Source organism: Brevibacterium iodinum ATCC 49514, assembly GCF_900169265.1.
GTDB lineage: Bacteria > Actinomycetota > Actinomycetes > Actinomycetales > Brevibacteriaceae > Brevibacterium > Brevibacterium iodinum.
Genome location: NZ_FXYX01000014.1, coordinates 1 through 56269 on the forward strand (window position 1 = coordinate 1; position 56269 = coordinate 56269).

The window sequence follows — 56269 nt, forward strand, 5'->3', positions numbered from 1 at the left end:
CATTCCAGAATCGCCTTGTGCCCGGTGATGTTTTGGCCGGTGCAGGTCAGATCGAGGGTGTCGAGTCGGCAGAATGTCGTGAGGTCAGGGGTCGAGAAAGTAGGCTTGGCCACGTCGAGGTCTTTCGAATGGATTGTGTGAGAACTTCCATCATCGGAAGACCTCGACGTCTATCCGCGCAGCGACTCGCCGTATCCTGGAATCACCGATCTACACTCTCAATTACGAAGAGCCTGCAACGCTCCGACCTTCACTGCACTCAACGGGCGGGTAGTCGCACTGTGGAAACTCCGCAAATACGCTCTGAATCAGAGTTGCTGTTCTAAAAAATCGCCGAGGACTTCTGACGGCCTCGGCGACGCATCGTCAGCCGGCCATTCGTCGCCGTCAGCACCGTCATCTGTGCCTTCGTCGTCGGTAGCACTGACTTCACCACAAGATAGAGTCTTCGGGTACGAAAACGACTCGGTCGAGTCGGTTTCTGCCTTTTGCCGACGGTCCGACTGCGCTCAGATCTCGGCGAGCATCTTGCCCGGGTTGAGGATGCCCAGCGGGTCGAGCGCGTTCTTCACGGCCAGCTGGATTCGTCGCGATCCTTCGTCGAGTTCGTTCGGCAGCCAAGCACGCTTGAGGAACCCGACCCCGTGTTCACCGGTGATCGTGCCGCCGAGTTCGAGGCCGATGCGCATGATCTCAGCAAACACCCCTTCGGCCTTCGCCGTCTCGGCCGCATCGCCGGAGTCGAAGAACACCGATGGGTGCATATTTCCGTCGCCGGCGTGCGCGACGAGGGCGATCTCGAGTCCGGATGATGACCGCAGCTCGGCCAGACGGTCACAGAACTCGGGCACGGCAGTGCGCGGCAGGCATACATCGTCGAGCAACTGCCCGCCGCCGTGAGCGTTGGCGAATTTCTCGTAGGCCGGCTGGATCATCCGCCGTGCGGTGATGAGAGCCGCGGAATCGCTCGGGTCGTCGGAGTACGCGACGTCGAGGGCACCGCAGCGCTGGGCCACCTCGGTGAAGGTCGACATCGCGGCCTCCGCATCGGCCGGGTTGTCGTCGACCTGCATGATGAGCATCGCCCCGGCATCGCCGTCGAGGCCGAAGTCGCCATAGTCGTTGAGCATGCGCAGGCTGGCCCCGTCGAGGAATTCGAACAGGCTCGGCACCCCGCCGCCGGCCATGAAGTCCGCGACGGTCTGCAGTCCGCTGCGCTCATCCGGGAAAGTCGCGATCGCGGTGAACGGCTCGGGCAGGGCGGGCACGAGGCGCAGCGTCGCTTCGACGACGATGCCCAGGGTGCCTTCGGAGCCGATGAAGAGATGGCGCATATCGAGTCCGGCCACGCCCTTGGCCGTCTGCGGGCCGAGCGTGGTGATGGTCCCGTCGGCGAGTACGACTTTGAGTGAGCGCACGTAGTCCCTGGTCACACCGTATTTCACGCAGCAGAGTCCGCCGGCATTCGTTGCGATGTTCCCACCGATCGATGACAGTGCCACCGATCCGGGGTCCGGCGGGTAGGACAGTCCGAACGGGGCGAGGTGGTCCTTGAGGTCCTGGTTGATGATGCCCGGTTGGACGGTGACGAGACGTTCGGCCTCGTTGACGGCCACGACGTCCTTCATCTTCGACACGTTGAGCAGGATCGCTCCCGGTGAGGCGTTCGCACCTCCCGAGATCCCGGACCTCGCCCCCTGCGGGACGACCGGCACCCGATGTGCGCTGGCGAAGGCCATCACCTCTTGGACGTCTTCCGCCGATGCGGCCCTGACCAGGGCGATCGCCCCCTCGCGCGGGCAGAACAGGGCTTCGTCGCTGGAGTGGGCGTCGATGACATCCGGGTCAGTCGTCAGCGCACCCGGACTCAGTTTCGCTGCGAGGTCATCGAGTGCCGACGGGTCGAGGGCGGGGAAGTCGGGTGCGGTGGACGTCGGGGTCGTCAAATCTGCTCCTCGGATCTGTGGGGCGGAGGCGGGCGGCGGGCCGTCACTTCAGGTTCGCATCCAGGTTATCGGGTGCGGGAGCGGCCCGGAGGATGAGGGTGACGATGCCGGCGGCGACCATGGCCGCGCCGACGACCCACATGCTGGCATTCTGGGTTCCGGTGAGGTCGGCCAGCCAGCCGGTGATGTAGGGGGCGAAGAAGCCCGCGGAGTTGCCGAGCGAGTTGATGAGGGCGAGTCCCGCGGCGGCACCGGCGCCGGCGAGGAAGGTCTGCGGGAGCGGCCAGAAGGTCGGCAGGGCGGCGCAGATCGCCATGCAGGTGATCGTCACGGCGATCATCGTGGTGAACGGCGAGGACAGGTAGAGGGCGATGGGGATCGCCACTCCGCCGACGAACAGCGGGATGGCCACGTGCCAAACACGCTCACCCGTGCGGTCGCCGTGCCGGGACCAGAAGTACATGGCCAGGGCACCGAAGACATAGGGGATGGCCGTGATGAGGCCGATCTCGACGATCGAGTACTCGACGCCGAAGGACTCCTGGAAGCCGGCGATGATCGTCGGGAGGAAGAAGCTCATGGCGTAGAGGCCATAGACCATGCCGAAGTAGACGAAGGACAGGGCCCACACGCGGGGCTGCAGCAGCGACCGGCGGACCGGGTAGTGGAAGGTCTCTTCCTTGCTCTTCTCCTCGGCGTCCATCGTCGACTGCAGCCAGTTGCGCTCTTCGGCGCTCAGCCACTTCGCGTCCCGCGGGCGGTCGGTGAGGTAGAAGATGCACATGATGCCCAGGAGAACGGCGGGCACGCCTTCGATGATGAACATGAAGCGCCAACCGGAGAAGTTCTCGAAGATGGCATTGCCACTGGAGATCAGCCACGACGACAGGGGCGAGCCGACGACGCTGGACAGCGGGATGGCGAGCATGAACAGGGCCGTGGCCCGCGCGCGCATCGAGGACGGGAACCAGTATGTGAGGTAGAGAATGATGCCGGGGAAGAAACCCGCCTCGGCGACGCCGAGGAGGAACCGCAGCACATAGAGCCAGCCGTGGTTAGGCACAAATGCCATGGCCGCGGCGACGACGCCCCAGCTGATGAGGATGCGGGCGAGCCAGATGCGGGCGCCGAACTTGTGCAGAGCAAGGTTCGAGGGCACTTCGAGGATGAGGTAGCCGAAGAAGAAGATACCTGCGGCGAACCCGAACTGGGTCGCGTTCATCGCGAGGTCCTCGTTCATTCCGCCCGGTCCGGCGATGCCGATGTTCGTCCGATCGAGGTAGTTGATGAAGTACATCGCGATGACGAACGGGATGAGACGGATGAGGACCTTGCGCAGGGTCCTCTTCTCCAGTGCCGAACCGGCGGGGGTCTGTCCGCTCACAGGCGGGCTCACCTCGGATGACATGGGATCTCCTTCGATCAGGTCGGGCCACGGTGGTGGCGCGGGGATGCGCCGCGAACATGGTCGTCGGCGCATGATGGCAACACATTACGACAGCGCGGGCGGCTGACCTAGCGTTCGCAGCAAAAGTACCGAATACCGGGACGGGGACTTCAATCGGCTCGTTCAAGCCGGCGCTCGGATGTCGAACCGTGCTCGACTCGACATCCGCGTTCCGCCTTGAACGACGTTTCGGTTGCCCGCTCGCCGTCGGGCAACTGGTCGGTACGATGAAGTCACTGAGGCGCGGATACCACTGCGAGGGGGCGACATGCAGCCGATAACGGAACTCGAAGCCGAAACCCTGCGCGACTACTACGGCAAGTTCGCCCGCCTCGAAGCGGCCGACACCTCCCCGATCCACGCCGCATGGGCCGAGGGAGTGGCCGCGGATGACGAGATCCTCTCGCGCCTGCTCGAACTGCCCCGACCGAAGCGCCAAGCCAATCTGCTCTTCGGCGCCCCGTGCCCGCTTCGCGTCGCTCATGCGATCGCGTGATGACGTCGTGTGGATGAGCAATGAGGGAGCCGACGTCCTCCCTGACACCCCCACGCAGCTCGAGGCGCTCGGCATCGAACCCGCTGGGCGATTCGTGCTCAGCGTCGCCGGCCGAGCTCTCGCCCTGACGGGGCCACACGGGCAGAGCTTCACCGGACTGCCGACGTCCTGCAGAGCAGTAATGTGGTCTCAATCAAGCGGAGTGCGCGACGCTCCAACGCGCTCACTCAAGCCGCAGCGCGGATGTCGCGCCGTATACGGTTCGATACCCGCGCTGCGCCTTGATCGAGACCTCGTCGACGCGCTGCAGCCCGGCCGCCCCGACAGCTGAGGCGGCTCACGCCCAACCGACGACGAGGCGGGCTGCCTCGGCGGGGATCATCGGATCGACTCCGGTGAGGTCAGCAAAGCGGCGCAGACGATTCGCCACCGTATTGCGATGGCAGAACAGCTGCGCGGCAGACGCACCGATGCTCCCCGAAGCGAGGTAGACCTGCACCGCCTCGATGAGGCGCTCCCGCTCGACCGGGCCGCAGGCGGCCAGCGCGGACTCGACATCGGCGAGGATCGGATTGCCGGCGGCATTGAGCGACCGTGCGGCCAACCGCGCCCACCCGCTGCGCCACGTCATCGCAGACGTCTCATCAGCGGCGATGACATCAGCGAGGTCACGTGCGGTCAGCGCCGACCGCCGCAGGGTGCCGATCCCTTCGGCGCGGACATACCCCACCCTGGCTTCGGCGATCTTGCCGGCGAGCGCCCCCAACGAATGAGCGGTTCCGCCATCGACCGGAGTGGAAGCAGGGCCCGCACCTCCTGGAACCTGCGTGAACGCAATGAGCACCTCGCCGAGGTGGTGCGTGAACATGGTCCCGCCCGCGCGGGCATGATCGGAGATGATCACCCGCAGCGCCCGGACATCATCCCCGGTGGCAGCGATGACGAGCAGCGGAGAGTCGACATCGAGACCGAGCCCGGTCGCGATCCTCGACAGGCGCTCCGAGGTGGGATCGGGATCATCGAAGAGGCTTGCAATGAGGCCCGCATGCACCGAATCCTCTTCCGCGCGCATCCGAGTGCGCTCGGCGGTATAGGCCTGTTGGACCTGCGAGACGTATTCGTCGACGGTGGATAAGACGATGCCGGTGTGCCTGATGACGAGTTCCGCATCCTTCTGATCGGCCACACGGGTGAGCACCTCCCAGAGCACATTGAAATCGTGGCGGATCGCGGTCATCAGCGCCTCGAGCGGGATTCCTGCCCGCGCCCGGGAGACCCCGACCTCGGTCGAAACCGATACTGGCCCGTCGAACCCACCGGATCGCAGTCCCTCGATGAGGGTGGAGAAGGAGGCCCGACCCGTCCGCCGCAGCTCCGAGACCGGAATCGGGGCGGGATCGTAGCCGGAGACCGTGACGACCCGGGTCATGAATCGCTCGGTCAGCTCGTCGAGGTCGAGGGCGTCGAGGAGCTCGAGCCAGCGGCGTTCGTCTCCGGGCGCCGGACGGTCCAGAAGCTGTCGTGTGCCCGCAAATCCGTCATGTTCATCCATCACACCCTCCAGAATATGTGCATATGCACAAGCAAGGTCCAAATTTCGGCGACAAATGCGCCTGGATCGGGACATACGGCACTCTGTAAGGTCGATATCTGCCGGTCGAACACCTCGATCGGCCGATGCACCACCCGCAACCGGATTCGGCCGACCAGGCCCACATCCCCGGACTCGACGGAGAGAACCATGAGCGAGCAGAACACCACGGCGTCCGCCGAGCTCAATGCCACAACGGAGCTGAGCATCAAGGACGCGAACAAGGTCGCCGCCGGCGCCCTGATCGGCACCGCCCTCGAGTGGTACGACTTCTTCCTCTTCTCGGCAGCGGCCGCCCTGGTCTTCAACGTCCAGTACTTCACCAGTGAGAACGCCACGGCCGCCGCCATGGCCTCCTTCGCCACCTTCGGCGTCGGGCTGGCCGCTCGTCCCATCGGCGGTCTGATCTTCGGCCGCATGGGCGACAAGATCGGGCGCCGCAAGGTCCTGCTCATCACGATCATCGGCATCGGCGTCGTCACCGGACTCATCGGCCTCCTGCCGACCTATGCTGCGATCGGCTTCGCCGCCCCCGCCCTGCTCGTGCTCCTGCGCATCCTCCAGGGTCTCTTCGTCGGCGGCGAATGGTCGGGCGCGATGACGCTCGTCGTCGAGAACGCCCCGCTCCACCTGCGTGCCCGTTATGCGGCGATCCCGCAGATCGGCTCCCCGATCGGCACGATCCTGTCCTCCGGCGGCTTCTTCATCATGACCTTGGTGTTCTCACAGGAGAGCTTCGACTCGTTCGGCTGGAGGATCCCATTCCTCGTGGCCCTGCCGCTGCTCGTCGTCGCCGTCTACCTCCGCTCCCGCCTTGAAGAGTCCCCGGTCTTCCGTCAGCTCGAAGAGTCCGGCGAGGTCGAGAAGAGCCCCATCCGCACCACCTTCCGTGACTCGTGGAAGCAGATCATCATCGGCATGGCCGCGGCTCTGCTCGGCGTCGGCGGCTTCTACCTCGTCACCGCATTCTGCGTCTGGTACGGCGTCAACGTCCTCGGCTACGACGATTCGCTCCTCCTGCTCGGCAGCATGGTCGCCGCCGCCGTCGAGATCGGAGCCCTCATCTGGGGCGGTGCCCTGGGCACGAAGTTCGGAGCCTCGAAGGTCATCCTCTGGGGCGGCATCGCCTCTGCGCTCGTCGCGGTTCCCGCGTTCTTCATGTTCGAGTCCGGCAACCCGGTCCTCGTCGTCATCGCCATGACCCTCGCCGTGTCCACCCTGTCGCTGCCCTATGCGGCATCGGGCACCGTGCTCACCGGCCTGTTCCCTGCCACCACCCGCTACACGGGTGTGGGCATGGCACAGAACGCCGCCGGCATGCTCTCCGGTTTCATCCCGCTGCTGGCCACGAGCTTCGTCGCCTCTGCCGGCGATCACTGGTGGCCGGCCGCCGCGATGCTCGTCTTCCTCTCCCTGTTCACGGCCTTCGCCGGTTACGTCGCTCCCCGGATGAGTGTCGACCTGCCCGGCTTCAAGCACTGAGGCACAGACCTCTCACCGCCCGATCCCCGAAAGGACATCCACCCATGTCGCGTTCTGCCGGCCACCTCATCGTCGACACCCTGGAGACCGCGGGCATCGACCGCGTCTACGCGGTCCCCGGCGAGTCCTATCTCGATGTCCTCGACGGACTGTACGACTCAAAGATCGAGACCGTCGTGTGCCGTCAGGAGGGTGGTGCCGGGTTCATGGCGCTGGCCGAATCCCGGCTGACCGGCCGTCCCGGAATCGCCATGGTCACCCGTGGTCCGGGGGCGGCGAATGCGATGATCTCCGTGCACACCGCCTGGCAGGATGCGACCGCGCTCGTGCTCTTCGTCGGCCTCGTTCCGCTCAATGACCGGTCCCGCGAATCCTTCCAGGAGTTCAGCCTGCCCGAGTGGTTCTCCTCGACGGCAAAGCGCGTGCTCACCATCGATGACGCCGACCGTGCCGGTGAGATCACCGCCGATGCCCTGCGCATCGCCGCGGCCGGTCGGCCCGGCCCCGTGGTTGTCGGTCTGCCCGAGGATGTCCTCGTCCAGCTCACCGAAGCTCCCACCCCGACCATCACCGAGGTGGCCGCGCCGACCCCTGCCCCCGCCGTCATCGACGGGTTGGCTTCTCGGATCGCGGACGCCGAGCGTCCCGCGTTCGTCCTCGGCGGGGATGGGTGGCATCACGGCTGCGGCGCTGAGCTGGCCGAACTGGCCGCCTCGGCGGGGGTGCCGATCTTCTGCGATTGGCGCGCCTACGATGCGATTCCGCATGCCTCGCCGGCCTGGGCAGGCTGGCTCGGCTACGGTCGCGCCGATGCGGTGGCGGCCGGATTCGCCGAGGCGGACCTCATCGTCTTCGTCGGCTGCACCCGTTCGGACGTCGCCAGTGACGGCTACTCGATCGGCTTCGACGCGCAGACCGTGCTCGTCTCCCTCGATATGGAAGCCGTCCAGCATGCCGGACGCATCGATGAGCACATCATCGCCTCCCCGGAATCCTTCACTCACGCTCTGACCAGGACCGATGCCGGTGCTGCTCGGGACGCGAACCAGCTGCGCGGGACTCGTACGGATGAGTGGATGCAGTCACGCGCGGACGTGCAGTCTCGGTTCGCCGCTCACCGCCCCGACGCCGAGGCGGCACCCGAGTCCTCGGGCCGCGCCGGCGTTGATCTCGGGGTGGCGTTCGGAATTCTCGATGACCGCCTCGGCGGGGATGCGATCCTCACCTATGGGGCGGGCAATGCCACGATCTGGGGGCACCGGTTCATCCGGCATGAGCGCCCGGCCAGCCTCGTCGGCGCGCGCAATGGGGCGATGGGTCTTGCCGTTCCCGCGGCGGTCGCGGCGTCTCTGGCGTTTCCGGAGCGGCGTGCGGTCGCGGTCTGCGGCGACGGGGATTTCCTCATGAACGGTCAGGAGGTCGCCACGGCCTTCGCTCACGGTGCGAAGCCGCTCATCATCGTCGTCGACAACGGTGTGTACGGCACGATCGTGTCTCACCAGGAGAATCACTACCCGGGACGGCCCTCGGGCACGCGGATGGTCAATCCGAACTTCGCCGCGTGGATGTCGGCATTTGATCTCAGCAGCTCCGGGATCGCCTCGGCGAATGATGCTTCCGGGGCCGGGAACGGGACGTCCGTGTCCGGGCTGACTGGGCACGGCGAACGTGTGGAGACGACCGAGGAATTCGGGCCGGCCCTCGATCGGGCGCTGGCCGCGGATGCTCCGGCTCTCATCCATGTGCTCATCGATCCGGCGACGATGCCACCCGCCGCCGACGAAACCTCCTGATCCCTGTGCGGCGATCACCCGTCTCGGGAGGTCGCCGCACCTCATCGACACCGGCACTGCCGGCGCCGCACCCCTCCCCTCACAGTCGCGGACCACCCGCCCGCGACACCGTCTCGAAAGGACCCGCTATGACCGTTTCACCCTCTCTGATCAGCGCCGATCGCGAAGCCGAGTTCCTCGCCGATTGGGCCGTGCATTCGCGTTTCGGGGCCGTCGAGGGCACGAACGGGGTCGACCGACAGGCGGCGAGTGCCGCCGATGGTCAGCAGCGGAAATGGTTCGAAGACCTGCTGGTCAAGCACGGTTTCAGCGTCCACCGGGACGCGATCGGCAACCAGTTCGGGCTGCTCGAACTCGTACCCGGGGCTCCGTATGTGCTCACGGGTTCGCATATGGATTCCCAGCCGACGGCCGGGCGCTTCGACGGCGCCTACGGGGTGATGGCCTCGGCACATGCGTGCTTCGCCGTCGCCGATGAGCTGCGGGCGGACCCGTCGAGGGCGAAGTTCAACCTCGCAGTCGTCAACTGGTTCAACGAGGAAGGCTCGCGGTTCAAGCCTTCGATGATGGGGTCGAATGTCTTCACCGGCAAGGCCGAGCTGGAAGCGGCTCTGACCACGCGTGATGCTGCGGGAACCACCGTCGCCGAGGCGCTCGATGCGATCGGTGAGCGCGGGGACTTCACGGCCCCGGAGATCGCCTCCTATGCGGAGATCCACGTCCAGCAGGGCCGCAGTATGGAAGAGGACGGGGTGACGATCGGTCTCGTCAATGCCACGTGGGCGGCGCACAAGTACGAGTTCAAGGTCACTGGCGCTCAAGCGCACAGCGGGTCGACGCTCATGGCCGATCGCCAGGATGCGCTGCTCGGGGCGGCTCGTCTGGTGGTGGCTGCACGTGAGCTCGTCGACGATTTCGAGCCCGGTGCCCTGCACACTGCGTGCGGTCAGCTCACCGTGTACCCGAATTCCCCGGTCGTCGTGGCCAGCGAGGTCAGCCTGCTGCTCGATCTGCGCTCCCCCAGCGCCGAGGTGATCGCTGCCGCCCATGAGAAGCTCATGAACACGATCGCCCAGATCAGCGAGGATGATCGGGTGGAGATCGAGATCGTCGCTGAACACAGCTGGGATCAGAACCCGTACTCCGAGGACGGCGTCGAGCTGGCACGCACCGTGGCCGATGACTTGGGACTCACCTCGGCGAAGGTGATGACCGTGGCCGGGCACGATTCGACGAATATGAAGGATGAGGTGCCCACCGTCATGCTCTTCATTCCCAGCGTCGACGGGATCTCACACAGCCTGCAGGAGTTCACGAAGGACGAGGACCTCGTCTCGGGTCTCCATCACCTCACCGAGGTGGTTCGCCGGCTCGCCGCCGGTGCGCTGGCCTGAGGGTCGGGTTGGATCAGGAAACCACTCCAGTGATCTGGCCGGCGAGAAGCAGAGAGATGCTGTCCGATCCAGCGTATGGATGACGATGAGAATAAACCATCCCGGACGACAAACGAGATAACGTCCTCTATTATCAGAGCGACTTCAGAACAGCCGTTAGAACAGATCGTTACGGAGATACACGGATTCGCATGTTCGCCCTCAATTTTGCCGAGATCTGTTTGATCGCCCTATGGGGCCTTGGAGTCATCGCGGCTATCGTTGCCCGGAGATCAACTGGGTATGGGCCTCGGTACTTCGCCATCATTACGATTGCGGTTTTCGTGCCCGTGGTTGGGTCGATATTTGCGTTGATCAACCTGGCAATGGTTCGTCACGATCGGAGCCGGATCGCGAAGAACGGCATTTCCAGCTAGCGCTGATGCCCTGATGCCCTGATGCCCTGATGCCAAGGGTCCTCGTTCAGACCATTCGACAGTCTCGAGTTGATGACAGTCCGCCGACCCGCTGGCAGCTCCCGGGTCAGTCGATGGACTTCGCGTCCTGGTTCTCGTCGACGAGCTTCTCCGCCAACGGCTCCCACTTGTCGTAGGCGTCGGGGTAGCCGGAGTGCTGCACTTCCTGTGCGGCATCACCGGGATCGATGTCATCCCAGTTCTTGATCTGGGTCAGGCCCGGATTGGAGCTTCCGGAGTCGACTCCGTAGAAGGCTTTCGCCGCGTACACAGTGTCAGTGACTTCGTCGAACGATCCCCAGTTCATCGAGGGACGCTGCTGGAAGGCACCGGCGGAATCGCGATCCCCGCCGTCGAGGTCATTGAGGCTCGATTCCTGCAGTGCGGTCATGACGGCAATCGTCTGCGCCTCCTCCGACAGGTCCGCGCCCTTGCCGACGCCGATGATGGTGCGCGCGTTGTCGATCTGCTCCTCGCTCAGTTCGTCGGGATCGTCGATCCCACCGGTAGAACCGGAATCAGCCGGGGCTCCTGACTCCTCTTGGCTGACGCCACCGGAGATCGGGTCGGCCGAGGCCGAAGTCGCCGTTGCCAGGGAGACTCCCCCGGCGAGGACGGCTGCGGACAGTGCAGTCACCGCAAGTGTGCGCGCACGTTTCATCTGTTCTCACTTTCTCTTGATCGGGCACCTGGCCCGGTCGGCGACTCCTGATGCGCGGCATACGTGGTCTGTCTGCGGCATGTTGTCTGTGGTCGGCACAGCAACATCAATGCAGAAGGTGCCGTGGAATCGCCCCACACAACACTGACGGACCGATCGGCCCTGTTCAATGCAGAGAGACTTCGAGGTGGCTTACTCTCGCCGCAACGAATCGTCACTGGAGCGTGTGCATCGAGTGAAAGTTCACTGAGCACCCCGCAGTCACCAGCGGCGCGCTCTCCTGTCCGTGACCGAGGTCTCGAACGGCTCGTCGGGCGGTTCGCAGGCGCGGGCCAGGGAAATTTCAGGCGCACCGATGAGGTTCCCCGCAAGTCGTGGACGGATGGGATACGACAAGTGCAGCGTATAGACGCTTCTTTTTTTCCCCTGACCAGCCTGCCGACCGACCAGCTGTCGGATGGCTAACCTATATGTTTGCTGATTAATGCTGCGAAGCGCCGGCGGTCCAGGTAGTGCGGTACGTCGAAGGTGACGTGTTTGCGTGCGATGCGTCCGACAAGGTCACGCAGGATCGCGGCTGTGTCCTTGCGGAATCCGATGAGTTTGGTGTCGTTGAGTCGCCAAGGGATGTCGGGGTGGGCTTCTTTGATTTCCAGCAGTGAGTGGAGATCAGCGATGTCCTTTTCGGAACGTCGTTCCTTCCAGCTGTGTGCTTTGAGGACGGTGGCTGCTTCAACCTCAGGGATTCTGGTTTGATATGTGATGGTCTCGCCCTGCCCGAGGTTCGCTTCAACATTGAGCACGACTCCAGGGGTCATGAGCGCGAACCTCAGTTCGGGGAGGCTGTCGACCTGTCCGACATCGGGAACAGAGACGGGTCGGATGCCTGTGGACGGCCCTTCCCTTGTAAGGAGAACATTGATTTCGACGCGCTGGTCATCATCGATTTGGCGGTAGAAGAGGTTGCCGCCTTCTTTGGTGAAGTCCTGATCGATGAGTGCTTGTGTCAGTGATCCGACAACCTCCACGGAGTCCACTGCTGTATCGGCGTCGATGGTTGAGCGCAGAGTGGCTGCAGGTGTGGGAAAGACGTGCAGCAGCAGGCGAACCATCTGACCGCCGACGATCCGGTAGTCGCTGCCTTCGACTACAGCATCGGCGATGGCTTTCTGTCCGCGGTATCCGAGCGAGTCAGAGTTGCTGAGTGCATGAACACTGATGCTGATGGGTTCGCTGTCTTCGTTCATGAATGGCCTTTGACGATGTAGTCTTCCAGCTGATCAGCTGCCTCGTCGCTGTCTGCGTCGCCACCGGTACATACATCCCAGTAGACAAGTGCAGTATCTGCAAGTTTCCGTTCGTGACGGCTGGAGGCCGATGCGCTTCGCCAGACGGTAGGATCCTTCGGCACGCAGGTGACGAGTGTGGCTTCGTCGATCGGCGAAGGGATGAACCCGTCGTCGGTCAAGTCGACGGGTGCGGTGATGTAGATGCGGCCGCGGGTGGGAAGTTTCCAGGGCGCGAGCTCGTCGGCGGCGACGTCACCGCTGATGAGGGGGTCGGCGTCGAGGAGGGTGGCGATGTCGGCGGCCTTGTGCGTCTGTTCAACAGCGGTGTCCAGGCTGTACCACCCGAATTCCTGTCCCCCGGCTCCGGGGTATTCGCCGGCCCAATGGTGGAGGAGAGATCTTCTATCGACTGCCTCAAGTCCGCTGCCTCGGTCGGCAACGAGGTCTCCCAGAGTGCGCGCGGCGTTGGAAATGGTTTGTTGGCTGGTGCCAAGCAAGTCGGCGAGCGCGGCCTGCCTCAAAGGTGTGGTTGCGGTTAGGAGTTGACGTTCGACTCCCCACCGGTACCAGGCAGGTCGAAGGGGCGTTGGCCGCGGACGTGGTGATGCTTGTGGCCGGTTCAGCGTGTGGGCGGTGCCATTGATGATGAGTTGGAGTGGGGATTCGGTCAGTAGGTTGAGGCGGCCTGCGCGGGCGTCGGCCACAACTCCGTTGGTGGCGGACTCTCCCACAAGCACTGGCCAGGCTGCAGCGTCGGGGTGGTTACGTACGTTGCGGGCAACGTGGGCGGTTACTCGGTCTACGGGTGCCGTCATTTCGACGTCGTAGATCTCCCCCGTTGGTGCGCGCAATTGCCAGGACAGCGAGGTGCGTCCTTCAGCGATCGTGAAGTCCAGCTCGTGAAGCAGGTCGGCTACATCGACGGGCATTCCGTTCTCCAACAAGTTTGATCCCAAAGTATGGGTTGTTACTTGTTGGACAGTTCAACACATCCTGGTGTATATAGGCAAGCCGCAGAGCGCTTACTCGTCACATGCGTCGTCGCCGTGCCCTTCGTGGGACGCGGCGACGACGTGTTCAGCTGTATTGAGTATGACCGACGGTTCCGTGCCGACGGATCAGTGCCGGGGCACAGCCCGTTCAGATCACAGACCGTTCAGGCGGTAGGGAACGAAGCTGTCATCCTGGTCGTAAGGGTAAGAGACCTCGTGAGCAACCGTTCCGAGAGAACCGTTCTCTTCCAGAGCGTGGTAAGCAGTGTGTTCATCGTTGGCCCAGCCATTGAAGATCACGACATGGCCGTTCGCGCCCTCGGTGCCTGGTCCGCCTTTCATGAGGACGTCACCGGGCTTGAGCTCTTCCTTGTCGATCTGGTGGGAGACATCGGGCAGAGTCACGGTGTTGAGGCTGTCGTCGAGTCCCCAGGCCATCGACACGAATCCCGAGCAGTCCATTCGATACTGCTTGCCCTGCGGATCCGGGTGAGTGGCGTCCCAGTTATAGGGAACTCCCTGATCAACCCAGGTCTGGGCACGGCTGATGATCTCGTCACGGCGGTCATCGGCCTGGGCGGATGTCTTCGTGCCGGACTCAGACTGCGCGGTCGTGCTCTTGCCGGAGTCTCCCTGTGAAGCGTAGCTGTGCGCCGGGGCAGCGTCGGCCTGAGCGGGTGCGGTGGCCATCATGGTGCCACCTGCGAGGATGCCTGCGGTGAGGATGGTGGTGGTGAGTGTGCGTGAAACTGTCATCATCTCTCCTGATCGTTCTCGTGCGTGCAAGTGTGATGTCGGACTGTGTGTTTTCGGGTGGTGCGGCCTCAGACCAGCGGAAAAGTGCTTCAGCTGATCGGGGCGACGTCTTGGTTGCTGTTGACGAGTTCGGTCGCCAGGGGATCCCACTTGTCGTATTCGTCCGGGAAGGCGGAGCCCTGCACTGCTTGAGCTGCGGCTCCCGGAACCATCGTCTCCCATCCTTCGATCTGGATGAGGCCGAGGTTCGAGCCCTCGGGGTTGACGCCGTAGAACGACTTCGAGGCGTAGACCGGGTCGGTCACCTGAGCCAGAGTGCCCCAGCCCATGGACGGACGCTGCTGGAACAGTCCGGCGGAGTCGCGGTCTCCGCCGTCGAGGTTGTAGAGGCTCGATTCCTGCAGGGCCGTCATCACGGCGATCTTCTGTGCCTGCGTCGACAGGTCCGCGCCCTTGCCGACGGCGATGATCGTGCGCGCATTGTCGATCTGCTCCTGGGTGAGCTGCGTGGCGTCCTGAGCGCTCGGAACCTTGCCGCCGTCGAGTGCTTTGCTCGTGAACGGAGCGGCCTCCTCTGAGACTGCAGCCGGCTTTGCGGACGCGGCGGTCGCGATGGAGACTCCGCCGGCGATGACCGCCGCGGAAAGGGCTGTCACAGCGAACTTGCGTACGAGTTTCATCAGTTCCCACTTTCCAGTTGTATCGGGCGTCGGGTCCTCTCGGCTTCCTTCCACCGAGTTCCACGTGACCCTGCTCTCATGCCCGCAATCCAGGCTGTCGCTTCAGCGGATCTCGCTCAACAAACAGACAGTCAACAGCCGATCAATGGGAATTCGACGCGACTTGAACTACAAGTTTCCCTGAGCTGACTGTTCGCTCGGCGTGAGTTCGGTTGGGTTCGCTACGCTGATCCCATGTCCGCGCCGCTGCCGCCAGACGCCGCAACCGCCATCAGGTCCTACCTGGGTACCGCCGATCGGGTCCTGCCAGGCGGCATCATCGCCTGCGCCGTCACCGGATCGATCGCCCTCGGCGCCTATCGTCCGGGCCGCAGCGACATCGACCTCGTCGCGGTCATCGCCGATGAGTGGCTGGACCGTCCGGATCTCATTCGGCGACTGCGCCTGCTCCACCTCTCGCAGGTGCCCCGCCTGACGGTAGGGGCGACGCGCGGGCGAGGTGTGAGTGCGTGCTGCAATACCGTCTTCATCGCCGAATCCGAGGTCAGTCGCCCCGTCACCGAGATCCGTCCGATCGCCTCCCATACGGGTGAGATCTTCGATGCGCACGGGGCGTTCGACGTCAATCCGGTGATCTGGAAGGAGCTCGTCGACGGCGGCATCACGGTGCGGGGACGACCGATCGCTGCATGGGGTCTCGATGCGCAGCCGGAGGCGCTTCGACCATGGGTCCGCACGAACTTGCGCGAGTACTGGACTCCATTGGCTGCACAGCTGCGCGACCGACCGCAGAGAACTCCACGCGCGCTCGTCCATCGTCTCCTCACGTCCCCTGTGGGACTGAGTGCCGGCACCGTTGCGTGGTGCGTGCTCGGTCCCGCACGCATGCATCGCACGCTCGCGACCGGTGAGATCATCGGCAAGGAGGAAGCGGCACGTCACACATTGGACGCATTTCCTCAGCACGCCCCCATCACCGAGGTGGCCCTGGCCAAGGTGCGCGGCGCGCGGATCCCCTCCGCACCGTCACGTGCACAGTGGCGGGCATTGACCGCCTCGGAGATGGAGGACATGATCACCGCATCACTCGGCTGATCGACGACCGCAGTGGGTTGAGCGGCCGCCGGGAGCTCGACGACGGTTGCGGTGGTCTTGGGGTGAGCCGATCGGCCCTTATTTCGCGATGAAGTGGAGGCGCTTATTCACGAACTCACCCATCCCGATCGGACCCATCTCACGACCGAAACCAGACCGCTTCACACCACCGAACGGCAACTCAGCCGCCTCAGCAGCAATCGTGTTCACATGCGCCATCCCCACCTCAAGACGAGCAGCCACACGATCAGCACGGCCCTCATCAGACGAGAACACCGATCCACCCAAACCAAGGGCACAATCATTCGCCAATTCGAGAGCCTCCTCGTCACTGCTGACCTTGAACACAGTCGCCACCGGTCCGAAGAGCTCCTCCCCATACGACTCCGAGTCTCGGGGCACATCGACGAGCACCGTCGGCGCATAATACGCCGCCGGGCCCTCACCCAACTCACCACCGATGAGCACACGAGCACCTTCAGCAACGGCCTTCTTCACCTGCGCATCAAGGGTTTCGGCAGCGGCACGACTCGACAACGGCACATACTCACCCTCACCCAGATTCAGCGGATCCCCCGGCGTCAACCCGGTCCCCAACTTCACGAGCTCGGCAACGAAGTCGTCATAGATGTCATCCATGACGATGAGGCGCTTATTCGAGTTGCACACCTGACCGGCGTTATACGTCCGAAACTCCCACGCCTCACGCGCCACCGCCGCCACATCGTCGGCGTCGAGAACAACCATCGGATCGATGCCACCAAGCTCGAGCACAGCTTTCTTCAGGTTCTGACCGGCCTGGGCACCGATGATCGCACCCGCCCGCTCCGACCCGGTCAACGACACTCCCTGAACCCGGGAGTCAGCGATCATCGCAGCGATCTGATCATGGTTGGCAAACGAGTGGCTATATCCGCCGGCAGGGACACCGGCGGCGAGGAAGATCTCCTCGATCAACAGCGCCGACCGTCCACAGATATCGGCATGTTTGAGCATGATCGTATTGCCCAACACCAGATTCGGGGCAGCGAACCGGGCCACCTGGTAGTAAGGGAAGTTCCACGGCATCACACCCAACAGAGCACCGACCGGCAGAGACTCGATGCGTGCGATACCGGGGATGGTCGACGGGATCTGGTAATCCGTGACCAGACTGGGTCCGTGGACGCCGTAGTAGTCGATGATGTCGGCAGCGAACTCGACCTCGTCAACAGACTCGGCATACGACTTGCCCATCTCCACCGAGATCGTTCTGGCAAGTTCGTCCTTGCGCTCATGGAAGATCCCCGCAGCCCTGCGCACAACCGACGCCCGCTCCTGAATATCGGTGTCCTTCCACGTCAGGTACGTGGAGTGGGCGGCAGTCACGGTGGTTTCGATCTCGGCATTCGTTGCCTCGGGGAAGGTCTCGACGATCTCGCCCGTGGCGGGATTCTGAACACGATAGTTCGACATGGTTGCTCCTTCGGAAGTCTCGGGTCGGAATCGCATCTGCGCGACCGGAGACGGTCAATGGTGAGAATTTCTGGTGGACGGTCAGTGCTGCGATCAGGGCAGCGCGCCCGGATATGGGGATCATGAGGCGATGAATGGCGTCGCTGCGGCCCCATCACCGCAGTCAGTTATCACCCATACCATCGACGGAAGCGCCCGGATCGGCGCGAACGATCATTCCGACTTGATCGTAATACAGGTCACTGAGTTTCGCCGAGGCGGCCGCCCACCGACCCGGCGATCGGTTCGTCGTCGTGGCCGCACATCCGATAGTGCCGCGAGGGTCCTCAGCGCACGACTTCGCGGTGTGTGGTGTCGAGTCGGCGCGTCCAGCCCCGGCCGTCGAGATGTTCGAGGAGAGGGATGACGATGCGTCGGGTCGTCCCCAGCGCCTGCCTCGCCTGGCTCGTGGTGAAGGGCTGGGCGAGACCGGCGAGGATCCGCATCGCCTGCGCGGGAGTGCGCGGAGACACGATGATTCCGTCGCCGAGGCGCAGGATCCGTCCCGCCTTCTCGGCGACCGCGAGCTCCCGCGCTCCGAGACCGAGTTCGCGCAGGTCATCGGCTTCCGGGGCTGCGAACGGGTCGGCTGCCAGTCGCCGTTCGATCTCGGCGATACCGGCTTCGGCCGCACCGAGTCCCGCGGTATGCCCGGGCGGGCGAACCATTCCGTCGACGGCCTCGAGACCGGCGCGAGAGATGACCTGGTTGAGCAGTCGGCGAGTCGCGGCGTCCGTGCCTTTGGGCAGGGGCAGAGTCGGCCCAGCGTGCGCTGCCGACGTGGCATCGCTCGTGGTCTTGCCACCAGGCCTTCGATCGGAGTCCGAACCTCGGCGCAGTGCCTCGGCGACGGCCTTGACGGGCACTCCCGCGGCCATCGGCGAGGCGGCGAGCTCGCGGCTGACCAGGGATTTCGTCGCCTCGACCCAAGCGGTCAGCCTCGGCGAGTGGACGAGCCAGCCGCCCACATCCTCAACGTCGCCAGGCAGACCCTCGTCATCGGGCACCTGCAGACCGAACCGGGTAACGACGGTGCGTTCGACGGCTCCGCGGCGGGCCACCTCGGCAAGGATATCGCCTTTCACAGGACGCTCGGCGAGCTCCCGCGCGCGGCGGGCGCCGTCGCCTCGTCGGGACAGTTCGGGCGGGTCGACGTCGAGCACGAGGAGACCTGCGAAGACGTTGCGGCTGCCTGGGGCACGGAGCACAATCCGGTCGCTGACCTGCAGGGGAAGTGGTCGGTCGAGGGTGAGCCGGGCGTGTTCGGCATCGAAGGCCCGCAATCGTGCGGGTACGGCGGCGGTGCCGATATGGGCCATGAGTTCGTGGATGCCGGAGTCGAGGGCCTCGCCCATGGTGCGGCGCACATCGATCGCATCGACGATAGGCCAGGCCCCACTCGTGAGCAGGGCGTCGCCGCGGTGAAGGTCGTCGGCGGGGACGTCACGGAGGTTGACGGCCACGCGAGCCTGTGGGGCCACCTCGTTGGTGGTGGAATTCCGGGATTGCAGACCGCGCACACCCACGGTCCGGTCGATGGTCGCACCGCGCAGTTCGACGGTATCGCCGGTGGTCAGGGTGCCTGCGGTGAGGGTTCCGGTGACGACGGTGCCGGCGCCCCTAATCGTGAACGCGCGGTCGACCCACAGTCGAACCCTCCCCGAGGCGGCCGGAGGCTCGGCCGTGGCCGTGACCTCGTCGAGGACGCTGAGGAGTTCGGGCAGGCCCTGCCCTGTCGTGGCTGACACCGTGACGATCGGCGCTGCTTCGAGTGGTGTTCCACGCAGCTGCGCTCTGACCTGAGCCTTTGTGATCTCGACAGAGTCAGGGGCGAGGTCGGCCCGGGTGATGACGACGAGGCCGTGGGTGATGCCCAGTGCATTGATCGCATCGCGGTGGTCACTCGACTGGGCTTGCCAGCCTTTGTCGGCGGCGATGACGAAGCAGGCGATGGGGGCGGGACCGAGACCGGCGAGCATGTTCGCGAGGAATTTCTCGTGCCCGGGGACGTCGACGAAGGCGAGTTCGCGACCCGAGGGCAGAGTCGTCCACGCGAAGCCGAGGTCGATGGTCAGCCCGCGTTTCTTCTCTTCGGCCCACCGGTCGGGTTCCATCCCGGTCAGGGCACCCACCAGCGTCGACTTCCCGTGGTCGACGTGTCCGGCGGTTGCGATGACGAAGGTTTCAGGCATTGTCAGCACGGACTCGTTTGATGGCGGCGGCGACGCTCTGGTCTTCGCTTTCAGGCACGCAGCGCAGGTCCACGAGGCATCGTCCCTGGTAGACGCGGGCGACGACTGCGGGATCGCCGAGGCGCAGCGGTTCGGCGCAGGATTCGGGGAGTTCGATGGCCCAGCCGGGCAGGGGCACTCCGGGGGCTCCTCCGCCGCCCACGCGACCGTCGTGGTCGACGACCGTGGCACCGACCGCCTCGGCGAGGATTTCGGTGCGTTCGCGCAGGTGATCGGGGTCGATGTGGAGGGCATCGTGGATCGGGTTGGCGGTGTGAGTGATCGTGGCTTCGAGTGCGGCGAGGGTGAGTTTGTCGGTGCGCAGCGCCCTGGCCAGGGGGTGCTTGGCGAGTTTCTGCACTGCTTCGGTGCGTCCGAGGATGAGGCCGGCCTGCGGGCCGCCGAGGAGTTTGTCGCCGGAGACGATGACGAGGTCGGCGCCGGCGCGCAGGGCGGTGTCGATATCGGGTTCGTCGGGCAATGCCGGGTCGGGAGTGAAGAGCCCGGAGCCGAGGTCGACGATGAGCGGAACATCGTGCTCGTCGGCAAGAGTGCGCAGCTGACCGACGTCGACGGACGAGGTGAAGCCTTCGACACGGAAGTTGCTTGTGTGTACCTTGAGCAGGCAGGACGTGTCGTCGCTGATGGCCTCGGCGTAGTCGGCCACGTGGGTGCGGTTCGTCGTGCCGACCTCGCGCAGCCTGGCGCCAGTCGTCGTCATAAGGTCGGTGAGGCGGAACCCGGCACCGATTTCGATGAGTTCGCCGCGGCTGATGATGATCTCGCCGGAACTGCCGCGGCCGCGCAATGCAGTGACAGCCAGCAGCAGGGCGGCGGCTCCGTTGTTGACGACAAGGGCGTCCTCGGCCGCCGGGCAGGCCCGCAGCAGGGCGGCTTTCGCTCCGGTCCCCCGCTTGCTGCGTTTGCCGGTGCCGAGGTCCATTTCGACGTCGACGTAGCCGGCCGCCTCGGTGATGGCCTGGGTTGCCGCAGGTGAGAGCGGTGCCCGGCCGAGGTTCGTGTGGACGAGGATGCCGGTGGCGTTGAGCACCGGGGTCAGGGAGGAGGCCGAACGGGAAGCGAGCGAGGAGACAATGGCGGAGGCCACCTCGGCGACGGGGATCTCACCGGCCCGGGCGGCGTTCTGCACCTCGGAGATGATGGCCTTGATGGTCGCCTGGTTGAGGCGCTCACCTGCTGCGATGACCTCGGGCAGGGCGAGGAGATGATCCGTGCGCGGAATGGATCGACGCGGGTCGGACTCGACCATCTGACCTCCTCCTCTGTGCGGGGTCATGGCGGCGCCGCTTGGTCGGCGGAACCGCGAAACGGTTGGCGGAGGCGGACGGGAATCGAACCCGCCAGACCGAGTTACTCGGTCTCACTGGTTTTGAAGACCAGGGCGCCCACCAGGACACGGACGCCTCCATAAGGAATCCTATCGCGGGTGTGAGCGAGGTGAAGCGAAGGGCCGATGCGGCCGGGGCGGCGCTCGTTTGACCAAACGAACCAGTATCGAGCGCGCCGGTACCGATCTTCCGACCGAGTTCACTCACCATTCGCTCAGGGTTCTCCGAGCACGGCTTAAGGTGACAAGGTTCCCAGCCATCACCGCTCGAAGGTCGTCATGCCCTCTTCGCTTCATCCTGCCTGGTCACACCGCCGATCCCATCCCGCCGGAGCGCGACTTTTCATCCCCGCCATCCTCGCCACACTGGCGGTCCTCGCTGCCCCTGTCGCACCCACCGGATCGCTTCCCGGTCTTCCGGGTCCCGCCTCAACGCCGGCCTATGCGGCACCGCCGAGTGATGACGACCTCGGCAGGGACGGGTCGGCACTGCGCGACGTCGAAACCAAACGCGTGGCTCCGGGACTCGACCTGACGAACTTCTCCCGTCTCGAGGACGGAGGGTGGAACAACGGCAATGTGCTCACCGCGGACCTCACCACGGACTCCCTGTCGATGGACGTCCGCGACACGGGAGAGGTCGCCGGCGCCGGTACCACCAGCGAGATCATGGCGGGCGGACCCGAGGGGAAGAAGGCCGTGGCCGCCGTCAACGGCACGTTCTTCGACATCAACCAGTCGTGGGCACCGATCTACACCTCGGTGTCTCGGGAGGGAATGCGCATCGGCTCGAAGGAGGCCAAACCGGCGCTCACGCTCGAGGACAAGAAGGCAGCCGTGTCGATGCTCTCCGCGGCGGGAACGCTGTCCCATGACGGACAGGAGACGGAACTCGGCGGATTGAACAACCCGGAGCTGAGCCCCGATACCATCGGTGTGTACAACGAGGCGTGGGGAGACCATACGCTCGACCGTCCGGTCGGCGGCCCCGATGACGTAGCCGCCGAGATCGCCCGCGTCACCGTCGTCGACGGAAAGGTCACCGAAGCCTCGGGCATGGTGGACGAAGCGGGCGACCCGGAAATCCCGGCAGACGGACAGGTCCTGCTCGGCCGCGATGCCGGAGCGAAGACGCTGTCGGAACTCGAAGTCGGCGACGACGTCGATGTCGAGATCGGACCGAGCGAGGATGTCGACATGGGGATCGCGGGCAGCCACCAGATCCTGGCCGACGGCTCGGTTCCCGACCTCCCCGCCGGCGACCTCGAAGACACCGAACACCCGCGCACCGCGGTGGGCATCAGCAAGGACGGTTCGGAGCTGTTCGTCACCACCATCGACGGCCGCAGCGAGTCCTCGGGAGGCATGAGTCTCGAGGACATGGGCGAGTTCTTCGCTGACATCGGCGCCTACAACGCGGTCAACCTCGACGGCGGCGGGTCGACGACGATGCTCGCCCGCACAGCCGGCGCAGATGCTCCGGCACTGCAGAACGACCCGTCCGACGGTAAGCAGCGCACCGTCGCCAATGCCCTCGTCTTCTACTCAGACGCCCCCGCGGAGCAGCTGGCCGATGCGCAGATCGAACCCGAACTCGACGGACAGACCACCGTGCTCAAGGGGCTGAGCCGATCAATGAAGGGCACCGGGCTCGGTAAGAATCTCGAACCGATCGCCTCTTCCGGAACGTTCTCCGCCGACGGCGGAGTGAAGCTCGCCGACTCCGATGAGTCGAACGCCCGCGTGACCGGTGAGTCCACCGGCAAGGGGCGGGTGAGCTATGCCGTCGACGGGCACACCGCGCGACAGGACCTCGATGTGCTTGGCGAACCGGTCGGACTCTGGCCGAGCGCGCGGAGCATCAACCTCGAGGACGCCCAGGACTCGCAGACGGTGTCCCTGACCGGCTTCGACTCCGAGGGCAGGCGTTCTCTCATCGAAACCGGCGACATCGACGTCGACGCCGACGAAGGGCTGACGGTCGACACCGACGGACTCGGCGAACTCGTCGTCTCCGCCGATTCGTCGACGGCTGGGAAAGGCAAGGACTCCCGCGACGACGAACCGACGTCCGGGAACGTGAAGCTCACCGTCGGAGACGTGACAACGACGATCCCGGTGACCGTCGGCACCGAAACGACCGAGGTCCTCGACTTCTCCGACACCTCGGCGTTCACCGACGGCCACGATCGGGCCACCGGCTCATTCACCGCAGGTGAGCCCAGCCCTGATGGCAAGCCGAGCATCGATCTCACATATGACTTCTCCACCTCCTCGGCGACGCGCGGCTACTACCTCATCCCGAAGGAGCCGGTGAAGCTGGAAGGCAACACGGTGGCGTTCGAGATGATGGTCCGCGGCGACGGCACCGGGGCCTGGCCGAGGCTGCAGGTGAGCACTCCCGACGGCACAGTGACGAACATCGACGGCGACCACATCACCTTCGACGGGTGGCAGAAGGTCCGCTTCACCGTCCCCGAGGGGCTCTCCCAACCGCTCACCCTCGAACGAATCCGGATGATGGAGACCCGGTCTGCCGAGAAGTACAAGGGGGACATTTCGATCTCCGACCTCCAGGCGATCTCCACTCCCGAGACCGACGATCCGGCCGCCTCGGCGCGGCATGATCCGGCGCTGCTGACGAACGGAACCGTCAAAGACCGCCCGCAGAACATCGCGGTCATGAGCGACGCCCAGTTCGTCGCCACCGACCCGGATTCCGAAGCTGTCAAGGGTGCCAGGCGGACGCTCAAGGAGATCCGTGCCGCAAAGCCGGATCTGCTCGTCATCAACGGCGACCTCGTCGACGAGGCCTCTCAGGAGGATTTCGAGCTGGCGAAGACGATCATCGACGAGGAGTGGGATGAGTCGATCCCCTACATCTACGTGCCCGGCAACCACGAGATCATGGGTGGGGAGATCGACAACTTCGAGGCCGCATTCGGTTCCCCGACGGGCGAGCGCACCGTGGGGCGGACGAAGATCGTGACCCTGAATTCCTCGGACGGGACCCTCAACGGCAGCGATGATTCGCAGTTGAACATGCTCGAAGACGCCCTCGACGAGGTGGCCGAACGTGACGAGCTGACCGGCATCACCGTGTTCTTCCACCATCCCCCGCAGGATCCGCTGCCGTCGAAGACGAGCCAGCTCGGGGACCGACGGGAGGCCGCGGAACTCGAGAAGAAGCTCGGAGAGTTCCGCAAGGACAGCGGGAAGTCCGCGGCCGTGATCAACGGCCACGTAGGAGCATTCCACGGGTCCGCGATGGAGGGCGTGAGCTACCTGATCAACGGCAATTCCGGGAAGGACCCGGCCGGCACCCCGGCGACCGGCGGATTCACCGGGTGGACGATGCTCGGCATCGATCCCGGCGTCGGCGACGTCGGGGACGATCCGACCACAGCCGATAGGGTCGGCTGGCTGGCCGCGGAGACGAAGCCGCGCGTCGATTCGATCTCACTCGAGGCACCCGGCTCCCTGGCCCCGGGCCAGTCCGCGGACGTCGCGGCGTCCTTCACACAGGGTGAGCGCACCGTTCCCGTCGGGTGGCCGGCGACCGCCCAATGGGGCGGCGACGGTGTCGTGGTCGATTCCGGCGCCGAGGTTGCCCTGCAACAGGCGACGGGTGCGAAGGTCAGTGCCCAGTCAGTGAAATCAGGGGTCCCCGAGGCGGCCTCCGACGTCATCCGCGTCAACCCGGCGACGGGTCAGATCACCGCGGAGAACCCGGGAACCGCGGTCCTCGAGGTCACCGTCAACGGTAAGACCGCGAAGGCCACCGTCGAGGTCGCGGGGGAAGAACCGCCTCCGGGTCCCGGCGATGACGACGGATCGGCCGACAGCGGCGGATCCGCCGACAGTGCGGGAGCTGAGGACGGCTCCGACGCTTCCTCCACGGGAGGCGAGGACGGCTCATCGGAGGGGTCGGACGATGACGGCGCCTCGACCAAAGCCTCGGCCGGTGCCGATGAGGATTCCTCGGCGGGAAGCGGTTCGGCCGGCTCCGGTTCCGATGGCTCCGGTCCGGGAGCCTCGAGCGATGGAACGTCGAGTGCCTCGTCGGGAAACGGTGCAAACGCGGACGGATCGTCCGAGGGGGACGGTTCGCCCGACGGGGGTGGCGATCTGCCACGCACCGGCGGACCGGTTCTGCTCACCGCACTGCTCGGCGCGTTGCTGGTCATCGGCGGAATCATCGCCGTCCGCGCGGCCCGCGCGCGGCGGGCCGGCCGCCCGGCGGGGAGGCACTGACCCGGGCGAACGACCGGCCGTGCGCCCGTACGGAGGTGCACGGTCGCCTCGGCGACGGAATGGAATCGGGCGTCCGTCGACGCCCTTGACCGCCGGTGTTAGTCTCGCAGTATGACTGCGATTCAGGACCGTCTGACCTCGTTCGCCCACGGTGGAGGATGCGCCTGCAAGATTCCCCCCGGCGAGCTCGAGGACGCGGTGCGCGGCCTGGTCGGCCAGCCCGGTCCGGATGTCCTCGTCGGCCTCGATGACGGCGATGATGCCTCGGCTGTGCGAGTCCGCGATGACCTCGCGGTGCTCTCGACCGCGGATTTCTTCACCCCGGTCGTCGATGACGCCTACGACTGGGGACGGATCGCGGCGGCCAATGCGCTCTCCGACATCTACGCGATGGGCGGGACCCCCGTCACGGCGATCAACCTCGTCGGGTGGCCGAGGGAGAAGCTGCCGATGGAGCTGCTCACCGAGGTCCTGCGCGGCGGGCTCGACGTCGCAGCGCAGGCGAACTGCCCCGTGGCCGGCGGCCATTCGATCGACGACCCCGAACCGAAGTACGGCATGGCCGTGACCGGTGTGGCCCACCCAGATGAACTCATGCGCAACGATTCCGCCGAGGCGGGGCTGCCCCTGACATTGACCAAGCCGATCGGCGTGGGGATCCTCAACAATCGGCACAAAGTCACTGGTGATAACTTCGACGAGGCCATCGCCACGATGACTGCACTCAATGCCGAAGCATCACGGGCGGCCGTGGCTGCAGGCGTACGAGCGGCCACGGATGTCACCGGTTTCGGCCTGCTCGGGCACCTGTTCAAGATGACACGGGCCTCAGGAGTCGGAGCGGTCATCGATGCGACCGCGGTGCCCCGCCTCGGCGGTGTCGATGAGTCGATCGCTGACGGGTATGTGTCCGGCGGAACCAGGCGAAACCTCGACTGGGTGCGGCCTCATCTGACCGCGGATGACGGCGTAAGCGAGGACGACCTGCTGCTTCTCGCCGATGCGCAGACCTCGGGCGGGCTGCTCGTCGTCGGCGAACTTCCTGGTCACCCGATCATCGGCGAGATCGTCGCCGGCTCGGGCATACACGTGCGGTGAGGTCGCTCAGCGCGGGGTGACATCCTCGTCGCGGAACTGGCGGAAGCTGGACATGAAGAACCAGAAGAAAGCACCGGTGAAGAGACCGGCCAGCAGTGTCTGCCACCAATTGAACGAATCGTTGCCCCATCCGAGCAGATGCATGCCGAAGTAGACGAGCGGGAAGAGCAGAGCCACGACTATGCCGTCCCTGATGGCCCGACGGTCCTTGAGCAGCTTCTTCATAGGACTCATCAGTCTACTCAGTCCGTAGTATTTTGCGAGCTACGTTGCCGGGTCGCGGCAGTCTTCCGGGCATCCACCACCGTTAGCGACATAACCACCCGCTGCACCGAGGTGTTTTGGCGCGAATGGTGATGGATGCCGAGCCATTTGTAGGAGGTGCTGCTGAGTGGAGGCGAAAGCACGAACGGTGCGGGATGCTTTCGCCCGCGGGCTACCGGCCGGTGGTGATGGAGTCGTCGGTGATGCCACGAGCCCGACGCTCTTCGAGGCGAGCGCGCTGCGGTTCGACCACGTGACGCGGGTCCTTCGTCGATTCGATTCCGGCTTCCAACACGCCGAAACGCGTGTACGCCGAGGCGGCCGCCAAGGCTGCACCGGAAACGACGGACAGCCCCCGCAGCACAGCCCGAGTCTTCCAGCCGCCACCCAGCTTCTTCGCGAACACGCGTGCCCCCACCTCGACGGCGGCGGCGCCGACGGCTCCGGCGATGAGCAGCTTCTCGGCCCGATGCAGCTTGTGTCCTGGTTCGCCGTCGTCCAGCGGATCGACCTCGGCCGGGTGCATGCGCTTCCTCATCGCCGACATCGCATAAGCTTCTCCGGCGGTGCCGGCGAGCGCGAGCAGTCGGGCCGGGCCGGTCTCGGCTAGCGGTGCCAATGCCATCGCGGCGCCTCCGGCGGCCATCGAAGCCGAGGACACGAACACGTACGGCAGACCATTGCGGCCGGCGGCGTTCCAGGTCGGAACGGCCGTCGCCCCGAGAAGCACAGCGGTATATGCGGCCAGCGGAGTGGCGAAGAAGGCGGATTCGACGGCCGCAGGCGTCTCCATGGCATGGAGCACCTTGCGCAGCGGGCCCTGAGGCAGCAGTTTCTCACCGGTGATCCGGTCGAGTTCGATCGCGAAGGTCACTCCCGATCCGACGCCGAAGCCCGAGAGGATCCACGTGCCCAGGCTCATCGGCGACGACACTTTGACGACGCGCATCATATTGAGGAATCGTTCGGGCCTGCCGAGGTCGGCCACGAGAGCGGCACCGCCTACACCGGTCGCCGCGATTGCAGTCATCCGAGATGCGATGCGCAGACCGGGCCGGTCGGTCAGCTGCGCACCGAAGCCGAGCAGAGAAGATCCCCCGGCCAGACCGCCGAGGAACAGGTACGCCCCGATCTCATCGCCCCACGGCGGAGCCTTGACGATCGGTCGACCGTAGTACGACGTGAACTCGACGTCCTCGACCATCGGCATCTCACGGTTGCCGTCGGCACCGCGGTTCTTCCACGCGCCGCCACGACCGTTGCCGCCGCGACCGCCCCGACGCCCACCGGAACCGTCAGGTCCGCTGGGACCTCCACGGCCGCCTCGGCGACGTTTTCTGCGTCCGCCTTCCGGCTCGGGTGGGCGGTAGGAATCAAATTCTGAGGTGCTCATGAACGGCGGCTCCCGAGGAACGCGAGTCCGGCCGCGGCGACCATGCCCAGCGCCGCGATCCCGGCGTTGGCGTACATCTTCGGCAGGTCCTTCGTCGCGACCCGCGGGTCCGGCGGCAGGCCGTAGACCTCGGGTTCGTCGAGGAGGAGGAACACGGATCCGGTGCCGCCGACCCCGTCGTTCGGGTTCGCCCCGTAGAGGCGAGCCTCGGTCAGTCCCTTCGCGTGGAGTTCGGCCACTCGGTCGTGCGCCTGGTCGACCATGTCCTGACGGTCGCCGAACTTGATCGACTGCGTCGGGCAGGTCTGCGCGCAGGCTGGTTCCTGACCTTCGACGAGGCGGTCGTAGCAGAGGGTGCACTTGTTCGCCGTGCCCGCGTCCGGCACGTCCATGTCCGCGGCTCTGCGATCGTCGCGGTCGGTGGGGGTGTTGATCGTGCCGTCGTCTCGGCGTTCGATGACGCCGAAGGGGCAGCCGGCCACGCAGGTTCCGCAGCCGTTGCAGACATCGTTCTGGACGACGACGGTGTCGAATTCGGTGCGGAAGAGGGCCCCTGTAGGGCAGACGTCGAGGCAGCCGGCGTGAGTGCAGTGTTTGCACACGTCCGAGGACATCAGCCACCGGAAGTCCGCGGTGTCCGGGGGTGTCGTGTCGACGTTCGACAGGTCGGTCGGCTCCAGGGCACCCGGTGCCAGCAGATCGACGTTGAGCTCGGGCGTCGTCGGCAGACCGGCTGATGTCCGGCCCTCCGCCGCCGCCCCCAAGGCCCCGTCGAGCGGCTGGGCGGCGGCAGACTCATCGGTGCGCGGGCGGATCGTGGGCATGCCGAGATTGACGAGCTTGCGCCCGGATTCCCGTGCTTTCTCGATGCGTTCGGAATCCTGTTCGATGAACGCGACGTGCCGCCACGTGTTCGCCCCGAGGCTGCCCGTGTTGTCGTACGAGGAACCGAGCAGTTCGAAGGTGCCGTCCTGCGGGTTGCGGTTCCACTCCTTGCACGCGACTTCGCAGGCCTTGCAGCCGATGCAGATCGAGGTGTCGGTGAAGAATCCCTTGCGGTTGTGCGCGGAATCGTGCCAGTGCCCGTCCGCCAACGTGCCGTCATCGATCGTCGGTGTCGACATCAGTCGTCCTCCTCCTGGTTCTCCTGCCGATCCCGAGCCGCGCGGGCGCGAGCTTCCGCTTCGGCCACCTCGGTTTCGGCGATCGCACTGCCGTCGGCGTGCCGGCCGTGGTCGGGGTCGCCGTCGCTGGGGTCCCCGTCGTCGGCGCGGTTCGACACCGCCGTCTCGGCGGGTTCGGTGGGTTCGGCGGGTTCGGCCGCCTCGGTGGGTTCGATGGTGATCCTACCGCTGCGATCATCGGCACTGTCGACCGTCGCCGAGGCGGTCGTGCCGTCACCGTCGGAGACTCCATCGCGTCCCCCGTCCAGGGTCCTGCCCGGGGTGACGCCGACGGCCGAATCGCCGCCTCGGTGAGCGTGTCCACCGGCGCTGCGTCCCTGTCCGGCGCGATGGGAGGCCTCGACATGCTCGGCGGGAACGGTGACCTGCTGGTTGCCGGATTCGGGGCTGAGTCCCGCCTCGCGTTGGTACTTCTCGACGAAGTCGACGAGTTCGGGTCCGCGGGGACGGCGGCCGGGGATGATCGTTCCGGCCACGTACTTGCTGTTCTGGATGTAGACGTTGGGGTCCATCGTCACACCCAGCAGGTCGTTGGCGGAATCGCCTTCGACGACGGCACCCTGACCGCCCACGCCCCAGTGGTAGGGCAGGCCGATCTGGTGGACGGTCTTCCCGCCGATCGTCAGCGGGGTCATCCGCTTCGTCACGAGGACGCGGGCCTCGATCGCCGCCCGCGGGGAGACCAGGGTGGCCCAACCGTAGGGTTCGAGCCCAACCTCGGCGGCGAGTTCAGGTGAGATCTCGCAGAACATCTCCGGCTGCAGCTCCGACAGGTACGGCAGCCACCGGGACATGCCTCCGGCGGTGTGGTGCTCGGTGAGTCGGTAGGTCGTGAACACATAGGGGAAGACCTCGGATCCGGGCACCCCGGCACCGGGGGCGGACAGGTTGTCCTCACGGCGCATAACCATCCGGGTCGGACTGTTCTGCTGTGAGTACAGCGGGTTCGTGACCGTCGATTCCTGCGGTTCGTAGTGGGTGGGAATCGGTCCGTCGATCATTCCGCTCGGTGCGAACAGCCACCCCTTTCCATCGGCCTGCATGATGAATGGATCGTCGCCGTCAAGGTTCGCGGGACCGCCGTAGGCGATATCCGATCGGGCGGCGGGTGCACGGTCGATCGGGAAGTCGGGCACGTCCTTGCCCGTCCACTTCCCGGTTTCCTCGTCCCACCACACGAACTTCTTCCGCTCCGACCAGGGAGTTCCGTCGGGTGCGGCCGAGGCACGGTTGTACAGGATCCGACGGTTCGCCGGCCAGGCCCACGCCCATTCGGCGGCGGTTTCGTCCTGCTCATCCCGCGGTTTGCGGCGGGCGGCCATGTTCTGGCCTCCCGCGTAGACGCCTGTGTAGATCCAGCAGCCGCCGGCGGTGGTCCCGTCGTCGGTCATCTGGTTGAAGTTGTCCAGGGGCTCGCCGTCGCGGTCGCCGCCGACGAAGTAGCCGTTGATCTCCTTGACGACCGCCTCGGCGTCGACTTCGCCCTCGTCGTCGACCGGGTAGTCCCAGGTCATGTCGAGCAGCGGCCGATCGCGGGGGTCGTCGGAGTCCCGCAGCTTCTCGCGCACGGCTTGGCCGAGTTCGTAGAAGAAGTCGAGTTCGCTCTGTGCGTCCCCGGGCGGGTTGACGGCCTTGTGGCGCCACTGCACGAGACGCTGGGTCTGCGTGAACGTGCCGGCCTTCTCCGTGTGGTTGGCTGCGGGGAGGAAGAACATCTCGGTGTCGATGTCCTCGGTCTTCAGCTCCCCGGTCTCGATCTCGGGGCCGTCCTTCCACCAGGTGGCGGATTCGATGAGGCTGAAGTCGCGGACGACCATCCACTTCAGGTGGCTCATGGCCATGCGCTGCATGCGCCCGTTGGCCGAGCCCACGGCCGGGTTCTGCCCAAGCAGGAAGTATCCGTCGACTCCGTCGTTGAGCATGCGCACCGCGGTCTGGTAGGTGCCGTGGGCGCCGTTGATGCGCGGCAGATAGTCGAAGGCGAAGTCATTGTCTGCCGTCGCCGCATCGCCCCACCAGGCCTTGAGCAGGCTGGTGGCGTAGGCACGGCCGTTGGCCCAGTAGCCCTTATGGGTCTCCGGGGTGCCCACGGCTGCGACGTAATCGTCGAAGGCGTCGTGGACCCCGGCGCTGGGCATCGGCAGGTAGCCGGGCAGCAGATTGAACAGGGTCGGAATGTCCGTCGAGCCCTGGATCGTCGCGTGCCCGCGCAGCGCCATGATTCCGCCGCCCGGTCGGCCCATGTTGCCCAGCAGGAGCTGGAGGATCGAGGCGGTGCGGATGAATTGCGAGCCGAGGCTGTGCTGGGTCCAGCCGACCGCGTAGGCGAAGCACGTGGTCCGTTCCCGGCCCGAGTTCTCGGTCACCGATTCGTAGAGGTAGTCGAAGTCGGCGGGTTTGATTCCGCAGTTCTCCTCGACCATCTCAGGCGTGTAGCGCGAGTAGTGGTGCCGTAAGATCTGGAAGACCGACTTCGGGTTCTCCAGGCTGGGGTCCTTGAGCGGAGCACCCTGCTCATCCGTCTGGTACGACCACGTCGAGTTCTCGTACGAGTTCGTGTCCGGGTCGAAACCGGAGAACAGTCCGTCGAGATCCTCAGTGTCGACATAGTCGTCGCTGATGAGGTTCGCGGCGTTGGTGTAGGCGCGCACGTACTCGTCGAAGTAGCGGCCCTCGCTCAGCACACGGTTGATGAGCGCACCGAGCAGCACGATGTCGGAGCCTGCCCGGATGGGCACGTGCCTATCGGCGATCGCGGTGGTGCGCGTGAAACGAGGATCGACGTGGATGATGCGGGCACCACGGGCCTTGGCCTCGGTCACCCATTGGAAGCCCACGGGGTGGCACTCGGCCATATTGGAACCCTGGATGATGATGCAGTCCGCATTCGCCATATCCTGGACGGGTTGGGTGGCGCCGCCGCGCCCGAACGAGGTTCCCAAACTGGGAACGGTGGCGGAGTGTCAAATACGCGCCTGGTTCTCGATCTGTATCGCCCCGGCCGCGGTGTAGAGCTTCTTGGCGAGGTAGTTCTCCTCGTTGTCGATGGTCGCCCCGCCGAGGCTGGCGATGCCCATCGTCCGCCGCAGCGGGTGGCCTTTGTCGTCGAAGTCCTCCCAGTGGATGCGGCGGGCTTCGATGAATCGGTCGGCAATCATGTCGATCGCGGTCGACAGGTCGATCTTCGTCCAGTCCTTGGCCTTCGGGGCCCGGTAGAGGGCGTCGGTGACACGGCCGGGAGCGTTGACGAGCTGTTCGCTGGCTGCGCCCTTCGGGCACAGGCGGCCGCGTGAGATCGGTGAGTCCGGGTCGCCTTCGATCTGCACGACCTTGTCGTCCTTGACGAAGATCTTCTGTCCGCAGCCGACGGCGCAGTAGGGGCACACGGATTGGACGACCTTGTCGGCCGTGACCGTGCGTGGGGTGGTGTCCCGAGTCTGCTGGGACACGACGGATTCGCCGCGTCCCGTCTTATCCGACGTGCGCAGCTGCCGGAGTACCGGCCACTCGAGGAAGCTGAACCGAGCCATGGCACTACCTTAGCCCCTCACGGGGTGGAAATGCACCAGGTGAGACCGGGTTTTCGACCCCATCTCAGGGGGCTGGGAATCGCCCGGTTCGCCGAGGCGGCTGCGCGGTCATGATCGACCGCGCAGCCGCCTCGGTGCTGGGTTCCGGGTCCGGGTCTCTGCGTTGGCTGAGTTCAGATCCGGCGGGCCAGGAGGATCGCGTCCTCGAGTTCGGCGGGTTCGCCCGACGGGGAGGTCACCTCTCGGGAGCGGGTGTCGGCGAGTTCGATCTCCCACCGGTGCGGGCTGGCGCCGATGAGGAGGGCGAAGTCTCCGTTCGGGCTGACCAGTTCATGGTGGTGGTCCATGCCGTGTTCGAACTTCTCGCTGTGTTCGGCGGCCCACGGCGGCATCGTCGCATGGGAGACGAGCAGGAGGGCGCCGCCCGGTGCCACGTGTGCGGCGACGCGAGTGAGCAGCTCTTCCCGGGTATCGGGCAACCGGGTGTGGAGGAAGGATCCGGTGACGAGGTCGAAGCCGCCTCGGCGGTCGGGGTCTTCCGGTTCCCAGGTGGAGACGTCGGCGACGGCGAATTCGGCGGAGATTCCGCGGGATTCGGCAGCCCGGAGGGCACGGTCGATGGCCGTGGTCGACAGGTCGATACCGGTGGCGTCCCAGCCGTTCTCGGCCATCCAGACGACGTCCGCGCCTTCTCCGCAGCCGACGTCGAGGACGCGGCCGGGGGTCATTTCGGAGACGACGGCGACGAGGGATCCGTTCGGGTTTCCGGACCAGATGGCGTCGTCGGCCTCGGCGTAGCGCTCTTCCCAGGCGGCCACGGAATCGGGCACGCCGGCGCCGTCTGCGGCGGTGCTGTCTGCGTGGGTGTGGTCGTTGTGGCTGCTGGTCGTGGTCACTTGTCGACGCCCGGATCAGCGGGGATCGAATCGGGTGCGGCACCGTCCGCGCCGTCGGTCTCTGCGGAAGCGGCGGCTTCCTGCTTGGCCAGTTCAGCACGGACTTCGTCCATGTCGAGGCCCTTGACGGCGGTGATGACCTGTTCGAGCTGCGGGGCGGCGAGCGCGCCGGGCTGGGCGAAGACGACGATGCCCTGGCGGAAGGCGACGAGGGTCGGGATCGAGGAGATCGCGAAGAGTCCGGCCAGCTGCTGCTGGGCTTCGGTGTCGATCTTGCCGAAGACGATGTCGGGGTTGGCCTCGGCGGCCTGTTCGAAGACCGGGGCGAACTGCTTGCAGGGGCCGCACCAATCGGCCCAGAAGTCGAGGAGGATGATCTCGTTGTCGTTGATGGTCGACTCGAAGTTGTCTTGCGTGATTTCGATCGTAGACATGCGGCCCAGTCTAGGAGTCGAGGATGAATATCGCCTGGACGGGGTGGGGCAGACGGCTGCCTGCCGACTTCAGTCGGGGGCCCGGGCAGGCTCAGCCGACGAGGTCCGTGATCGGTTCGTCGTCGATGATGGCGGAGAACACGGCGTCGGCGTCGGCGGACTTGACCACTCGGTTGGGGTTCTCCGGTGCCGGTGCCCACGGCATGATCTCGAACGTAATATTGTCTTTGTCCACGGAAGCCACCGTCGTCGCCATGGAGGCGAGCGCTTTCACCGAGTTGAGCTCGTCGTCGACTCCGAGGGTGGACGTCACCGCGTCGAGGAATCCGTAGAGCCGATCGGGTCGGGTGAGGACCTGACCGCTCTTGGCCCGGTCGATGATGGCCTCCATGACCATCTGCTGATTGCCCATGCGCGAAATGTCGCTGCCGTCGCCGACAGCGTGTCGGGTCCGGGCGAGGGCGAGGGCGTCGTCTCCGCCGATCGTCTGCTCGCCGGCGGGAAGGTCGAGGTTCGCCTTCGGGTCCTTGAGCGGTTCATCGAGGTCGACGGTGATTCCGTCCATGGCGTCGACGATCGCTGCGAACCCGTCGAAATCGACGTTGATGAAGTGATCGACGCGGACCCCTGTGAGCACCTCTGCGGCAGAGACCGAACAGGCGGGTCCTGCGTTGAGGGCGGAATTGATCATGCCGTGCACGGCCGGCGATGCGCCGCTCCCGGTGTCGTCGCAGGCCGGGATGTCCATGATCGTGTCGCGTGGAATCTGCACGGCGTCGATGCGGTCGGCATCGGCTGAGACGTGGGCGAGGATCATTGCATCGCTGCGGGCGCCCTCGGCGGTGCCGAATCCCTGCCACGAGGCGGCCCCGGAGTTCCCGTCAGCGTTCGGATCGGAAGCCGCGGAGTCATCCTTCGTCGAGTCGAGGTCTCGGGTGTCGGATCCGAGGATGAGGATGTTCGTTTCGTCGGTGAGCTTCTCGGGAACGGCGCCGTCGTGGGCACGCAGCGGAGACGACGAGAGGTTCGCGCCGAGGTTGTGCACCGCCACCGCGATCGTCACCGGGGCCGCGATGATGAGGACCGCGGCCACTGCGACGAAGGTGCGTCGGCGACGGTATTTCGCGGCGAGGCGACGCCGTCTGCGGAGGCCTGGCGGCATTGGTGTCTCTCGGTTTTCCAAGGCTCGGTGCTCCTGCGTCCGGGGTCACGGCGGATTGCATACAAAACGTTTTGCATACAATCCTAAACACCAGGATCGGCGAGTGCACATCACTGTGCGGCATCTCTCGGTTTGCGGTCTCGCGCGGCCCGCTCCGGCGTGCAGCCTGCCCGTCGAGTTGGTATCGAACCTGCTCAGGGCGCCTGATTTCGGTGCTGATCTCGATCGATGTCGCCACTGGGACGATCTCTCTGCTAAGCTTGAACTGTTCTCGCACAGAAATGTGCGGAGCAGATGGTGTCTTAAGTGTAGGTAGATTCGTTCGACACCATGTGTTTGCCCGTCGGCGCGTGTCTGCCTTCCGCGCCCCTCATGATTTTCCACGTCGTTCATCTGACGACTTCCGTCCAGCACTTTCAAGTGCACGATCGAAACCGAGACTCCCCACGATTTCGTCTGAGACAGAGACCTCTCACCAGAGTCCTCACCCTCACCATGAATTCCGAGCTCTCGGTTCGCCCACAGTTTTTCGTTGGACCTGTGTCCAAGATTCAGTTCATCCAGCGGGAAAGCCGGATCCAGCAATGGGTTCGACCATCACGATCGCAGCAGCGGTCATCAGTTAAAAAATAAGGATACAAAGATTATGGCAACAGGTACCGTGAAATGGTTCAACGCGGAAAAGGGTTTCGGATTCATCCAGCCTGACGACGGTTCGGCTGACGTGTTCACTCACTTCTCCGCGATCGAAGCCTCCGGCTACCGCGAGCTCACCGAGGGTCAGAACGTCGAGTTCGACTCTGAGATGGGCTCCAAGGGCCTGCAGGCGACTCGCGTCCGCGGCCTCTGAGACTCTTTGAGAGTCTCACCTAGAGACTTCTGAGATTCACCAGCGACCCTGCGCTCACCCACTTGGCGTGAACGCAGGGTCGCTGTCGTCTCCTCCCCAATTGCTACCTGACGGGGGCATAGATACCTGGCGCCAGGTTGCTGGGCCGCCGTCACCGGCGTTGACAGGCACCTTTGCTCTACTTAGGGTCAGTGGCAACGGCCATGGACCCTGACGTTGGAGGAGCGTTGAAGCACTCGGTACTCACCCGTTGGATCGTCGCATTCATCCTGCTCGCCGCCGCCTGCATAATGAGTTCCCAGGCGGCACCGTTCCATGACTTTGCCGCGTTTCTGTGGTTCTTGGCCCTCGTACTCATGATCACCGCCACGACACTCGCGGTCATTCGTGACCGCCGGCGACGCCCATCTGGCTGAACACTCCGGCAGCTCCACGCACATCGGCCCGCCCGGTTATCCTGAGCTCATGCGTCCCTGCGACACTCCTCGTCTGCGCCTGCGGGAGATGACCGACGACGATCTCGACGATATGGCCGCCCTCCTCGGCGATCTGCAGGTGATGGAGTATTACCCTCACCCCAAAGACCGCACCGAAGCGGCTGCGGCCTGCGTCGATCACGCTCGAGAGCTCGGAATGCAGCGCAACCCGGAACTCCGACACAAGTCCCCGTCCCACGAGGTGTTCTCCCTGGACCTCTGACCGCCCCAATTGCTACCTGACGGGGACCAGTCCAGAGCCAGGTAGCTGGGACGCCGTCAGGTAGCAATTAGTGGTGGGCTAGGAAAGTACAGAAGTCCTCGACTCCGGTGAGGTCGATGTCATCGCGCCGCCGGGTCTCCCACGCCTCGCGGGACAGGCGCCAGCGTAGGATGCGTCCCGGCTCGCCTCGGCGGATGCCCCAGTCGACGCCGTTGCGCTCGTACCCCAAGGCTTCAGACACCTTGTTCGATCCGATGTTGTCGACGAACGCACCGGAACCGCGGCCTCACTCGCCCTGAGCCCCGCGAACGCAAGATGGAGCAGAGCACTGCGCATCTCGGTGCCGTGGCCGCGACCGCGCACATCCGTCGACAGCCAGGAGAATGACGCGAATGTCCCGCAGGAGTCGAATTTCTCCGCAATGAGGTCCTGCATCCCCACGGCCTCACCATCGACGAGGACGGCGAAGGCCAACCGGAAGTCAGAGGGAGAGAACCGCCCGCGTCCGCGCCACACGCTCTGGAGCCACCTGCTTACCCGCACGTCCGGGTCGGATTCGTAGAACGACATCGGATCGTCGTAGGGAGCGGGTTCCGCGAAGACCTTGCCGTCCCTCACAAGTGGGGCGAGCGCCGCGAGCATCTCATCGCCGGCACCGACGAGCTCGAGTCGGGGAGTCTTCACCCGGATCTGCAGGGGCGGGTAGCCGATCATGAAACCAACCTAGGCAGCCGGACCGAATCCACAATGGTCCGACGACTCCGGGTAGCGTGGGGTTCGACTCCAGGATGCCGATACCAGGTGGTGGCCCATGACCGGACCCGATCGCCCGACCCCGACGACCGTCGTCTTCGACCTCGGCAATGTGCTCATCGGCTGGGACCAGACAGGGCCTCTGGCCGACCGCATGAGCGCCGATGAATGGCATTCCTTCGCCGAGGCGGCCGACTTCTCCACGCTCAATACCGCAGCTGACTCCGGCGTTTCGATCACCGATATCGTCGCCCGAGCCGCCGAGGCGGACCCCCGCCACGGAGAGATCGTCGCCGGCTACTACGAGAACTTCGACAAATCCCTGACCGGTCCGATCGACGGCATGGCCGAGATCGTCGCGGATCTCAAGTCCGCCGGCGTCCGCCTGCTCGGGCTGTCGAACTGGTCGGCTGAGACCATCCACCATGCCCCCGTCGTCGCCCCTGCGATCAGCGAACTCGAAGACATCGTCGTCTCGGGAAAGGTCGGGCTGGTCAAACCCGATCCGGCCATATTCGAACTGACTCGGGACCGATTCGACCTCGACCCGGCCCGGACGGTCTTCGTCGATGATCTGCCCGCCAACGTGGAGGCAGCACAACGACTCGGCTTCATCGGTCATGTGTTCTCAGGAGCCGCCTCGCTGCGCGGGGACCTGTCCGAACGAGGTCTGCTCGCTCAATAGGGTGCTCACCTCGCGCCGCCCGACCAACACCCCTGAACGAGTTCCTCGCCCGCTGATACTGTGAGAAATGTCCGCGCCTGGAGGGCCCACCCGCGGCCTGAGCACAGGAGACACGATGACGACACCCTCATTCCTCTACTGCATCGATTCCCAGCTCGACTGGCAGCGTGAGGTCTACAAAGACTTTCACCGCCATCCTGAAATCAGCTTTGCAGAACACAAGACCGCCGAGCGCGTCGAGTCCGATCTCACCGGTCTGGGGCTCGATGTCAGACGCATCGGGGAGACCGGTCGCGTCGCGGTGATCGAGAATGGGGAAGGGCCCCCGTCCTAGCTCGAGCCGATACCGATGCTCTGCCGGCCGGTCACCGAGGACACCGGTCTCCACTTCGCGTCCGAGGTCGACGGAGTCATGCACGCCTGTGGACACGATATGCATGCTGCCGCCCTCCTCGGCGCGGTCCGACTGCTCAAAGAGAATCGTAATGCCTGGTCAGGCACGTACGTCGCCCTCTTCCAGCCGGCCGAGGAGAACGCGGCCGGAGACTCGGTGAAGATAACTGTCTTCGGTCGCGGTGCCCACGGATCGATGCCGCACCTGTCCGTCGACCCTGTCGTGCTCGCGGCCGCGATTGTCCTGCGCCTACAGACGATCGTGTCCCGGGAAACCGAACCCGGCGAGTTCGCCGTCGTCACGGACGGTGCGTCGAATGCCGGATCGAAGTCGAATACCATCCCTGATCGAGCGGAGCTGCTGCTCAATGTCCACACCTACGACACCGCTGTGCGCAAGAGAGTCATCGCGTCGATCGAGCGGATCGTCCGCGGCGAATGCGCGGCCGCCGGAACCCCGAAGGAACCGACCTTCGAGTACTTCGACCAGTTCCCGCTGACGGACAACAGTGAAGCGGTCAATGACACCATCACCGAGGCTCTCACCGAGTTCTCCGGTACCGAGGCGGTCCAGGAGGCGACACCTGCGACCGCGTCGGACCGCGGTCTCTCCTACGAGATCTTCCGGTGTAGTTCGGGCATTCGATCGCGGTCGTAGGTGATCGTCGTGTACCCGTGGGGAATCGGAGTGCCGCCCTCGTCGACACCGACGAATACGATCTTGTCGATGCTGAGGATGGATCTGCGAGTGATCATATTGCGCACCCGGGCCCTCATCGTCAGTGAGGTGCGTCCGAAATGCGTGGCGAGGAGCCCCATCTCGATGAGATCGCCTTCCCTCGCCGAAGCCTGGAAGTCGATCTCGGAGATCAGCTTCGTCACAACTCGATGGTTGCCGAGCTGGATGATCGCGTAGATCGCGGCCTCCTCGTCGATCCACCTCAGCAGGCTGCCGCCGAAGAGGGAGCCGTTGGCGTTGAGGTCCTCAGGCCGCACCCATTTGCGGGTATAGAAGTTCATCCCCTCCACATCGTGGCGGGCGGAGCTCTCGGTGGGCTGTGCCGTCGCTGTCATGCGATCAGAGTAGCGAGGAGTTGTTTCGCCCTCGTTTCGTCCGTGTCACTGCTTTTCGACGTCATCCTTCATGGCGGTGAGGGTTTGCCGGATGTTCAATCGCTGGAAGTCCGCGAAGCTCCGGCCCCGTGTGACGATGTGGTCGAAGACCCAGGCCAGCCAGTCGGGCCAAGCGCGGCGATCGTCCGTCCACGACTCTGTCACTCGAGTCGCCTCGCCGAGGTCCTCGAACTCGTATGCCCAGCTCGCGTTCGGTCCTTCGATGCTGGGATTTCGGGGCCCGATCCGGCGCACGGTGAAGGCGAACCTTCTGCCGGGCACAGATTCGGTGACGACGCATTCGGTCACCCACGTCGCCGGCCCGCGACGGTTCGTGCCTTCGAAGACGTCGCCTGTCTGCAGCGGACCTGCAGTCGTGCGCGTGCTGGCGCCCGTGTTCTCCGGGCTCCATCGGGCCATCTGGGTCGGATCGGCGATCTGTTCCCAGAGCCCGGCGGCGTCGGCTTTGATCACCATACTGTCGCTGACCTGCATCGTTCGCGTCATCGTCGTCCCTTCTCATTGTGGTCGTGCACGCACCTGAAGCCGGCCGTGCACATGGCCCCATTCAAACACGGGTCCTGAGCTAGCCTGGGCACATGGCCGACTCCGCGACGAACGACGAGATCATCGCCTTCCGCCTCCGAGCTCATCACCTCGATGAGCGACTCAGCCACAACTCACTTCTTGACGCCGCGGGAGCCTGCGGCATCCAGAACAGTCCACCGGGATCCGCGCTGACCGCACTCCATGCGCGGGGCGCCGACCGCACTCCATGCGCGGGGCGCCGACCGCATCCGACGACAGCGAAGGCGACCGGACCAGATCCGAGCTGCTGCGCCGTTGACTGCTCTGCTATCAACCGTCGACTGAGCATGGCGATCGCACCGTTCGGCACCGTCCGGACGTCGATGAAGAGCGCGCTGACCGCTGAGGCAGAGGCGATCGGCGCACTGCGCGAGTCAGACGCCGTCGACATCGAATTCCCGTCAGACTGAGATCATTCGGCGAGTTCGCTGATCAGGAGACGCGCGAGGGCTCCGAGTCGGAATCGCTCGGGAATCACGGTTCTGATGCCCTGTTCATGCAGCGGCGCTGCGGTGACGTCGCCGACTGCTGCGGCCACCACCGATTCGTTGAACGCCTCGATCACGGCCGACAGCAGTCCCTGCTCCTCGGCCGCGGTGAGAAATGCTGCCGCCCCGGGTGCTGAGGTGAAGGCCACGGCATCGCACCTGCGCTCCGCGACGAATCGGACCGCGTCGACCACGGCGGCCGGATCGGGGGCCGGACCCCACCGGTAGATGACGAGGGAGCGGACATCGGCGCCAGCTGCGGCGAAGGCCTCATCAAGTCCGTCGGCGCCGGCACCGTGATGCTGTACGGCGATGCGCTGACCATCCACACCCTCGCCGAGGAGGACCTGCTGGATCTCTGCGCTCGTCTCGGATTCCGCGACCCAGTGAGCGCTCAGTCCGGCCCCCTGAATCGCTCCGCGTGCCTTGGGGCCGCGGGCGTATATCCGTGCTCCGGCGAGCATCGAGTGCCACTCCTCGCGCAGACCCGCGGCTTCAGCCACGTCGCCCCAGCCGGTGAATCCGACGCCGGTCGTGACCACGACGATGTCCGGCCGGTCCTCGATGAGTTCACGGGTGCGTGCAACGAGCTCGGGGTCGTCGATGTGAGGGATGACGGACAGGGTCGGGGCGTGGACGATCTTGGCGCCGTGACGCTCGAGGGCGGAGGCAAGCTGCTGCGCGCGCCGCTGGGCGGTGAGCACGATGCGATGTCCGGCCAGTTCGTCGCCGATGTCAGTTTGGGGCTGGTTCATGCTCATATCCTGGTCTCGCCGCTTCACCGGGGCAACTTCCGGCCTTCGAGAGCAGCCTGGAGGGCGAGCATCTCATCCTTGAGCCCCTGGACGACGGCGACGATCGCCGGTCGCCGCATCGAATCGGGTCTGAGCACCATCCAGTAGGGCAGTCGCTCGGCCACCGAATCGGGGAAGAGTCGCACGAGGTCGGGGTGACGGTCGGCCATGAAACACGGGAGGAAGCCGATTCCGGCACCCGCACGCGTCGCTTCGACGTGAATGAAGACGTTCGTCGAGGTCAGTGCATCCTTCATCTCGGGAAACAGTCGACTCGGCGCATCGAGGTCGTCGACCTGGAGCATGGAATCGACGAAATAGACGAGCCGGTGGTCGCTGACCTCCTCCACCGAGGCGGGGGTGCCGTTGGCCGCGAGATAGTCGCGCGAGGCGTAGAGACCGAGTTCGCAGTCACCGAGCTCGATCGCCTCTGCCCGATGCACGCGCGGTTCGCCGACGACGACCTCGATATCGAGACCGGACCGCTGCTGCAGGGCCTGACTGGTGACGGTGACGATCTCGACGCTCGGCCCGGGATGCCGACGTCGCAGCTTCGCGACCGCCGGGGAGGCGACATAGGCGCTGAACCCATCCGTCGCGGTCATCCGCACCACTCCGGACACCGTCTCCGGGCCCTGTCCGGAACTCTCGAGTTCGGCGACAGCGGTCTCCATCTGTTCGGCCACCGCAACGGCTCGTTCCCCGAGGTCGGTCGGCTCCCATCCGTCATCCGAGCGAGCCAGCACGCGTCCGCCCAAGGACTTCTCCAAGGCGGCGATGCGGCGGGAGACCGTCGAGTGGGTGAGCCCGAGGTTGTGTGCTGCCGTCGTGAACTTGCCGGTGCGGGAGACGGCCAGCAGCACGGGCAGATCGTTGGGAGTGGTGTCTATGTCAGCCATAGTGGCACACCTGCAACAAGTGCGGCCTAGTCAGCGCACGAACTGCTGTGACGGCGAGCGTGTCCAGCGCAGCAGCACGACGATCAGGCAGATGAGGAACACGATCCCCGAGGTGATCAGTCCGGTGACGAGGATGCCGATATCGGCAGGCAGATCCACGTCTTCGGCCGGTTTGGTCGGTGCCTCCCCCTCCGGATCGATGAGGACGGAGATCGTGTCGCCCTCATCGAAGTCGTCGTATCCGTCCTTGCCGCGGTAGATCAGCGGTTCGGCGAGGGGGGTCCCGTCGGTGCGTTCGAGGCTGTAGGTATGAACATAGACCTGCCGCGACCTGGGCGGATTGGAACTGTGCACGGTCTTCTGTTCGACTTTGTGATCGGCGACGACCACCTCGGTGAGTTCGCCGGCTTGCGATAAAGCGAGATCCTCGCCGAGCATCACAGTGCCGATGAGCGCAATGGCCACGAATGGTCCGGTGTACCAGTACGCCGGCGTGTGTCCCATGAACCTGCGCATCGCCAGAGTGACGCCGAGGAACACGAAGCATCCGAGGATGATCGTGAACAGCAGTTGGTCCGGATACAGGTATCCGATCGTGAAGACCGCACCCGTGCCGACGAAGAAGACAGCACCGGTGATCATGATGGTCAGCGGATTCCGGCTGCCCTGGTTCCAGCGGCGCTCACTCTTCTCGCCGTCACCCCACTTGCCGCGCATCCAGTAGGCGTCCATTCAAGCCCCGCTCGTCACTGCGGCATGTTGACGAATCGGGACTTCGCGCCCTGGAACGCCACGGGGATGTCCATCGTCGGACCGGCACGGTGCTTGGCGACGATGATGTCGGCCTCACCGGCGCGTTCGTGTTCCTTGTCGTACATGTCCTCACGGTGGATGAGGAGGACCATATCCGCGTCCTGCTCGATCGAACCGGACTCACGCAGATCCGAGATCATCGGCCGCTTGTCCGTGCGCTGCTCGCTGCCGCGGTTGAGCTGGGACAGTGCGATTACCGGAACCTCGAGCTCCTTGGCCAGCAGCTTGAGCGAACGGGAGAACTCAGAGACCTCCTGCTGACGGGACTCGACGCGCTTGCCCGAGGACATCAGCTGCAGGTAGTCGACGCAGACCATCTGCAGATTGTGCTGCTGTTTGAGCCGGCGGCACTTCGCGCGGATCTCGGTCAGCGCCATGTTCGGCGAATCGTCGACGAACAGCGGCGCATTGTTGATCCGGGCCTCGGTCGCGGCCAGCGTCGTCCAGTCGTGCGGACTGAGCTCGCCGCGGCGCAGGTTCTGCAGCGGAATCTCGGATTCTGCCGAGAGCAGACGCATGACGAGTTCGTTCTTGCCCATCTCGAGCGAGAAGAACACAGCGGCCGCATCATTGTGGATCGCGGCCGACCGGATGAAGTCGAGCGCCAGAGTCGACTTGCCGACACCGGGACGCGCGGCGATGACGATCATCGTGCCCGGGTGCAGACCGTTGGTGAGGTTGTCGAACTCGGTGAAACCGGTGGGCACACCCGCGGTCTGCCCATCGGTGTTGCCGTTGCGTTCGATCTCCTGGGCCACCTCGCCGAGGATGTCGGAGAGGATGACGTAATCCTCTGTCGTATGGCGTTCGGTGACCTTGTAGATCTCCGCCTGAGCGGAGTTCACGACGTCATCGGTATCGCCTTCGGCGTCGTAGCCCATCTGCACGATGCGGGTGCCGGCCTCGACGAGGCGGCGCAGCACGGCCTGTTCGCTGACGATCGCGGCATAGTAGCCGGCGTTGGCGGCGGTCGGGACCGACGAGATGAGGGTGTGCAGGTAGGCGGCACCGCCGACGCGGGCGAGGTCGCCGGTCTTCGTCAGGTAGTTCGCCACCGTCACCGAATCCGCGGGCTCACCCCGGGAGTAGAGATCGAGGACCGCCTCGTAGATGGTTTCGTGAGCGGGCTTGTAGAAGTCGTCGCCCTTCATCGTCTCGACGCAGTCGGCGATGGCGTCCTTCGACAGAAGCATCGCACCGAGCACGCTCTGCTCGGCTTCGACGTCCTGCGGAGGGGTCCTCAGACCGTCATAGCCCTGGTCGTTGCTCACTTCAGTTCCTCTTCCTACACAACCGCATCGACACGCACCCGCAGAAGGTGCGCTCCAACTGTACCCGGAGACCCGAGGAGGGTCCCACCGGCCCGACCACTCCCGCCGTACCGGTGCCGACCATCCTAGGCCGCGTCACTGACACAGAAACTTCAGTCCCGCGTCCTCCCGGCCGTGGCCACGGAGTGCAGAATCGGCTTCGTCAGCTGCAGCCCACCACGGATGATGCCGATGCCGACGACCACTGTGAGCAGGATCGTGAGGAAGGTGACCGGCTTGAAGACGAGCGCGGCTCCGGCCAGGGGCAGGACGAGCAGCAGCCCGAACCCTCCGGCCAGCAGGGACACCCAGATCCCCGGGGCCATGACGGCCCGCACCAGCGCTCGATGCAGCAGCTGAGGATCGGCGCCCGCGGCATAGAGGTCGGAGAAGGTGTCGGCACGGTCATAGATGTCGGCGACCTGGTTGATCACTGCGGAGACGGCGATGAGCACGATCGCGATGCCCATGACGAGCAGCACCCCGGTGAACATGTCGTGGAAGAGGTTGATATCGGAGGTGCCCATCGTTGCCGGGTCGTCCTCGGCGGCGTCGAGTCCGAGCTGCATCAGCGCCACCCCCGACCCGCAGACGGCCGCGGTGAACGAGGCCATCGCGAGTCCGGAAACGCGTCGCCAGAACCGTTTGGGTTCGTCGGAGACCAGGCGAGCCGCGACGAGGTGCTCCGGCGTGGCGGCCCGCCGACCGGACAGGTGAGCGAACCAGCGGACGAGGAGCCCGCCGAGGAGGTCGACGACGACCAGCCCGAGAGCGAAGAATGCGACCATCGCGCCGAGCACGATCCCCACGCCGAGACCGCCGCTCTGAGTGAGCGCGTACACGACTGGCAGCAGGCAGATCACGAGCACCGTGACGATGACCTTGGCCACGGGGAACTTCCGCTCCAGACTCTTCGTCCGCACGCCCAACGGAGAGACCACGACCTTGCGCAGACCCAGCAGGGCCGAGCCCGCGCAGACCAGGGCGAGGAAGACGACCACGACGAGGATGAGCCACGCGGGCATGAGCATGTTCGCGTACCCGATGGGTTCGCCCATGAAGTGGATGAAGCTGACCGGCAGCGCCAGTCCGAGATACCCGAGCACCCCGAGGATGATGCCGGCCAGGGCCGGGATCAGCGGTTCGGCCACGGCGAGCGCCGTGATCTGGGAGCGTCGGGCCCCGAGCAGCGACATCGTCGACAGCCGTTCGTCCTGCCGGCGTGCCGACAGGGTCGCCGAGGCCGATGCCAGGGTGGAGGCGGGGATGATCAGCAGAGCCGTGGCCAGGCCCGCGAGGGTCTTGTACATGATGTCGAGGCCCTCGTCCGCGGGATCGGGGCTCGGTGGGATCTGGAAGAACATCGAGGTCCCGGCCGCCACGGTGAGGAACAGCGTGGCACACGCGAAGAATGCGGCGGCCACGAGCACGGAGCTCGCCGAGGTCAGCGATCTCCGTCCGAGAACGAGGGGAACTGCTGCGAAGGACGTGGACATCGTGTCTCCTCTCAGGCCACGGTCGCCTCGGCGGTGGCCCGGTTCTCGGGGGCCGCCTCGGCGAGGGTGCGGTTGTCGGGGTCGATCTCGGTGACCCGGCGGACGAGCGGGCGGGTGACCTGCAGCCCCAGCCATACCATCGCAACCCCGGCCACGAGGACGGCGGCGACGGTTCCGATGGTGAAGGGATCGCCGAGCTCGCTCACCGAAGCCATGAGCCAGGCGAGGATTCCGCCGAGGAACAGGGAGACGACGGTGACCAGCAGGATCGGCGACATCACGGAGTTGACGGTCACCCGGTGCATCATCTGCTGGGTCATCCCGGCGGCGTGGAGCTCGCGGTATGTCTGAGCCCGGTCGAGGATGTCAGCGGCTTGGTTGATCGTGGCCGAGACGATGACGAGGACGAAGGCGATGACCAGGGTGAGGATGAGCCCGGTGAAGATATCGTCGCCGAGGTGGACGTACGGACCCATGACCGCGCGGTCCTCGGCGGAGAAGTCCTCCTGACCGCTGCGCATCATCGCCGTACCCGCCCCGCCGACGACGGCGATGAAGGTGATCATCGCCAGCCCGGCGACCCGGCGCCAGTACTGTCCGGGGGCGTCGGCGATCATTCCTGCCGCCATCACCGAGGCGGGACCGCGGGCGATTCTGCCGGCGATGCCGGCGTGGACGCGGATGCACAGGACGCCGAGGACGCTGATGAGCAGGAGGGTGATGCCGATCGTGGCGATGCTGTACATGATCGTCACCGCCATAGGCAGCTCCAGCTGGGTGGAGACGTAGGTCGCGATGGCCACGATGAGGATGAGCACGATGGCCGTGATCACGCGGGCCAGGGGGAATCTCCGTGGCAGCGACCGGGTGCGCACGCCCAGCGGGGAGACCTGGATCTTGCGCAGGCCGATGAGCGAGGCGATCAGGCAGACCGCCAGGAGGCCCACGATGACCGCGGCGAGCAGCCAGACCGGCATGAGCAGTGCCTGGTAGCCCAGGGGTTCGCCGACGAACGTGATGAAGCTCAGCGGCCAGGCGACCAGCAGGTAGCCGCCGATTCCGGCAAGGATGCCCAGCGAGGCGGGGATGAAGGGTTCTGCGACGGCGATGAGGCGGATCGTGCCGCGTTGCGCCCCGAGCAGGGACAGGGTCGAGAGTCGTTCGTCCTGACGGCGGGCGCTCAATTTCGCCGAGGCGATCCCGAGGCTGGTCGCGGGCACGATGAGGAAGACCGTGGCGAGGACGGCAAGGAGCTGGTACAACTCGGCCACCTCGGCGTATCCGGAGACCTCGGGGCGGTCGATGAATGCCCAGGCGCCGGCGGCCACGGTGAGGAAGATCGTCGAGCAGGAGAAGAAGGCGATTCCGACGAGGCGCGACGTGGTCGAGGTCAGGGACCGTTCGGACAGGAGGATGGGAAGGATATTCATCACTGGGCGGCTTCCTGCATTGCCGAGTCGGCGACGATGCGACCGTCGGCGAGTCTGACGACACGGGAGCAGCGGGCGGCGACGTTCTCATCGTGGGTGACGACGACGAGAGTGGATCCGCGGCCGACCGTCGAGCCCAGCAGCTCGGTGAGAACCTCGTTCGAGGTGCGCGAGTCGAGGGCGCCGGTCGGTTCGTCGGCGAAGGTGACGACGGGCTGGGTGACCTGGGCGCGGGCGATCGCCACTCTCTGCGCCTGACCTCCGGAGAGCTGTCCGATCCGTTTGTGTCCGTGCTCGCTCAGACCGAGACGGTCGAGCCAGGCCCGGGCGTGCTGGGTGGCGTCCGAGCGGTTCATGCCTGCGAGCATGGCGGCGAGCGCGACGTTGTCGATGGCGGTGAGTTCGGGCAGGAGCAGTCCCTGTTGGAAGACGAAGCCGAAGACCTCGCGGCGCAGAGCGGTGCGGCCGGATTCCTTGATGGAGGTGATCTCGGCGGCGGCGCTGCGGTCGGTCGGCGAGAGTCGGATGCGGCCGCTGTCGGGACTGATGATGCCGGCCAGGCAATGCAGGAGAGTCGTCTTGCCGGAACCGGAGGGTCCCATGATGGCCAGGGATTCGCCGGGGCCGATCGTGAGGTCGACTCCGGCGAGAGCATACGTCTGGTTGAAGTGCTTGGTGACGTTTCCGGCGGTGATGATGGCGGGGTGCTGAAGGACGGGCTGCTGCGCTGCGACAGGATGCTGTGAAGAAGTCATGCCTCCATGTTTTCGCCCAACGGGCCTTGGCACTATGCAGTCAGCCCGTCAGCCGGTGCGGGATTTCCCAACCTCCGTTGACGGAAAACCGAGTTCAGGGCACCGTGCTTGACAGTCTTCTGATAACACGACATCGACATGCGAGATCCGGGCTGGCTGCCCGTGGTCCCGCCCGAGCAGCCGAACAGGTCTACTCCTTCGACGTCTGGATCGTCTCCGCCGCAGAGGACCGGGCAACCTCGGTGCGGGTCTGCCGATCTCACCCAGGCAGCAACACGATGACGGTGTGGATCACGAGGCCGACCAGCGCGCCGATGACGGTGCCGTTGATGCGGATGTACTGGAGGTCGCGCCCGACGTAGAGCTCGATGCGCTCGGCGGCTTCCTTCGCGTCCCAGCGCTCGATGGTGTCGGAGATGACGCTGGCGATCTCGGGGCCGAAACTCTCGGCCAGATCACCGGCGGTGGTGGCGATCCGGTCGTCGATGCGGCGGGAGAATTCCGAGTCCGCCTGCAGTCGGTCGGCGAATTCGCCGATGAGCTGCCAGATGCGGGCGCGGACTTCGCCGCCTTCGTCGATGATGGCCTCGCGCAGCAGCTGTTTGAGCGAACTCCAGATCTCGAGGACGGAGTCGACGACGCCCTCCTGGCTGAGCAGGTCGTTGAAGATCTCTTCGGCCCGCTGGGACAGGGATGAGTCGGATTCGAGGTCGTCGGAGAGGTCGACGAGCCACGCGTCCAGCGCCTGTCGAGCCTTATGGTATTCGTTGTCGCGGACGTCGGCGACCCAGCCGAGCACTTCGCGCTGCAGTCGGTTGGCCAGCTGTTCGTTGACGAAATCAGGGACCCAGGACGGTGCCCGATTGTGGACGATCTCATCGATGACCTGCGGATTGTCACCCAGCCAGCTGTAGGCCTCCGCGACGATGAGGTCGACGAGTCTGTGGTGGGCACCGTCGAGCACGATCTGGCGCAGCAGCTGCGCGAGCACCGGTGTCTTTCGGGTGGCCACGAGCCGTGGAATGATCACGTTCCTGGTCAGCGCCTTGATGGAGTCATCATCGATACGCGCGAGCACATATTCGAGCCCTCCTGCGGCACGGTCGACGACGATATCTCGGTTGGCGGGCTTGGCCAGCCAATTTCCGGCTCGATGGGAGATCTCGGCGGATCGGATCTTCGTCGACACCGCCTCGGCGTGGAGGAAGTTCGCGGCGACGAAGGCCGACAGACTCGCTCCGAGGGTGTCCTTCTTGCGCGGGATGATCGCGGTGTGCGGAATCGGCAGCCCGAGTGGGTGGCGGAAGAGCGCGGTGACGGCGAACCAGTCGGCGATAGCGCCGATCATCGCGGCCTCCGAGGCGCGGGAGACGAACCCCCAGACGGCGGTGTTGTCGGTGAAGAGGTGGGTGGAGAGGAAGATGAGCGTGGCGAGGATGAGCAGCGAGAGCGCGAGCGTGCGCATCTTCTTCAGCCCGCGAGCGCGCTCTTGATCCTCCGGCGTGAGCTCGGCCGGCCCGCCGTTTCCGCTGCCGGCGCCGAAGCGCGGTACGGATGGTGTCTTCTCGATCGACATCGTTACCCCCTGCTCCACGACTTTAGCGAAACCCTGCGGCTCCACACGCATCCGCAGGCGGGTTCGCACCTGGAAATTCCGCGGAGAGCCCCGCCGCTCGGGCCGCACTATCGCCCGCGAGCGTTCCTCACCGTTGCTCTTACTTCCTCGCGCTGCCCGCTATCCGCCCCGTCGCTCTCGTATCTCACCGGTGCACCGAGTGGAGATGCCACGACTCATGAGGGATGAACCTTTCGACCAGGTACTCGAGCTAGGATTCGACCATGATCCGCCCGCTGAACGCCCGAGAAGCCAGCGTCGCGCTGCGCATGATCCGCTCGGCGACGCCGTCCCCCGACGAAGCAGATTATACCGACTTCACTCCTGAGCAGCGGCAGGGTTGGGATCCACCCGAGCCCATCTCGAACGAACAGCGTCAGATCTGGGAATGCCGCCTCGGCGAAGTTATGGTCACCAGCCGGTGCGACTGTGGAACCTGTCCAAGCATCGGAATGCGCCCTCAGAATCGCCTCGACGATGAGCACCGCAATGATCAGGGCGGAGACGGGGACTGGTCGGATCGCACCGTCCTCACAGCCGGTTCACCAGGGGCGATGCTGCTGCTCTTCATTGACGACCACTATCCCAGCTATCTCGAGTTGGCGCCGATCGACGAGGATCAGAGTTTCACGGATTTCCCCGAACCGGAGACGGTCTCCATCTGATCTGATCCGGTACGGATGGATTTCCATCCCCTCGCCGAGGCGGCCCTGCCCGAGCGCGAAACGTTAGGCTTCGTGGATGGAGTACTTCGAGAATCGTGAACGTGCTGAATCCTTCGGCGAGGTCGCCCAGGAGTACGACGCCTTCCGACCGAAGTACCCTGCCGCGCTCATCACAGCGATCATGCAAGCGGCCAGGGCGAGCGCCGACTCCCAAACGGATGCCTCACCGCCGTCCACCGGCGACCGAACCTCGGGTGCTCCGCGCATCCTCGATGTCGGCTCCGGTACCGGAATTCTCGCGTCCCAGCTCCGGTCAGTCCTTCCACTGGGTCGATCCTCTGGTTGCTCTGCCGAAAGTTCGCACGGTGCTCCGCCCCGGTGGAATTCTGGCTCTGGCCTGGAACGATATCGAACCCATCAGCGAACTGAAGACCCGGCTCGATGCGGTCATCGCTCGCTTTCATTCCGACGGCAGGACCGCGAGTCTCGGTTCGAGAGCGAGCTGGGGCACCGAAGCGAGCCAAGAGGCGAGGGCAGGCAGCGGTACGACTGAACCCGCACTGACGGTCGAACCCGTCGAACATCCGGTGCTCACGCAACTGCGGGGTGCCGGTTTCACATCGAATGAGACCACTTTCGTCGAGGACCTCCACTATTCGAAGCACGGTTGGTTGTCGATGGTCTTCACCTACTCGGCTCAGCTGACGATGGACCCGGTGAAGAGAGCGGTCATGCGCGAAGAGATGTCCGCCGAAATCCCCGACGACGGGCTCGCTGCGCGGAACGAGGCACTTCTCGTCCTCGCTGGGGCCTGAATATGGGACGCTCATGGTTCAAAAGCTGCGCGCTCAAAGCTGAGCAGTGCCCACCCACTGGGCGGGTCCCACACGGCACGAGTCCGACCCGTAGAGTGAAGGCGTATGGTCACCGCTGTCCTGCACGGGGACCACGTCCCCGCTGGGACCGCCACTCCGCGGAGACGTCCGACGTCCCCGCTGGGACCACCGCGGCCCTCCCGCAGACGCCGCGGTCTGACCGAACCGAGACCACCCGCATCCGAGAGTCAGGAGCAGTCGTGCAAGCGACACCCGCCGAAGCCACCATCACCGAGATCACGAATCTCATCACCTTCGACACGACGAGCCGGGACACGAACCTCCCGCTCATCGACCACGTCGAAGCCCGCCTCCAGGCCACCGGCATCGAATCACGCCGGATCCCGAACCCGAAGGGCACGAAGGCGAACCTGCTCGCGACCATCCCCGCAGCCGACGGCACGACCAGTGGAGGCATCGTCCTGTCCGGGCATACCGACGTCGTCCCCGTCGACGGCCAGGACTGGTCCTCCGACCCGTTCACCCCCGAGATCCGCGACGGCAAGTACTTTGCCCGCGGCAGCGCCGACATGAAGTCCTTCATCGGCGTCATCCTCTCCCGCCTCGAAGCGCTCAAATCCGCGAAACTCCGCGAACCCATCCACCTCGCCTTCTCCTATGACGAGGAGATCGGCTGCGTGGGCGCCATCTCCCTCGTCGAGGCCATCACCGAGGAGGGCCTGGCGCCCCGCGGCTGCATCGTCGGCGAACCCTCGAGCATGCGGGCCATCCGCGGCCACAAATCGATGAACGTCTTCCGCGTCGACTTCCACGGCGTCGCCGCCCACTCCTCGCTCACCCCCGAGGGCGTCAATGCCATCGCCTATGCCTCCGAATTCGTCGCCTTCGTCCACGCCGTCGCAGCCGAATTCCGCACCGAAGGGCCCTTCGACGAGGCCTATGTCGTGCCCTTCACCTCGGTCACGGCGAACACGTTCAACGGCGGCATCGCCGTGAACACCATCCCCGCCGAGGCGACCGTCCAGTTCGAGTTCCGATCGCTCGGTTCCGTGGACCGCGCGGCCCTCATCGAACGCTTCCGCGCCGAAGCCGAACGCCTCGGTCGAGCCATGGCCGCCGAGAACGAGGCCGCCGGTGTCGACTTCACGATCGAAGCCGAAGCTCCCGGCTGCGAGACCCCGGCCGATGCGGACATCGTCTCGCTCGCCGCGAACTGGGGCGCTATCGCCACCGATGACAAGGTCACCTACGGCACCGAGGCGGGGCTGTTCTCCGAAGCCGGCATCCCGACCGTCGTCTGCGGCCCCGGAGACATCGCCCAGGCGCACGCTCCCGACGAGTTCATCGAGCTCGACCAGATCGCCGCCTGCGAGTCCTTCATCGACGCCCTCATCGCCGACCTCTCCGAGAGCTGAGGACGCGGATCCAGGGGCGTAGGCTGCACATAGGATCACAGACTCAGGCAGGGAGGAATCATGGCAACCGAATTCTCGGTCGGTGACCACGTGGGCTGGAACTCCGAGGCAGGGCAGGTCTCCGGTCATATCACGAAGGTCCACACTGCCGACTTCGACTACAAGGGACACCGTCGCCGCGCCTCGGCAGAGGACCCGCAGTACGAGGTCAAGAGCGACAAGACCGATCACATCGCCGCCCACAAAGGCAGCGCTCTGCACCTCATCGACGACGAATGACGGGACTGGACACGGCGAAATCCCCCGCCGCGTCGGCCGGCCCTGCGGACGCCGCTCTGCCGCGTCTGCTGACAGTCGGGCATTCGAATCGTGAACTGAATGAGTTCATCGAACTGCTCGCGGGTACCAGCAGCGAGGTGATCGTCGACGTCCGCAAGCTGCCTGGTTCGACGAAGAACCCCTGGTTCAACGCCGACACCCTTGAGAGCGACCTCGCCGAAGTGGGGATCGAATTGCGACGCCTCGAGGGGCTGGCCGGTCGCCGACCGGTCAGCCGGACGGTGCCCTTCACCGTCAACGCATGGTGGCAGAACCGCAGCTTCCACAACTATGCCGACCACTGCCTCTCATCGGCATTCCGCACCGACCTCGAAACTCTCATCGGCTGGAGTACGGAGGCGCGCTGCGCGATCATGTGCTCGGAGGCCGTGTGGTGGCGGTGTCACCGGAGGATCATCGCCGATCAGCTGCTCGCCCGGGATCTCCCCGTCGCCCACATCCTCGGCGAAGGTCACATCGATCGGGCGAAGCTGAGCGAGGGTGCCCGGATCGAGGCGGACGGCACCCTCACCTATCCCGCTGACAGCTGACCCGGTCCGCGGCCCGAGTCCGCACCTCCTCCTGAAACACCCAACCGGTCGAAAAACACCGAGGCGGCACCTGAACTCAGGTGCCGCCTCGGCGGTGGTGTGGTGGGGCCGTTCAGACACTCACCACGTCCGAATCATCCGGACTGGGACGCCCGGACAAGGCCTTGATCAGGCCTTGCCGATGACCTCGAACTTGATCTTCGCGGTGATCTCGTCGCCGACGCGCACAACAGCGTTGTAGCTGCCGGGGGTCTTGACGTGACCGGTCAGTGCGACCTGACGGCGATCGAACTCGCGTCCGGTCGCGGTCTGCAGGGCCTCGGCCACGAGGGCAGGGGTGACGGCGCCGAAGAGGCGACCGTTCTTGCCGGCCTTCATGTCGATGCGAGCCGTGGTCGACTCGAGTTCGCCCTTGACCTTGATGGCTTCGTCGTGATCGGCGATCTGCTTGGCCTGACGGGCCTTGCGGAGAGACTCGATGTGCTTCTCAGCGCCGGCGGACCAGGCCGAGGCCCAGCCACGAGGCAGAAGCAGGTTGCGTGCGTATCCGGCACGAACCTCGACGACGTCGCCGGCGGCACCGAGGCCGTCGACTTCCTGGTTCAGAATCACTTTGCGGTTAGGCATTATTCTTTCCCTCCGATCAGCGAGCTGAGCTCGAGTAGGGCAGAAGTGCCATCTCGCGGGCGTTCTTGACGGCCTTTGCGATGACGCGCTGTTCCTGCACGGTCACACCGGTGACGCGACGTGCACGGATCTTGCCGCGGTCGGAAATGAACTTACGGAGCGTAGCGGTGTCCTTGTAGTGGATGTTCGCCGCTTCGCCCTTCTTGAGCGGATTAGCCTTCTTCTTGATAGGCTTCCGGACCTCTGGCTTTGCCATGAGTATCTCCTGTTAACGAATGTCTCGAAATGTCGTGAAGACGTGGATCAGAACGGGGGTTCATCGGCGCCGGGATTGCCCCAGCCGCCGTTGCCGCTCTGCGGGTTCGATGATGCCCACGGGTCATTGGCGGGTGCGTTGTTGCCGCCCTGGCTGTAACCCTGGCGCTGGCCACCCTGCTGGCCGCCCTGCTGGGGATTGTTGCCCCAACCGGAGGACTGCTGGTTGCCGAAGCCGCCCTGCTGGCCGCCTCCGCCCTGGCTGCCGCCACCGAAGTTGCCGCCGCCACCGCCGAAGTTTCCTCCGCCGCTGGGGTTGTTCTTCGAGACCTGTGCGGTGGCGCGCCGCAGGCTGGGGCCGACTTCGTCGACGTCCAGCTCCATGACCGTGCGCTTCTCGCCTTCCTTGGTCTCGAAGGACCGGGACTTCAGTCGGCCCTGAACGATGACCCGAGTGCCGCGCTGCAGAGATTCGGCGACGTTCTCTCCCATTTCACGCCACACCGAGCAGCGGAGGAAGAGAGTCTCTCCGTCCTTGAACTCGTTGGCCTGACGGTCGAAGATACGCGGCGTCGAGGCCACGGTGAAGTTTGCGACTGCCGCACCGTTCGGTGTGAAGCGCAGTTCGGGATCGCTGGTGAGGTTCCCGACGACCGTGATGACTGTTTCGCCTGCCATTGAATCTCCTAGAAGCGAGGTAGCTTAAGATGCCTTACTTGGCGTCCGGGCGGAGGATCTTCGTACGCAGAACGGACTCGTTAAGCCCGAGCTGACGATCGAGTTCCTTGGTCGTTGCAGGCTCGGCGTGGAAATCAACCACGACGTAGTAGCCTTCGGACTTCTTCTGGATCTCGTACGCGAAGCGACGACGTCCCCAGATATCCACGTTGTCGACGGTGCCGTTCTCAGCCGGGACAACCTTGATCAGGTTGTTCACGGTGTCAGCCAGCGTCCGCTCTTCGAGGTCGTTATCAAGAATGAGCATGAGCTCGTACTTACGCATATGTCACCCACCTCCTCTGGTCTTTGCGGCCATGGTCGGTCCATGGCAGGAGGGTATATGCTGCCCGCTCCCGGTCCCGTGCTGGTCACGAAATGAGAACAGACCTCACTAGTCTAGTCGACGGGTGCGCAGGCTGTCATGTCCGGTTTCGTGCTCTTCCTTACGTCCCAGGTCCAGAGATTCCTTAGGTCCTATGACCGCGGTTTCCGTGGGCGCAGATCCATCCCCTCGCCGAGGCGGCCCCGCCGTGACCGTGCCACCGCGGATTCCGCGACGGTAGAGGTTCTCACCGGCCATGATGACGACGAGGACGAGAGCGAGGAGTCGCAGCAGGGTGAATAGGGCGACCCAGGTGGGGTCGAGTCCTTCGTCCTTTTCGAAGCCGGAGACATCGCCGAGTTGGATGGCGATGGCGAAGACCGCCTCGGCGAGCGTCCAGACGATGAGCACCCACCACCGGCGGATGGACAGAGCGACGAAGGGCAGCAGCCACAGGCTGTCCCACGGCATGAGGCCAGGAGCCAGCAGCAGGCATCCGCCGATGAGCAGGCAT

The 56269-nt window shown here is 65.2% G+C and carries 53 protein-coding genes, 1 tRNA gene and 1 pseudogene (1 of these 55 cut by a window edge); 19 read left to right on the forward strand and 36 right to left on the reverse strand.

The features are described 5' to 3' along the window. Positions 1 to 509: 509 nt before the first annotated feature. Positions 510 to 1946, reverse strand: a complete 1437-nt coding sequence (locus BI49514_RS10290; protein WP_101546460.1) for an FAD-binding oxidoreductase — start codon at positions 1944 to 1946, stop codon at positions 510 to 512. A 43-nt stretch (positions 1947 to 1989) separates the two neighbouring features. Continuing rightward, positions 1990 to 3354: an MFS transporter gene (locus tag BI49514_RS10295; protein WP_101546461.1), complete on the reverse strand. Its 1365-nt coding sequence runs from the start codon at positions 3352 to 3354 to the stop codon at positions 1990 to 1992. 307 nt (positions 3355 to 3661) lie between these two features. On the opposite strand from BI49514_RS10295, the gene BI49514_RS10300 reads away from it, so the two are divergent. Both BI49514_RS10300 and BI49514_RS16335 read left to right on the forward strand, forming a co-directional pair. Next, positions 3662 to 3889 (forward strand): DUF2332 family protein, encoded by a 228-nt coding sequence (locus BI49514_RS10300; protein ID WP_101546462.1) that lies wholly within the window; start codon positions 3662 to 3664, stop codon positions 3887 to 3889. Positions 3890 to 3902: 13 nt separating this feature from the next. Continuing rightward, complete coding sequence (locus BI49514_RS16335; RefSeq protein ID WP_145996207.1) at positions 3903 to 4220, forward strand: hypothetical protein; 318 nt, start codon at positions 3903 to 3905, stop codon at positions 4218 to 4220. A 6-nt stretch (positions 4221 to 4226) separates the two neighbouring features. Here the strand turns inward: BI49514_RS16335 and BI49514_RS10305 are convergent, their stop codons facing one another. Beyond that, positions 4227 to 5441: a PucR family transcriptional regulator gene (locus BI49514_RS10305; RefSeq protein WP_101546463.1), complete on the reverse strand. Its 1215-nt coding sequence runs from the start codon at positions 5439 to 5441 to the stop codon at positions 4227 to 4229. Between the two features lie 189 nt (positions 5442 to 5630). Here BI49514_RS10305 and BI49514_RS10315 point away from each other — a divergent pair, with 189 nt between their 5' ends. The 3 genes from BI49514_RS10315 (at position 5631) to BI49514_RS10325 (ending at position 10149) form a co-directional block, all read left to right on the forward strand. Then, positions 5631 to 6962, forward strand: coding sequence for an MFS transporter (locus BI49514_RS10315; RefSeq protein ID WP_101546465.1), 1332 nt, complete (start codon positions 5631 to 5633; stop codon positions 6960 to 6962). A 44-nt stretch (positions 6963 to 7006) separates the two neighbouring features. After that, positions 7007 to 8755, forward strand: coding sequence for a thiamine pyrophosphate-binding protein (locus tag BI49514_RS10320; RefSeq protein WP_101546466.1), 1749 nt, complete (start codon positions 7007 to 7009; stop codon positions 8753 to 8755). Between the two features lie 128 nt (positions 8756 to 8883). Next, on the forward strand, positions 8884 to 10149 hold the full coding sequence (locus tag BI49514_RS10325; protein ID WP_101546467.1) for a M20 family metallo-hydrolase: 1266 nt from the start codon (positions 8884 to 8886) through the stop codon (positions 10147 to 10149). 522 nt (positions 10150 to 10671) lie between these two features. Here BI49514_RS10325 and BI49514_RS10335 read toward each other — a convergent pair. The 5 genes from BI49514_RS10335 to BI49514_RS10355 form a co-directional block, all read right to left on the reverse strand. Then, positions 10672 to 11241 (reverse strand): hypothetical protein, encoded by a 570-nt coding sequence (locus tag BI49514_RS10335; protein WP_244195269.1) that lies wholly within the window; start codon positions 11239 to 11241, stop codon positions 10672 to 10674. A 485-nt stretch (positions 11242 to 11726) separates the two neighbouring features. Then, positions 11727 to 12512: a hypothetical protein gene (locus tag BI49514_RS10340; RefSeq protein WP_101546470.1), complete on the reverse strand. Its 786-nt coding sequence runs from the start codon at positions 12510 to 12512 to the stop codon at positions 11727 to 11729. Beyond that, positions 12509 to 13483 carry a type IV toxin-antitoxin system AbiEi family antitoxin gene (locus BI49514_RS10345; protein ID WP_101546471.1) on the reverse strand — a complete coding sequence of 325 codons (975 nt, stop codon included), beginning with the start codon at positions 13481 to 13483 and terminating at the stop codon, positions 12509 to 12511. The genes BI49514_RS10340 and BI49514_RS10345 overlap by 4 nt, the downstream gene beginning before the upstream one ends. Positions 13484 to 13699: 216 nt before the next feature. Next, a complete protein-coding gene (locus BI49514_RS10350) occupies positions 13700 to 14302 on the reverse strand; it encodes an NlpC/P60 family protein (protein WP_101546472.1) in 603 nt (200 codons plus the stop codon). An 89-nt stretch (positions 14303 to 14391) separates the two neighbouring features. Further along, a complete protein-coding gene (locus BI49514_RS10355; RefSeq protein WP_101546473.1) occupies positions 14392 to 14982 on the reverse strand; it encodes a hypothetical protein in 591 nt (196 codons plus the stop codon). Between the two features lie 234 nt (positions 14983 to 15216). On the opposite strand from BI49514_RS10355, the gene BI49514_RS10360 reads away from it, so the two are divergent. Beyond that, positions 15217 to 16077, forward strand: a complete 861-nt coding sequence (locus BI49514_RS10360; protein WP_101546474.1) for an aminoglycoside adenylyltransferase domain-containing protein — start codon at positions 15217 to 15219, stop codon at positions 16075 to 16077. Between the two features lie 78 nt (positions 16078 to 16155). Here BI49514_RS10360 and BI49514_RS10365 read toward each other — a convergent pair whose 3' ends face one another. The 4 genes from BI49514_RS10365 to BI49514_RS10380 form a co-directional block, all read right to left on the reverse strand. Continuing rightward, a complete protein-coding gene (locus BI49514_RS10365) occupies positions 16156 to 17532 on the reverse strand; it encodes an NAD-dependent succinate-semialdehyde dehydrogenase (RefSeq protein ID WP_101546475.1) in 1377 nt (458 codons plus the stop codon). 326 nt (positions 17533 to 17858) lie between these two features. Beyond that, a complete protein-coding gene (gene selB / locus BI49514_RS10370) occupies positions 17859 to 19763 on the reverse strand; it encodes a selenocysteine-specific translation elongation factor (RefSeq protein WP_101546476.1) in 1905 nt (634 codons plus the stop codon). Continuing rightward, positions 19756 to 21072: an L-seryl-tRNA(Sec) selenium transferase gene (gene selA, locus BI49514_RS10375; protein WP_101546477.1), complete on the reverse strand. Its 1317-nt coding sequence runs from the start codon at positions 21070 to 21072 to the stop codon at positions 19756 to 19758. The genes selB and selA overlap by 8 nt, the downstream gene beginning before the upstream one ends. A 63-nt stretch (positions 21073 to 21135) precedes the next feature. Beyond that, positions 21136 to 21230, reverse strand: a tRNA-Sec gene (locus tag BI49514_RS10380). 199 nt (positions 21231 to 21429) lie between these two features. Between BI49514_RS10380 and BI49514_RS10385 the strand changes: the two genes are divergently transcribed. Both BI49514_RS10385 and selD read left to right on the forward strand, forming a co-directional pair. Beyond that, entirely contained in the window at positions 21430 to 25404 is a 3975-nt protein-coding gene (locus BI49514_RS10385) for a phosphodiester glycosidase family protein (protein ID WP_101546478.1), read from the forward strand. A 111-nt stretch (positions 25405 to 25515) separates the two neighbouring features. Then, entirely contained in the window at positions 25516 to 26502 is a 987-nt protein-coding gene (gene selD, locus BI49514_RS10390) for a selenide, water dikinase SelD (protein ID WP_101546479.1), read from the forward strand. 6 nt (positions 26503 to 26508) lie between these two features. On the opposite strand, the gene BI49514_RS10395 is transcribed toward selD, so the two are convergent. From BI49514_RS10395 to BI49514_RS10430, 7 genes and pseudogenes are all read right to left on the reverse strand, one after another. Further along, a complete protein-coding gene (locus BI49514_RS10395) occupies positions 26509 to 26727 on the reverse strand; it encodes a hypothetical protein (RefSeq protein WP_244195270.1) in 219 nt (72 codons plus the stop codon). A gap of 211 nt (positions 26728 to 26938) precedes the next feature. Further along, positions 26939 to 28159: an NrfD/PsrC family molybdoenzyme membrane anchor subunit gene (gene nrfD / locus BI49514_RS10400; protein ID WP_101546481.1), complete on the reverse strand. Its 1221-nt coding sequence runs from the start codon at positions 28157 to 28159 to the stop codon at positions 26939 to 26941. Next, positions 28156 to 29283, reverse strand: a complete 1128-nt coding sequence (locus BI49514_RS10405; protein WP_101546482.1) for a 4Fe-4S dicluster domain-containing protein — start codon at positions 29281 to 29283, stop codon at positions 28156 to 28158. Before BI49514_RS10405 ends, nrfD begins: the two co-directional genes overlap by 4 nt. Positions 29284 to 29711: 428 nt before the next feature. Further along, a pseudogene (gene fdnG, locus BI49514_RS10410) lies at positions 29712 to 32873 on the reverse strand (formate dehydrogenase-N subunit alpha); the annotation flags it as partial. A gap of 173 nt (positions 32874 to 33046) precedes the next feature. Beyond that, positions 33047 to 33769, reverse strand: coding sequence for a class I SAM-dependent methyltransferase (locus BI49514_RS10420; protein WP_101546485.1), 723 nt, complete (start codon positions 33767 to 33769; stop codon positions 33047 to 33049). After that, positions 33766 to 34203 (reverse strand): thioredoxin, encoded by a 438-nt coding sequence (gene trxA / locus BI49514_RS10425; protein ID WP_101546486.1) that lies wholly within the window; start codon positions 34201 to 34203, stop codon positions 33766 to 33768. Before trxA ends, BI49514_RS10420 begins: the two co-directional genes overlap by 4 nt. 91 nt (positions 34204 to 34294) lie before the next feature. After that, complete coding sequence (locus BI49514_RS10430) at positions 34295 to 35365, reverse strand: LCP family protein (protein ID WP_101546487.1); 1071 nt, start codon at positions 35363 to 35365, stop codon at positions 34295 to 34297. A gap of 646 nt (positions 35366 to 36011) precedes the next feature. On the opposite strand from BI49514_RS10430, the gene BI49514_RS10435 reads away from it, so the two are divergent. Both BI49514_RS10435 and BI49514_RS17200 read left to right on the forward strand, forming a co-directional pair. Beyond that, positions 36012 to 36215, forward strand: a complete 204-nt coding sequence (locus BI49514_RS10435; RefSeq protein WP_062240453.1) for a cold-shock protein — start codon at positions 36012 to 36014, stop codon at positions 36213 to 36215. Between the two features lie 465 nt (positions 36216 to 36680). Continuing rightward, positions 36681 to 36914 (forward strand): GNAT family N-acetyltransferase, encoded by a 234-nt coding sequence (locus tag BI49514_RS17200; RefSeq protein WP_115614106.1) that lies wholly within the window; start codon positions 36681 to 36683, stop codon positions 36912 to 36914. A gap of 78 nt (positions 36915 to 36992) precedes the next feature. Here the strand turns inward: BI49514_RS17200 and BI49514_RS10450 are convergent, their stop codons facing one another. Beyond that, the gene (locus BI49514_RS10450) at positions 36993 to 37628 is read right to left on the reverse strand and encodes a GNAT family N-acetyltransferase (RefSeq protein ID WP_208634997.1); all 636 of its coding nucleotides are present in this window, start codon (positions 37626 to 37628) and stop codon (positions 36993 to 36995) included. Positions 37629 to 37725: 97 nt separating this feature from the next. Here BI49514_RS10450 and BI49514_RS10455 point away from each other — a divergent pair, with 97 nt between their 5' ends. The 3 genes from BI49514_RS10455 (at position 37726) to BI49514_RS10460 (ending at position 39403) form a co-directional block, all read left to right on the forward strand. Next, the gene (locus tag BI49514_RS10455; protein WP_101546489.1) at positions 37726 to 38352 is read left to right on the forward strand and encodes an HAD family hydrolase; all 627 of its coding nucleotides are present in this window, start codon (positions 37726 to 37728) and stop codon (positions 38350 to 38352) included. 115 nt (positions 38353 to 38467) lie between these two features. Next, positions 38468 to 38686 (forward strand): hypothetical protein, encoded by a 219-nt coding sequence (locus tag BI49514_RS16970; RefSeq protein ID WP_244195271.1) that lies wholly within the window; start codon positions 38468 to 38470, stop codon positions 38684 to 38686. 15 nt (positions 38687 to 38701) lie between these two features. After that, entirely contained in the window at positions 38702 to 39403 is a 702-nt protein-coding gene (locus tag BI49514_RS10460) for a M20/M25/M40 family metallo-hydrolase (protein WP_244195272.1), read from the forward strand. On the opposite strand, the gene BI49514_RS10465 is transcribed toward BI49514_RS10460, so the two are convergent. Further along, positions 39358 to 39765, reverse strand: coding sequence for an acyl-CoA thioesterase (locus BI49514_RS10465; RefSeq protein ID WP_101546521.1), 408 nt, complete (start codon positions 39763 to 39765; stop codon positions 39358 to 39360). The genes BI49514_RS10460 and BI49514_RS10465 overlap by 46 nt on opposite strands. A gap of 99 nt (positions 39766 to 39864) precedes the next feature. Beyond that, positions 39865 to 40365, reverse strand: coding sequence for an SRPBCC family protein (locus BI49514_RS10470; protein WP_101546490.1), 501 nt, complete (start codon positions 40363 to 40365; stop codon positions 39865 to 39867). 92 nt (positions 40366 to 40457) lie between these two features. On the opposite strand from BI49514_RS10470, the gene BI49514_RS16565 reads away from it, so the two are divergent. Continuing rightward, positions 40458 to 40856 carry a hypothetical protein gene (locus BI49514_RS16565; protein ID WP_101546491.1) on the forward strand — a complete coding sequence of 133 codons (399 nt, stop codon included), beginning with the start codon at positions 40458 to 40460 and terminating at the stop codon, positions 40854 to 40856. A 2-nt stretch (positions 40857 to 40858) separates the two neighbouring features. Here BI49514_RS16565 and BI49514_RS10480 read toward each other — a convergent pair whose 3' ends face one another. The 8 genes from BI49514_RS10480 to BI49514_RS10515 all read right to left on the reverse strand — a co-directional run bounded on the left by BI49514_RS10480 (position 40859) and on the right by BI49514_RS10515 (position 50007). Next, positions 40859 to 41689, reverse strand: coding sequence for a uroporphyrinogen-III synthase (locus BI49514_RS10480; protein ID WP_101546492.1), 831 nt, complete (start codon positions 41687 to 41689; stop codon positions 40859 to 40861). 23 nt (positions 41690 to 41712) lie between these two features. Beyond that, the gene (locus BI49514_RS10485) at positions 41713 to 42627 is read right to left on the reverse strand and encodes a LysR family transcriptional regulator (RefSeq protein ID WP_420808569.1); all 915 of its coding nucleotides are present in this window, start codon (positions 42625 to 42627) and stop codon (positions 41713 to 41715) included. A 30-nt stretch (positions 42628 to 42657) separates the two neighbouring features. Further along, positions 42658 to 43359: a hypothetical protein gene (locus tag BI49514_RS10490; RefSeq protein WP_101546493.1), complete on the reverse strand. Its 702-nt coding sequence runs from the start codon at positions 43357 to 43359 to the stop codon at positions 42658 to 42660. 14 nt (positions 43360 to 43373) lie between these two features. Beyond that, positions 43374 to 44711 carry a replicative DNA helicase gene (dnaB, locus tag BI49514_RS10495; RefSeq protein ID WP_039211746.1) on the reverse strand — a complete coding sequence of 446 codons (1338 nt, stop codon included), beginning with the start codon at positions 44709 to 44711 and terminating at the stop codon, positions 43374 to 43376. 152 nt (positions 44712 to 44863) lie between these two features. After that, positions 44864 to 46246: an FtsX-like permease family protein gene (locus BI49514_RS10500; protein WP_101546494.1), complete on the reverse strand. Its 1383-nt coding sequence runs from the start codon at positions 46244 to 46246 to the stop codon at positions 44864 to 44866. Positions 46247 to 46257: 11 nt separating this feature from the next. After that, positions 46258 to 47676, reverse strand: a complete 1419-nt coding sequence (locus tag BI49514_RS10505; protein WP_101546495.1) for an FtsX-like permease family protein — start codon at positions 47674 to 47676, stop codon at positions 46258 to 46260. Continuing rightward, complete coding sequence (locus BI49514_RS10510; protein ID WP_101546496.1) at positions 47676 to 48431, reverse strand: ABC transporter ATP-binding protein; 756 nt, start codon at positions 48429 to 48431, stop codon at positions 47676 to 47678. The genes BI49514_RS10505 and BI49514_RS10510 overlap by 1 nt, the downstream gene beginning before the upstream one ends. 259 nt (positions 48432 to 48690) lie before the next feature. Further along, positions 48691 to 50007 carry a DUF445 domain-containing protein gene (locus BI49514_RS10515; protein WP_101546497.1) on the reverse strand — a complete coding sequence of 439 codons (1317 nt, stop codon included), beginning with the start codon at positions 50005 to 50007 and terminating at the stop codon, positions 48691 to 48693. A gap of 263 nt (positions 50008 to 50270) precedes the next feature. Between BI49514_RS10515 and BI49514_RS10520 the strand changes: the two genes are divergently transcribed. Beyond that, complete coding sequence (locus BI49514_RS10520) at positions 50271 to 50711, forward strand: hypothetical protein (RefSeq protein WP_101546498.1); 441 nt, start codon at positions 50271 to 50273, stop codon at positions 50709 to 50711. Between the two features lie 63 nt (positions 50712 to 50774). On the opposite strand, the gene BI49514_RS16350 is transcribed toward BI49514_RS10520, so the two are convergent. Then, positions 50775 to 50978 carry a hypothetical protein gene (locus BI49514_RS16350; RefSeq protein WP_145996208.1) on the reverse strand — a complete coding sequence of 68 codons (204 nt, stop codon included), beginning with the start codon at positions 50976 to 50978 and terminating at the stop codon, positions 50775 to 50777. 5 nt (positions 50979 to 50983) lie between these two features. Between BI49514_RS16350 and BI49514_RS10525 the strand changes: the two genes are divergently transcribed. The 4 genes from BI49514_RS10525 (at position 50984) to BI49514_RS10540 (ending at position 53831) form a co-directional block, all read left to right on the forward strand. Beyond that, a complete protein-coding gene (locus tag BI49514_RS10525; RefSeq protein WP_145996209.1) occupies positions 50984 to 51526 on the forward strand; it encodes a class I SAM-dependent methyltransferase in 543 nt (180 codons plus the stop codon). A gap of 260 nt (positions 51527 to 51786) precedes the next feature. Beyond that, on the forward strand, positions 51787 to 52962 hold the full coding sequence (argE, locus tag BI49514_RS10530) for an acetylornithine deacetylase (protein ID WP_257904124.1): 1176 nt from the start codon (positions 51787 to 51789) through the stop codon (positions 52960 to 52962). A 60-nt stretch (positions 52963 to 53022) separates the two neighbouring features. Continuing rightward, positions 53023 to 53241 carry a hypervirulence associated TUDOR domain-containing protein gene (locus BI49514_RS10535; protein ID WP_101546501.1) on the forward strand — a complete coding sequence of 73 codons (219 nt, stop codon included), beginning with the start codon at positions 53023 to 53025 and terminating at the stop codon, positions 53239 to 53241. Next, complete coding sequence (locus tag BI49514_RS10540; protein WP_101546502.1) at positions 53238 to 53831, forward strand: DUF488 domain-containing protein; 594 nt, start codon at positions 53238 to 53240, stop codon at positions 53829 to 53831. The genes BI49514_RS10535 and BI49514_RS10540 overlap by 4 nt, the downstream gene beginning before the upstream one ends. A 168-nt stretch (positions 53832 to 53999) precedes the next feature. Here the strand turns inward: BI49514_RS10540 and rplI are convergent, their stop codons facing one another. The 5 genes from rplI to BI49514_RS10565 form a co-directional block, all read right to left on the reverse strand. Next, complete coding sequence (gene rplI, locus BI49514_RS10545) at positions 54000 to 54443, reverse strand: 50S ribosomal protein L9 (RefSeq protein ID WP_244195274.1); 444 nt, start codon at positions 54441 to 54443, stop codon at positions 54000 to 54002. 31 nt (positions 54444 to 54474) lie between these two features. Then, positions 54475 to 54714 (reverse strand): 30S ribosomal protein S18, encoded by a 240-nt coding sequence (gene rpsR / locus BI49514_RS10550; protein ID WP_101546504.1) that lies wholly within the window; start codon positions 54712 to 54714, stop codon positions 54475 to 54477. 47 nt (positions 54715 to 54761) lie between these two features. Beyond that, entirely contained in the window at positions 54762 to 55391 is a 630-nt protein-coding gene (locus BI49514_RS10555; RefSeq protein WP_101546505.1) for a single-stranded DNA-binding protein, read from the reverse strand. A 34-nt stretch (positions 55392 to 55425) separates the two neighbouring features. Next, positions 55426 to 55716 carry a 30S ribosomal protein S6 gene (rpsF, locus tag BI49514_RS10560; protein WP_025779601.1) on the reverse strand — a complete coding sequence of 97 codons (291 nt, stop codon included), beginning with the start codon at positions 55714 to 55716 and terminating at the stop codon, positions 55426 to 55428. 108 nt (positions 55717 to 55824) lie between these two features. Continuing rightward, positions 55825 to 56269, reverse strand: partial view of a hypothetical protein gene (locus BI49514_RS10565; protein ID WP_180954377.1) — the end only. 944 nt of this gene lie beyond the right edge of the window; only the last 445 of its 1389 coding nucleotides appear in the window; the start codon falls outside the window, past its right edge; its stop codon occupies positions 55825 to 55827.

What these genes read in the sequence shown, in the direction of transcription:
- BI49514_RS10435 (WP_062240453.1), top strand. Translation starts at nt 36,012, where the DNA reads ATGGCAACAGGTACCGTGAAATGGTTCAACGCGGAAAAGGGTTTCGGA.
- BI49514_RS17200 (WP_115614106.1), top strand. Translation starts at nt 36,681, where the DNA reads ATGCGTCCCTGCGACACTCCTCGTCTGCGCCTGCGGGAGATGACCGAC.
- selD (WP_101546479.1), top strand. Translation starts at nt 25,516, where the DNA reads ATGACTGCGATTCAGGACCGTCTGACCTCGTTCGCCCACGGTGGAGGA.
- BI49514_RS10500 (WP_101546494.1), bottom strand. Translation starts at nt 46,246, where the DNA reads ATGTCCACGTCCTTCGCAGCAGTTCCCCTCGTTCTCGGACGGAGATCG.
- BI49514_RS10340 (WP_101546470.1), bottom strand. Translation starts at nt 12,512, where the DNA reads ATGAACGAAGACAGCGAACCCATCAGCATCAGTGTTCATGCACTCAGC.
- rpsF (WP_025779601.1), bottom strand. Translation starts at nt 55,716, where the DNA reads ATGCGTAAGTACGAGCTCATGCTCATTCTTGATAACGACCTCGAAGAG.
- BI49514_RS10515 (WP_101546497.1), bottom strand. Translation starts at nt 50,007, where the DNA reads ATGTCGATCGAGAAGACACCATCCGTACCGCGCTTCGGCGCCGGCAGC.
- BI49514_RS16350 (WP_145996208.1), bottom strand. Translation starts at nt 50,978, where the DNA reads ATGCGCGGAGCACCCGAGGTTCGGTCGCCGGTGGACGGCGGTGAGGCA.
- BI49514_RS10300 (WP_101546462.1), top strand. Translation starts at nt 3,662, where the DNA reads ATGCAGCCGATAACGGAACTCGAAGCCGAAACCCTGCGCGACTACTAC.
- BI49514_RS10555 (WP_101546505.1), bottom strand. Translation starts at nt 55,391, where the DNA reads ATGGCAGGCGAAACAGTCATCACGGTCGTCGGGAACCTCACCAGCGAT.
- BI49514_RS10350 (WP_101546472.1), bottom strand. Translation starts at nt 14,302, where the DNA reads ATGACAGTTTCACGCACACTCACCACCACCATCCTCACCGCAGGCATC.
- BI49514_RS10315 (WP_101546465.1), top strand. Translation starts at nt 5,631, where the DNA reads ATGAGCGAGCAGAACACCACGGCGTCCGCCGAGCTCAATGCCACAACG.
- BI49514_RS10450 (WP_208634997.1), bottom strand. Translation starts at nt 37,628, where the DNA reads ATGATCGGCTACCCGCCCCTGCAGATCCGGGTGAAGACTCCCCGACTC.
- BI49514_RS10540 (WP_101546502.1), top strand. Translation starts at nt 53,238, where the DNA reads ATGACGGGACTGGACACGGCGAAATCCCCCGCCGCGTCGGCCGGCCCT.
- BI49514_RS10480 (WP_101546492.1), bottom strand. Translation starts at nt 41,689, where the DNA reads ATGAACCAGCCCCAAACTGACATCGGCGACGAACTGGCCGGACATCGC.
- BI49514_RS10360 (WP_101546474.1), top strand. Translation starts at nt 15,217, where the DNA reads ATGTCCGCGCCGCTGCCGCCAGACGCCGCAACCGCCATCAGGTCCTAC.
- BI49514_RS10320 (WP_101546466.1), top strand. Translation starts at nt 7,007, where the DNA reads ATGTCGCGTTCTGCCGGCCACCTCATCGTCGACACCCTGGAGACCGCG.
- BI49514_RS10305 (WP_101546463.1), bottom strand. Translation starts at nt 5,441, where the DNA reads ATGGATGAACATGACGGATTTGCGGGCACACGACAGCTTCTGGACCGT.
- selA (WP_101546477.1), bottom strand. Translation starts at nt 21,072, where the DNA reads ATGGTCGAGTCCGACCCGCGTCGATCCATTCCGCGCACGGATCATCTC.
- nrfD (WP_101546481.1), bottom strand. Translation starts at nt 28,159, where the DNA reads ATGAGCACCTCAGAATTTGATTCCTACCGCCCACCCGAGCCGGAAGGC.
- BI49514_RS16335 (WP_145996207.1), top strand. Translation starts at nt 3,903, where the DNA reads ATGAGCAATGAGGGAGCCGACGTCCTCCCTGACACCCCCACGCAGCTC.
- BI49514_RS10455 (WP_101546489.1), top strand. Translation starts at nt 37,726, where the DNA reads ATGACCGGACCCGATCGCCCGACCCCGACGACCGTCGTCTTCGACCTC.
- BI49514_RS10525 (WP_145996209.1), top strand. Translation starts at nt 50,984, where the DNA reads ATGTCGGCTCCGGTACCGGAATTCTCGCGTCCCAGCTCCGGTCAGTCC.
- BI49514_RS10345 (WP_101546471.1), bottom strand. Translation starts at nt 13,483, where the DNA reads ATGCCCGTCGATGTAGCCGACCTGCTTCACGAGCTGGACTTCACGATC.
- BI49514_RS10470 (WP_101546490.1), bottom strand. Translation starts at nt 40,365, where the DNA reads ATGACGCGAACGATGCAGGTCAGCGACAGTATGGTGATCAAAGCCGAC.
- BI49514_RS10490 (WP_101546493.1), bottom strand. Translation starts at nt 43,359, where the DNA reads ATGGACGCCTACTGGATGCGCGGCAAGTGGGGTGACGGCGAGAAGAGT.
- BI49514_RS10295 (WP_101546461.1), bottom strand. Translation starts at nt 3,354, where the DNA reads ATGTCATCCGAGGTGAGCCCGCCTGTGAGCGGACAGACCCCCGCCGGT.
- BI49514_RS10365 (WP_101546475.1), bottom strand. Translation starts at nt 17,532, where the DNA reads ATGTCGAACTATCGTGTTCAGAATCCCGCCACGGGCGAGATCGTCGAG.
- BI49514_RS16970 (WP_244195271.1), top strand. Translation starts at nt 38,468, where the DNA reads ATGACGACACCCTCATTCCTCTACTGCATCGATTCCCAGCTCGACTGG.
- BI49514_RS10505 (WP_101546495.1), bottom strand. Translation starts at nt 47,676, where the DNA reads ATGAATATCCTTCCCATCCTCCTGTCCGAACGGTCCCTGACCTCGACC.
- BI49514_RS10485 (WP_420808569.1), bottom strand. Translation starts at nt 42,627, where the DNA reads ATGGCTGACATAGACACCACTCCCAACGATCTGCCCGTGCTGCTGGCC.
- BI49514_RS10355 (WP_101546473.1), bottom strand. Translation starts at nt 14,982, where the DNA reads ATGAAACTCGTACGCAAGTTCGCTGTGACAGCCCTTTCCGCGGCGGTC.
- rpsR (WP_101546504.1), bottom strand. Translation starts at nt 54,714, where the DNA reads ATGGCAAAGCCAGAGGTCCGGAAGCCTATCAAGAAGAAGGCTAATCCG.
- BI49514_RS10325 (WP_101546467.1), top strand. Translation starts at nt 8,884, where the DNA reads ATGACCGTTTCACCCTCTCTGATCAGCGCCGATCGCGAAGCCGAGTTC.
- BI49514_RS10385 (WP_101546478.1), top strand. Translation starts at nt 21,430, where the DNA reads ATGCCCTCTTCGCTTCATCCTGCCTGGTCACACCGCCGATCCCATCCC.
- selB (WP_101546476.1), bottom strand. Translation starts at nt 19,763, where the DNA reads ATGCCTGAAACCTTCGTCATCGCAACCGCCGGACACGTCGACCACGGG.
- BI49514_RS10510 (WP_101546496.1), bottom strand. Translation starts at nt 48,431, where the DNA reads ATGACTTCTTCACAGCATCCTGTCGCAGCGCAGCAGCCCGTCCTTCAG.
- BI49514_RS10395 (WP_244195270.1), bottom strand. Translation starts at nt 26,727, where the DNA reads ATGAAGAAGCTGCTCAAGGACCGTCGGGCCATCAGGGACGGCATAGTC.
- BI49514_RS10405 (WP_101546482.1), bottom strand. Translation starts at nt 29,283, where the DNA reads ATGTCGACACCGACGATCGATGACGGCACGTTGGCGGACGGGCACTGG.
- BI49514_RS10465 (WP_101546521.1), bottom strand. Translation starts at nt 39,765, where the DNA reads ATGAACTTCTATACCCGCAAATGGGTGCGGCCTGAGGACCTCAACGCC.
- BI49514_RS16565 (WP_101546491.1), top strand. Translation starts at nt 40,458, where the DNA reads ATGGCCGACTCCGCGACGAACGACGAGATCATCGCCTTCCGCCTCCGA.
- BI49514_RS10535 (WP_101546501.1), top strand. Translation starts at nt 53,023, where the DNA reads ATGGCAACCGAATTCTCGGTCGGTGACCACGTGGGCTGGAACTCCGAG.
- BI49514_RS10520 (WP_101546498.1), top strand. Translation starts at nt 50,271, where the DNA reads ATGATCCGCCCGCTGAACGCCCGAGAAGCCAGCGTCGCGCTGCGCATG.
- trxA (WP_101546486.1), bottom strand. Translation starts at nt 34,203, where the DNA reads ATGTCTACGATCGAAATCACGCAAGACAACTTCGAGTCGACCATCAAC.
- BI49514_RS10460 (WP_244195272.1), top strand. Translation starts at nt 38,702, where the DNA reads ATGCTCTGCCGGCCGGTCACCGAGGACACCGGTCTCCACTTCGCGTCC.
- BI49514_RS10430 (WP_101546487.1), bottom strand. Translation starts at nt 35,365, where the DNA reads ATGCCGCCAGGCCTCCGCAGACGGCGTCGCCTCGCCGCGAAATACCGT.